Genomic DNA, 55,331 nt, shown 5'->3' with positions numbered 1-55,331 from the left:
CGACCGCCTCCTCTTTCCGGGGCGCCGCTCGGACAGCGGTGTCCGCTGGGCGAGAGCCTAGCGCCGCCCGGCGACGCCGGCCCGTCGCCTCGCCGGTAACGTGGATGGTGTGAGCAGTGACATCCGCGCCCTCGTCGTCAGCGTCCCGACCGAAGAACTCGCCGCAGATCTCGGGGAGCTCCCCGCCGGCGTCGAGCTGGTGGTGTGGCCGATGGATGGCCCCGCTCCGCGCGACCGGCTCGACATCGTCGTGCCGCCGTACATGTCGATGGCGCGCGTGCTCGAGCGCCTCGAGGGCGTCGACGTCGGTCTCGTGCAGGGTCAGTCGATCGGCTTCGACGGCGTCGCCGACATCCTTCCCGCGGGCCTGCGCTTCGCCAACGCGGCATCCGTGCACGAGACCTCCACGGCTGAACTGGCCGTGGGCCTCGCGATCGCGGCGCAGCGGCACATCGACGCTTTCGCGGTCGACACTGCGGCGGGGCGCTGGGCGCCCGTCTTCGCGCAGAGCCTCGCCGACCGCCGCGTGCTGCTGCTCGGCTACGGTGGCGTGGGCAAGGCGGTCGCCGCGCGCCTCGCGCCGTTCGAGGTGGAGCTCACGGCGGTGGCCTCCCGCGCCCGCGACGAGGACGGCGCGCACGGCGTGGACCATGTGCACGGGGTGGACGAGCTGCCCGAACTGCTCCCCCGCGCCGAGATCGTGATCCTGACGCTGCCCGGCGGCGACGCCACCCGGCACATCGTGGACGATGCGTTCCTGGCCTCGCTGCCCGACGGCGCGCTCATCGTCAACGTCGGGCGCGGCTCGCTCATCGACACCGAGGCGCTCGTCGACCACATCCGTCGCGGACGGATCCGCGCCGCGCTCGACGTGACCGACCCCGAGCCGCTTACGGACGGGCACCCGCTGTGGAGCCTTCCCGGCGTGCTCATCGCGCCGCATGTCGGCGGCGCCTCAAGTGCGATGCTCCCCCGCGTCGCGAAGCTGGTGCGCACGCAGATCGAGCGCCTCGTCGCCGGCGAGACGCCGATCAACGTCGTCCTCGGCGACTGAAGCGTGCACCCCGGTCGTTGAGCGAGCGAGGAACGAGCGAGACGAAACGCCCCGCACCCCCGGTCGTTGAGCGAGCGAGGAACGAGCGAGACGAAACGCGCCGCACCCGGCGCAGCGGCACGGCTCGAGGCGCTTCGTCTCGGTCGCTGGCGCTCCCTCCCTCCCTCCTTCAACGACCGGTGGTGCGACGTGTTCGACTCGCTCAACGACCAGTGAGTGGGCGCTCCGCGTGTCGTCACCGGTGGTCGATGTCGGCGCCCGACCAGACATCGCTGCACTCGACCTCGACCACGCCGTGGGTGACGAGATACGGTCGTGCGCCGCGGTCACCGTCCAGCGCGGCGGACAGCGCGGCGAAGTGCGAGAGGGTGATCGCCGCGGGATGCCCAGGCACGCCGCCATAGACGGCCTGACCGAGGAGCGCTTCCCGACGAAGCGTCGCAATCACTCGACGAACGACGGATGCCGGCGCATCGGGAGCGTCGACGGGCATCACGACGACGGCGTCGAACGCCGCAGCACCCGTGGACCTGGAGTTCCGGTCGTTGGGCGAGCGAGGAACGAGCGAGACGAAACGCCCCGCACCCGCCGCAGACCGTCGGCTCGGTGACGAGGTCAGGCGGTGAAGACCGTGTGCACGTCGCCGACGACCTCGCGCCCGCCGAGCGCGGTCAGCTCCACGAGCACCGCCGTGCCGACGACGACGCCGCCGAGCTCGGCGACGAGCTGGTGCGCGGCGACCAGGGTGCCGCCCGTGGCGAGCACGTCGTCGACCAGCAGCACGCGGCTGCCTCCGGCGATGTCGTCGTGCGCCTCGATCGTCGCGGTCCCGTACTCGAGCGCGTAGGTGATGGATGCCGCGGGCAGCGGCAGCTTGCCGGCCTTGCGGATCGGCACCAGGCCCGCTCCGGCCTCCATCGCGGCCGCGCCAGCGAGCAGGAACCCGCGGGCTTCGACGCCGGCGACGACGTCGAACGAGCCCTCGAACGGCGCGATCATCGCGTGGATGACGGTGCGCAGGGCCCGGGCATCCGCCAGCAGGGGCGTGATGTCGCGGAACTGCACACCCGGCTCGGGGTAATCGGGGATCGTTCGGATCAGGGACTCGGCGCGCGTGAGGGCTTCGGACAGCACCCGCCCACCCTACGCCCGGGCCCGATTCCCGCCGCCTCCGCGCCTTCGCCATCACCGCGCCGCATCCGCGCCTTCGCCACCACCGCACCGCATCCGGCGCCCGCGTCGTTCCTCAACTGAGGAGCGGTGCCGGACTGAGGGGCCGACCACGGCGTTTCGGCCCTCACATCGGCCCTGTTCCTCAGTTGAGGAACGCCGGCCGGCTCGACGTCACACTGTAAGCGCTTGCAGTACACTGGTCGGATGACTTCCGCAGAGACCGCTGAGCGCACGGACGCGTTCCTCGCCCCCGTCGGCGGCGAGTGGTGGCGCACCGCCGTCATCTACCAGATCTACCCCCGCTCCTTCGCAGACGCATCGGGCGACGGCATCGGCGACCTGCCGGGCATCACCTCGCACCTCGACGACCTCGCCCACCTCGGCATCGACGCGATCTGGCTGAGCCCGTTCCAGCGGTCGCCGCAGAAGGACGCCGGCTACGACGTCAGCGACTACTGCGACGTCGACCCGCTGTTCGGCACGCTGGCAGACTTCGACGCGATGCTCGCCGGTGCCCATGACCGCGGCATCCGAGTCATCGTCGACCTCGTCCCCAACCACTCCTCCGACCAGCACGAGTGGTTCCAGCAGGCGCTGGCCGCCGCGCCCGGCAGCCCCGAGCGCGGGCGCTACATGTTCCGCGACGGGAAGGGCGCGCACAGCGAACTGCCCCCGAACAACTGGGAGTCCGTCTTCGGTGGCCCCGCCTGGACGCGCATCGTCGAGGCCGATGGCCGCCCCGGCCAGTGGTACCTGCACCTGTTCGACTCGTCGCAGCCCGACTTCGACTGGTCGAACGAGGAGGTGCGCGAGGAGTTCCGCCGCATCCTTCGCTTCTGGCTCGACCGGGGCGTCGACGGCTTCCGCGTCGACGTGGCGCACGGCCTCGTCAAGGCCGAGGGCCTGCCGGACTACATCCCCGACCCGGAGGCCGGGTCGATGGGCGGCGAAGAGGAGAACGTGCCCTACTGGGGCCAGGATGCCGTGCACGAGGTGTACCGCGACTGGCGCAAGATCCTCGAGGACTACCAGGGCGACCGCGCCCTCGCCGCAGAGGCGTGGCTGCCGACCGCCGCGCGCACAGCCGAATGGGTGCGCTCGGACGAGATGCACCAGGCCTTCAACTTCCCCTACCTGCAGACCGAGTGGAACGCCGCGGACCTCCGCGAGGTCATCGACGTGTCACTGCAGGCGTTCCCCGGTGTCGGTGCGCCGAGCACGTGGGTGCTGTCGAACCACGACGTCGTGCGCCACGCCTCGCGACTCGCGCTCACGGCCGAGAACCCGCAGGGTCACGGCATCGGCCCGGAGTCGCCGGGTCAGCCGATCCCCGAGGTGGGTCTGGCCCGCGCCCGCGCCGCCACGACGCTCATGCTGGCCCTCCCGGGCTCGGCCTACCTGTACCAGGGCGAGGAGCTCGGCCTGCCCGAGGTCATCGACATCCCGGGCGACGCTCGTCAGGACCCAACCTGGTTCCGCACGAACGGCGAGCGGTACGGCCGCGACGGCTGCCGCGTGCCGATCCCGTGGAACGCGGATGCCCCGGCCTACGGCTTCAACGAGAGCGGCGCGTCGTGGCTGCCGCAGCCGGCCGACTGGGCGACGCTCGCGCGCGACGTGCAGTCCGGCGTCGAGGGATCCACGCTCGAGCTGTACCGCACCCTCCTCGCGGAGCGCCGTGCGCGATCGCTGGGCGCCGGCTCGCTCGAGTGGGTCCACGGCTACGGAACGGATGCCGTCGCATTCCGCAACGGGAATGTCACGGTCGTCGCGAACACCGGTTCCACGCCGATCGCGCTCCCGGGCGGTATCGTGATCGCGGCGAGCGGTCCGGTCGCAGGCGGGGAGCTCCCGGCCGACACGACCGTCTGGGTGACGAACGACTGAGCCGGCGTGACTCCCGGCTCCGCGGGGCCGGGAGTGCGCACGCAGCGCCGTGAGCGCGAGGAAGAGGTGACGACGTGGTCAGCATCGACGAGGTCGCCCGCCAGGCGGGCGTCTCGACGGCGACCGTCTCGCGCGCGCTGAGCGGACGCGGCCACGTCTCGGCCGGGGCCAAGGCCAAGGTCGAAGCAGCTGCCAAGAGCCTCGGCTACGTGGTGTCGGCCTCGGCCTCGAGCCTGGCCTCGGGACGCACGCGCAACATCGGCGTGCTGGTGCCCTTCCTCGACCGCTGGTTCTTCTCGACGGTGCTGAGCGGCATCGCGTCGGCGCTCATGCGCCGCGGCTACGACATCACGCTATACAGCCTCACCGCCGATCGCGCCGAGCGCCACGACATCTTCGACACGTTCCTCCGACGTCAGCGCGTGGACGGCGTCATCGCGATCTCGCTGGAGCTCGGCGAGGAGGAGACCGAGCGCCTCGTCGCGCTCGACCTGCCGGTCATCGCCATCGGCGGACCCAACCCGCGCCTGACCACCCTGACGGTCGACGACGTCGCGGTCGCGCGCCTGGCCACCGAGCACCTGCTCGCCCTCGGACACCGTGCGATCGCGCACATCGGCGCGAGCCCCGAGTTCGACATCGACTTCCACATCCCCACGCAGCGCCGGCAGGGCTTCGAGCAGGCGCTGGCGGATGCCGGCATCACCGTCAGCCCGTCGCTGTTCGAGCCTGCCGACTTCACCATCGAGGGCGGCTTCCGCGCCGCCAAGCAGCTGCTCGGCAAGCCCGGCGGCCGGCCCACGGCGATCTTCGCGGCCTCGGACGAGATGGCGATCGGCGCGCTTCTGGCCGCGCGGGAACTCGGCTACCGCGTGCCCGAGGACCTGTCGGTGATCGGCATCGACGGCCACGAGCTCGGCGAGTTCTTCCGCCTCACGACGGTCGACCAGTTCCCCCTCGGGCAGGGCGAGCGCGCCGCCGACGCGATCCTCGAGGCGCTCGAGTCGACGGATGCCGAGACGCCGACGCACCGCCCGGGCGAGCTGCCGTTCGAGCTCATCGTGCGCGGCACGACCGCCCGCCTCCCCTCCTGACGCCTCCCCTCCGGACGCCTTACTCCCCGGCCCCGACGTCTCGCCCTCCTGGCTGCACGTCGATTCACGCCCATCTTCTTCGTTCACTTGCGCGCGATGTGCGGCGGTTCCCGCGGTTGCGGCGGGACGTCCACGGACGTCCAGGGACGTCCCGGGCGGTGCCCGCGTCGTGCCCGCGGATAGGCTCGACCCCATGACCCTCGACCTCGAAGCGCTCTACATCGATCTGCACCGGCATCCGGAGCTGTCCTTCCAGGAGACCCGCACGGCGGGGGTGATCACGCAGCACCTCACGGAGCTCGGCGTCGAGTTCGAGGAGGGCATCGGCAAGACCGGCATCGCGTCCGTTATCCGCAACGGCGAGGGCCCCGTGGTGTGGCTGCGCGCCGACATGGACGCCCTCCCGGTGCCCGAGCAGACCGGCCTCGAGTACGCCAGCACCGCGCGCGGCACCGACCCGTCCGGCAACGACGTGCCGGTGATGCACGCCTGCGGCCACGACATGCACGTCACCGCGCTGCTCGGCGCACTGGAGCGCCTGGTCGCCACGAAGGACGAGTGGTCGGGCACGATCGTCGCCGTCTTCCAGCCCGCCGAGGAGTACGGCGCCGGCTCGCAGGCGATGATCGCCGACGGCGTGCTCAACCGGTTCCCGAGGCCCGACATCGTGCTCGGCCAGCACGTCACGCCGCTTCCCTCGGGAACCATCGGCGTGCGCAGCGGCACGCAGATGGCGGCATCCGACGGGCTGACGGTGACACTGCTGGGCCGTGGCGGCCACGGCTCGCGGCCCCAGGCCACCATCGACCCGGTGGTGATGGCGGCAGCCACCGTCATGCGGCTGCAGACGATCGTCTCGCGCGAGGTCGACCCGCGCGACGTCGCGGTCGTCACCGTCGGCTCGATCCACGCGGGGCTGAAGAACAACATCATCCCGGCCGAGGCGAAGCTCGAGCTGAGCCTGCGCTACCCCGACGACGAGGCCCGCGCCCGGGTGCTCGAGAAGGTCGAGCGCATCGTGCGCGCCGAGGCGCAGGCGTCGGGTGCCGAGGAGCCTCCGGTCCTCGTCACCGACCACACCCTCCCGCCGACCATCAACGACGTCCACGCCACCGCACGCCTCGTGCTCGCGTTCGATGCCGCGTTCGGCGAGGGAACGGTCATCGACCCCGGCATGTTCACCGGCAGCGAGGACGTGTCGTGGTTCGCGCGCGAGGCCGGCGTGCCGCTGGTGTTCTGGTTCTGGGGCGGCGCCGACCCGGTCGCGTTCGCCGAGGCGTTCGCCGCCGGGACCGTCGAGCGCGACATCCCCACGAACCACTCGCCGTTCTTCGCACCGGTGCTCCAGCCGACGCTCAGCCGCGGCGTCGAGGCGCTCGTGGTCGCCGCGCGCGAGTTCCTGGACACGCCCGCGGACTGATCCTGCCGGCTGTTCCTCAGACACCGGATGCGGATGCCGCGCCCGGCGGCCCGGCATCCGGCTCCTCGGGCTCGCGGGCGTCGACGACACGCTGACCCGAGACGATGCCGGGCAGCCCGCGACCGTCGGTGGTGAACACCAGCACCACCGAGAGGCCCGCGAACACGGTGGCCACGAACGTCCACGCGCCCGGCAGGGCGATGAGCACGAGCCAGCCGCCGATCCCGCCGAGGAAGCGGAGGAAGCGGGCGAGCCCGACGGGCAGCGGCCCGCCCGCGAAGCGCAGCTGGACGGCATGGTCGCCCACGGTGCCTCCGGTCGCGAGCGTGACGACGAGCCACACCGCGATCGGCGTCGCGCCGCCGACCAGACTCGCGGCCGCCCCATCCTGCACGGCCGCCTCCGCGCCGAGCAGATACAGCGTCAGCTGCACCACCACGACGACCGACAGGCTGAGCAGCCAGGCGGCGAGCCCGTCGCACACCATGCCGAGCAGACGCCGGCCGCACGTGACCGGCTGCGGCTCGCCGGCGTCCGGCAGTCGCGGCGATCCCCGCAGGCGGCGCGGCACGGCCAGCGCGAGCAGTGAGCCGAGGACGGCGCCGAGGGTGTTGGTGAGCAGATCGCCGACGTCGAACACCCGGTAGGCGCACGGATAGAGGCCCCAGACGCCCGTGAGCTGCGTGACCTCGACGAAGGCCGACAGCGCGAAGCCCACGACGACGGCTGTGCCGACGCCGCGATCGCTGAGCACGCGGATGAAGAAGCCCAGCGGCACGAACAGCAGCACGTTCAGCAGCAGCTGCGCGACGGCGGGATCGGTGGCCGCCGCGGCGCCCCTGCGGGCGAGAGCTCCCCGCACCTCCGCCGCGAGCCCCGTCACATCGACGTTGACGCCCGCGCAGCGGATCGCGTCGGGGTCGGGCAGCGGCAGCAGCGTGTAGGTCCAGATCGCCATCACGGCGACCAGTGCCGCGCCCCACAGCAGGAACCGTCCTACGCCGAAGCCGCCGCGCCGGCGGAAGCTGAGCGCGACGAAGGGCACGAACACCAGCACCCCGACGACCACCCCGAGGGTGATCGCGAGCACGGCGAGGATGATCCGGTCCTCCACCCCTCGAGTGTCCCAGAGAGGCCGCTGCATGGATTTCGTGAGGATGCCCGTCCTGATGCGTCCTCACGAACTCCTCACGAGTAACCTGGCCCGCCGTGACGAACGAAAGCCGCGAGCCGTCGGTGGACGAGGCGCCGAAGGCGAAGCGCCTCATCCTGGGCGACCCTCTGGCGTCCACCGACACCGACGAGCACCTGCTCCCCAAGAAGATGGCGCTGCCGATCTTCGCCTCCGACGCGCTGTCGTCCGTCGCGTACGCCCCGCAGGAGCTCCTGCTCATCCTGCTGACCGGAGGCCTCGCGTTCCTCGCGTTCGCCCCCTGGATCGCGGCCGCGGTCGTGGTGCTGCTGCTCGTCGTCGTGATCAGCTACCGGCAGCTCATCAAGGCCTATCCGTCGGGCGGCGGCGACTACGAGGTCGCCCGCAAGAACCTCGGCGAGATCCCCGGCGTGATCGTGGCCTCCGCCCTCGCGGTCGACTACGCCCTCACCGTGGCGGTGTCGGTCGCCTCGGGCGTCGACAACATCATCTCGGCGCTTCCGGGCCTCAACCCGTTCCGCGTCGAGCTGGCAGTGGGCTTCGTCATCCTCATCGTCGTGATGAACCTACGGGGCGTCCGCGAGGCCTCCCGCGCGTTCGCGATCCCGACGTACATCTTCATCGGGTCGGTCGGCGTCATGATCATCGTGGGGTTGTTCCAGGTCGTGATGGGCAACCCGCCCGTGGCCTCGAGCGCCCACTACGCGGTCGAGACCCAGGACCTCACGCAGGCGGCGGTCATCCTGCTCGTGCTGCGGGCGTTCTCGAGCGGCTGCTCCGCCCTGACGGGTGTCGAGGCCGTCTCGAACGGCGTGCCGGCGTTCCGCACGCCGAAGGTGCGCAATGCGCAGACCACCCTCGCGCTCATGGGCGGGATCGCCATCCTGCTCTTCGCGGGCCTCACCGCGATCGCCCTGGTGTCGGGCGTGCACTATGCAGAGAACCCGTGCGACCTCATCGGCTTCGACTGCTCGAACCCGCAGCCGAGCCTCATGGCACAGGTCTCGTCGGCGGTGTTCGGCATGAACTCGGTCCCGTTCTTCGTCATCCAGGCGGCGACCGCGATCGTCCTCCTGCTCGCCGCGAACACGGCGTTCAACGGCTTCCCCCTGCTGGGATCCGTCCTCTCGCGCGATGGCTATGCACCGAAGGCCCTGAACACCCGGGGCGACCGCCTGGTGTACTCCAACGGCATGATCATCCTGGGTCTCGTCGCCATCGGCGTGCTCATCGTCTACCAGGCGAACCTCACCAACCTGATCCAGCTGTACATCATCGGCGTCTTCGTCTCGTTCACGCTCGGTCAGATCGGCATGATCCGGCACTGGCGGCGCGGCCTGAAAGCGATCCGCAGCCTTCCCGCCGACGAGCGCAGCGGCAAGGCGGTCCGCACCGAGCTGTTCGGGCTGCGCAAGGGCCTCTTCATCAACTCGCTCGGCGCCACGATGACGGCATCCGTCCTCATCATCGTGACCATCACGAAGTTCACGCACGGGGCGTGGCTGATCTTCCTCGCGATCCCGATCCTGTCGTTCCTCATGATCGGCGTGCACCGCTACTACCGCGACGTCGACCACGAGATCGCCATGGACGACCGCACTCACTTCGGCTCCACCGGCGATGTCGCCCTGATCCTGGTCAACAAGCTGCAGAAGCCGGTCGTGAAGGCGGTCGACTACGCGCTCGCCGCGAAGCACGACAAGACGTTCGCCGTGCACATCTCGGTGACGAAGGAGGACGCGGAGGCCCTCGAGGCGGAATGGCGGGCGCACCGCATGCCGATCCCGCTGAAGATCGTCGAGTCGCCGTATCGCACCTACGCGAGCCCGATCGCCGAGTTCGTCAAGAAGTACCGCGAGCAGCACGGATCGGCGGTGATCACCGTCTACCTGCCGCAGTACATCGTCGGCCACTGGTGGGAGTCGCTCCTGCACAACCGGCGGGCGCGGCGCATCGCACAGCAGCTCATGCTCGTGCACGGCGTCTCGATCACGCTCGTGCCCTGGCTGCTGGACTCGTCCGAGCTCATCTACGGCCGGCGCTCCCGCGCGCTTCCCGGCGACGACCGCGCGGGACGGCTCGCGGTGCCCGAGGTGCACCGCGCGGCCCGGCGCGCCATCCGCCCGGCCGGGCCGCCCGAGAGGGCGGACGCCGACGAGCCGTCGGTGCCCGCCGCCACACCCTGACCGCGGGAGGCCGCCGCGCGAACCCGGCGCCGAGAGGCGGCATCCCGCGTAGCCTTGAAGGGTGACCACTCCCTCACCTGCACCCTCGCCGGCCGTGCTCCCGGACGCCTCGGCGCTCCGCGAGGACTTCCCGCTGCTCGGCGAGCGCGTCAACGGCGAACGCCTGGTCTACCTCGACTCCGGCGCGACGAGCCAGAAGCCTCAGGCGGTCATCGACGCGGAGGTCGATTTCCTCACGCGCGCGAACTCCGCCGTCCATCGCGGCGCGCACACGCTCGCCGCCGAGGCGACGGAGCTGTTCGAGGACGCCCGCACCACCGTCGCCGGGTTCGTCGGCGCGCGGCCCGAGCAGCTCGTCTGGACGAGCGGCGCCACCGCCGGGCTCAACCTCGTCGCCTACGCGATCGGCAACGCCTCGGTGGGTCGCGGCGCCCCGCAGAGCGCCCGGTTCGCGCTGCGCCCGGGCGACGAGATCGTGGTGACCGAGAGCGAGCACCACGCCAACCTCATCCCGTGGCAGGAACTGGCCGCCCGCACCGGCGCGGTGCTGCGTCACATCCCGGTCCACGACGACGGGACGCTGGACATGGATGCCGCCGCCGACGTCATCGGCGAGCGCACGCGCGTCGTCTCCTTCACGCACGTCTCGAACGTGCTGGGCATTGTGAATCCGGTGGACGAGCTCGTCGCCCTCGCCCGCGCCGTCGATGCGGTGACCGTGCTCGACGCCTGCCAGTCGGCTCCCCACCTGCCGCTCGACCTTCCCGCACTCGATGTCGACGTCGCCGTCTTCTCGGGCCACAAGATGCTCGGCCCGTACGGCATCGGCGGCCTCTACGGGCGCGCCGAGGTGCTCGAAGCGCTGCCGCCGTTCCTCACCGGCGGCTCGATGATCACGACGGTGACGCTCGACGAGGCTGCGTACCTGCCGCCGCCGCAGCGGTTCGAGGCCGGCACGCAGCCGGTGTCGCAGGCGATCGGCCTGGCGGCCGCGGTCCGCTACCTCGACGGCGTCGGGATGCGCGCGGTGCACGCGCACGAGAAGCAGCTGGAAGCCCGCATGGGCGAGGGGCTGCGGTCGATCCCCGGCATCCGCCTGCTCGGCGACGCGCCCGGCGCGGACCGGGTCGGGCTGTGGTCGTTCGACGTCGACGGCGTGCATGCGCACGACGTCGGGCAGTTCCTCGACGCGCGCGGCGTCGCGGTGCGCGTCGGGCACCACTGCGCGCAGCCGCTGCACCGCCGGCTCGGTCTCACCGCCTCCGTCCGCGCATCGACGGCGCTGTACAACACCGTCGACGACGTGGACGTGTTCCTCGACGCCCTGTCGGGCGTGCGCTCGTTCTTCGAGGCCGGCGCATGAGCGGGCTGGAGTCGCTGTACCAGGAGCTGATCCTCGACCACTCCAAGCGCCCGCACGGCAAGGGACTCGCCGACGAAGCCGCCGAGGGCACTGCTCCCGGCAGCCGCGTCGCGACCTCGTATCAGCGCAACCCGATCTGCGGTGACGAGATCACGCTCCGCGTGCGTCTGTCCGGCGACGGCACCACCGTCGACGAGGTGACGTGGGACGGCGCCGGCTGCTCCATCTCGCAGGCGTCGGCATCGATGCTCGCCGCTCTGATCGAGGAGGAGGAGGAGCGGATGCCGCGGGCCGAGGCATCCGCGCTCGTCGAAGGCTTCCGCGAGGCGCTGCGATCGCGCGGCGAGATCCCGCTCGACGAAGAGGTCTTCGGCGACGCCGCCGCGCTCTCGGGCGTCTCGAAGTTCACGGCGAGGGTGAAGTGCGCGATGCTCGCGTGGGTGGCGTTCGAGGACGCCGTCTCGCGCGCCTGACCGGCTGTCCCGGCCTCAGCCGGCGACCGGGTGCGTGCGGTGCACGGTGATGTCGCCGTAGCCGGTGCGCGCGTACAGCTCCAGCGAGGCCTCGCCCTCGACCGGGCCGGTGGCGGCGGCCAGCTCGTTGCGCACCGACGCGTGCCGGCTCGACGCGTCGAGCCAGACGGCGGTGCCCGAGCGGATGCCGAGCGTCACCGCGCCGTACGACGCCTCGACCCGCGCCGTCCCACCGTTGAGGTCGCCGATACGCACCGGTCCGTAGGCCGAGCGGACGGTCAGCGCCGGCCCGGGATCGCCGAGATGGACGACCCCGCTCGACGTCGCGATGTCGGCGACCCCTGACACGGATCCGACGTCGATGCCGGCATCCGATCCCTTCAGTCTCAGCGCGCCGTCGACGATGCCGATGCGCGCGCGGCCCGAGCTGATGCTGACGTCCGCGTCGCCGCGCACGTGCTCGACGCGCAGCTCGCCGTGGCCGAGACCGAGGTCGGCGCGACCGGTGCGTTCGAGAGTGGCGTCGCCGTAGTCGAGGGCGATGCGCGCGGTGCCGACGGCCCCCGCGACGCGGATCGAGCCGTACTTGAGCGCCAGCGACACGTCGGAGCCGGTGGGCACGCGCACGGAGACGTCGACGGAATCGCCCGAGCCGAAGAGCGTGAAGCGCGTCGGCCCGACGATGCGCAGGTCGGAGCCGGAGTGGATCACCCGCACGGCGTCGGCGGCGCTGCGGTCTCCGCCCCGGTGGGGGTTGGCGGGGCCGATCTCGACGGCGAGGTCACGACGCGACTCCGCGATGACGTCGATGCGCCCCATCTGCAGCTCGATGCGCAGGGCCGCCGGACCCGGCGCCGGGAACGTCTTCATCAGCGCACCCCCTTCATCAGCGCACCCAGCCGGTGTACGACGAGCTCGCGTGGACCAGAGCGCCGGGCGCGGGATCGAGTGACGTCATCACGGCGCGCACGAGCCAGGCGTTGAGCGACACGCCCTCGGCCGCGGCGGCGGCCTCGGCGCGCGTCTTGAGCGAGTCCGGCAGGCGCAGCGTCGTGCGCGCCGTGGCGTCATCGGCGTCGTCGGCCGGCCCCGCGGTGGCGCCCGTCGACAGCGCAATGGGTCCGCTGCCGGCCACGGCCGTCTCGACGGCCGTCTCCGCTTCGGGGCGCGAGACGATGAAGTCGACCTCGCGGCCGCGCAGGCGCACATCGACAGATCCGGGCGCGAGCTGGCGGGTGACCTCGCCCGCCGCCTCGGACAGCGCTTCGAGGATGGCCAGGCGGGCCGCCGGCTCCAGTGCCGCCGCGAGTCGCTCCGCGATCTCGGCGGTCTCGGCGCCGCCGGCGGACGCGACGGCGGCGAGCTGACGCTGGAGCTCCTCGACGTGCGGAGTGATCTGCATGACGTCATCGTGACACCACTCTGACGTCACGTCAACGTCGATGCTCGCCGTGTCAGGGGATCGTGAGGGCCCGCACGCAGGACGTTCGGATTCCGTGAGGACGGCGCCCGCGACGCGGGCGAGGGAGTTGCATCGAATCCGGGTCCGCTGCACCGCGGACCGCCGTGCGGCGTCGCCGCCGGATCGCACCCACCCGGGGAGTCCCTGTGCTCGATGTCATCTACCTCGTCGCGACGCTCGCGCTGTTCGCGCTCGTCGGCCTGATCGCGAAGGGAGCGGAGAGACTGTGATCGTCTTCTCGCTCGTGGGCGCCGTCCTGGGCATCGCCGCGATCATCTACCTCGTCGTCGCGCTCGTGAAGCCCGAGAGGTTCTGATGGACTCCGCCACCGTATGGACCGGCGTCCTCCAGATCGCCACGGTCTTCCTCATCCTCGCGCTCCTGTACCGCCCGCTCGGCGACGGGATCGCCCACATCTACACCGCCGACAAGAACTGGCGCGTCGAGCGCGGCGCGTATCGACTGATGGGCGTGGACCCGGGGTCCGAGCAGACGTGGCAGGCCTACGTCCGCGGCGTCCTGGCCTTCTCGGCGGTCGGCGTGCTCTTCGTGTACGCGCTGCAGCGCTTCCAGGGCGTGCTGCCCTACTCCCTCGGCCTGCCCGCCGTGCCCGAGGGTCTCGCCTTCAACACCGCGGTGTCGTTCGTCACCAACACCAACTGGCAGTCGTACTCCCCCGAGCTGACGCTGGGGTACACGGTGCAGCTCGCAGGACTGGCGGTGCAGAACTTCGTCTCGGCCGCCGTCGGCATCTCGGTCGCGATCGCGCTCGTGCGCGGGTTCTCACGCCGCGGATCGGCGACCATCGGCAACTTCTGGGTCGACCTCACGCGCGGCATCACCCGGCTGCTGCTGCCACTCGCCCTGCTCTCGGCTATCGCGCTGATGATCGCGGGAGTGGTCCAGAACTTCAACGGCTTCACCGAGGTGGGAACGATCACCGGCGGCACGCAGCTGATCCCCGGCGGACCAGTCGCGTCGCAGGAGGCGATCAAGGAGCTCGGCACGAACGGCGGCGGCTTCTTCAACGCCAACTCCGCGCACCCGTTCGAGAACCCGACTCCCTGGTCGAGCGTGCTCGAGATCCTGCTGCTCCTGGCGATCCCTGTCGCCCTTCCGCGCGCCTTCGGCCGCATGGTGGGCGACAATCGACAGGGCTACGCCATCCTCGCCGCCATGGGCTCGATCGCGGTCGTGTCGATCGCTGCGGTGACCTGGCTCGAGTCGCTGGGCCTCGGCACCGCACCGCAGCTCGCGGGCTCGGCGATGGAGGGCAAGGAGGTCCGCTTCGGCATCTTCGGCTCGACGCTGTTCGCCGGCGCCACCACACTGACCTCGACGGGTGCCGTCAACTCGATGCACGACTCGTACACGGCTCTCGGCGGCATGATCCCGATGATCAACATGATGCTCGGCGAGATCGCCCCCGGCGGCGTCGGATCAGGCCTCTACGGCATGCTCGTGCTCGCCGTCATCGCCGTGTTCGTCGGGGGCCTGCTCGTCGGACGCACGCCCGAGTACCTGGGCAAGAAGATCGGCCCGACCCAGATCAAGCTCGCGAGCCTGTACATCCTGGTCACGCCGACGCTCGTGCTGACCGGCACCGCGCTGAGCTTCGCGATCCCCGGGATCCGCGACGACGTCGAGTCGACGTCGATCTGGAACCCGGGCGTGCACGGGCTCGGAGAGGTGCTCTACGCGTTCACCTCGGCGGCCAACAACAACGGGTCGGCCTTCGCGGGGCTCACGGCGAACACGCCGTGGCTGAACACCGCGCTCGGCGTCGCGATGCTGCTCGGGCGGTTCATCCCGATCGTGCTGGTGCTGGCGCTGGCCGGCTCGCTCGCCGCCCAGAAGTCCGTGCCCTCCACCATGGGCACACTCCCCACCCATCGTCCGCAGTTCGTCGGCCTGCTGGCCGTCGTCGCGGTCGTCATCACCGCACTCACGTATTTCCCCGTTCTCACGCTGGGTCCCCTGGCGGAAGGGCTCGTCTGACTCATGTCCACCACCATCACTCCCCGAACCTCCACCGGCACCGGCCCGATCCCGGGCACCATCGTCCCCAAGCCCTCCCGCGCTCGAGCCTTCAGCTGGGCGCAGCTGTGGGCCGCCCTGCCGGGCGCGCTGCGCAAGCTGAACCCGGCCGCGCTGTGGCGCAACCCCGTCATGTTCCTGGTGTGGGTGGGTGCGGCGCTGACGACGGTGATCGCGATCGCCGAGCCGTTCCTCGGGGGGCCCGAGTCCTCGGGCGGCACCGCCGTCCCCTTCGGGTTCACCTGGGGCATCGCGGTGTGGCTGTGGCTCACCGTGCTGTTCGCGAACCTCGCCGAGTCCGTGGCCGAGGGGCGCGGGAAGGCGCAGGCGGCGACGCTGCGTAAGACCCGCACCTCCACCATGGCGCGCCGAGTGACCGCCTACGACGAGAAGACGGATGCCGCAGCCGACCATGCCGAGACGGTCGAGGCCGCGTCCTCCGACCTGACGCTCGGCGACATCGTCATCGTCACCGCCGGAGAGCTGATCCCAGGTGACGGCGACATCGTGAACGGCATCGCCACGGTCGACGAATCGGCCATCACGGGCGAGTCCGCACCGGTCGTGCGGGAGTCCGGCGGCGACCGCAGCGCCGTCACCGGCGGCACGCGCGTCCTGTCGGACCGCATCGTCGTGCGCATCACCTCGAAGCCCGGCGAGACCTTCGTCGATCGCATGATCGCGCTCGTCGAGGGCGCGAGCCGCCAGAAGACGCCCAACGAGATCGCCCTGAACATCCTGCTCGCGAGCTTGTCGATCGTGTTCGTGATCGTGGTGCTCACGCTCAACCCGATCGCGTCGTACGCGGCGGCGCCCGTCAGCATCCCGGTGCTCGTCGCGCTGCTCGTGTGCCTCATCCCCACCACGATCGGCGCGCTGCTGTCGGCGATCGGCATCGCCGGCATGGACCGTCTCGTACAGCGCAACGTCCTCGCGATGTCGGGCCGCGCCGTCGAGGCCGCCGGAGACGTCACGACCCTCCTGCTCGACAAGACGGGGACCATCACATACGGCAACCGCCGGGCATCGGACTTCGTCACGATGCCCGGCGCGTCAGACGAGGAACTCGCCCGCGCCGCCGCACTCTCGTCGCTGGCCGACCCGACCCCCGAGGGCGTCTCGGTGGTGGAGCTCGCCGCGGTCCGCAGCATCCATGTCACCGCGCCTGACGGCGCCACCAGCGTGCCCTTCACGGCACAGAGCCGCATGAGCGGCGTCGACCTGGCAGACGGCACGCAGGTGCGCAAAGGCGCCGGCTCGGCGGTGCTCGCGTGGCTGGAGGCATCCGGATCCCCCGTGGTGCCCGCGAGCCGCGCACAGCTGATCAGCGAGACCGACGCCATCGCCGAGTCCGGAGGGACCCCTCTGGTGGTCGCGATGCTCGCGGCCGACGGCACCGGGCGCGTGCTCGGCGTCGTGCACCTCAAAGACATCGTCAAGGACGGCCTGCGCGCACGATTCGCCGAACTGCGCGAGATGGGCATCCGCACGGTCATGATCACCGGTGACAACCCGCTGACGGCACGCGCGATCGCCAAGGAAGCCGGTGTGGACGATTACCTCGCCGAGGCCACGCCCGAAGACAAGCTCGCGCTCATCAGGCGCGAGCAGGAGGGTGGCAACCTCGTCGCGATGACCGGCGACGGCACCAACGACGCTCCCGCGCTCGCGCAGGCCGACGTCGGGGTGGCGATGAACACGGGCACGTCGGCCGCGAAGGAGGCCGGCAACATGGTCGACCTCGACTCCGACCCGACGAAGCTCATCGACATCGTGCGCATCGGCAAGCAGCTGCTCATCACGCGCGGCGCGCTGACGACGTTCTCGCTGGCCAACGACATCGCCAAGTACTTCGCGATCATCCCCGCGATGTTCATGGGGATCTTCCCCGGGCTCGCCGCGCTGAACATCATGCAGCTCAGCTCTCCGGCATCCGCCGTCACGAGCGCCATCATCTTCAACGCGATCGTCATCGTGATCCTCATCCCGCTGGCGCTGCGCGGCGTGAAATACCGCCCGGCGAACGCCTCGCAGATCCTCAGCCGCAACCTGCTCGTCTACGGCCTGGGAGGCGTGATCGCCCCCTTCATCGGCATCAAGCTCATCGACCTCGTCGTGAGCCTCATCCCGGGCTTCTGACCCTTCGAGCCCGACAGGAGACGCACATGTCCACCACCACCCGCACCACCGTTCGCACGACGGGCGTGGCGCTGCGCGCCATGCTCGTGTTCACCCTCGCGCTGGGGGTCGGCTACACACTGCTGGTCACCGGCATCGGGCAGCTGGCGCTGCCCTGGCAGGCCAACGGCTCGATCGTGACCGCCGGCGACGAGCCGGTCGGCTCCGCGCTCATCGGGCAGTCGTTCACGGATGCCGACGGCAACGCGCTGCCGGAGTACTTCCAGTCCCGCCCCTCGGCGGCCGGCGACGGCTACGACGGCGGAGCCTCGAGCGGCTCCAACCTGGGTCCGGAGAACGCGGACCTCGTCGCCGCGATCGAGGAGCGCAAGGCCGCGATCGCCGAGCTCGACGGCGTCGACGTGTCCGAGGTCCCGGCCGATGCCGTCACCGCATCGGCCTCGGGCCTGGACCCGCACACCAGCCCGGCGTACGCCCTGCTGCAGGTGCCGCGCGTCGCCGCCGCGCGCGGAATCGACGAGAACGAGGTGCGCAGCGTGGTCGAGGCGCACATCCAGCAGCGCGACCTCGGCTTCCTCGGCGAGCCCCGCGTGAACGTCGTCGAGCTCAACCTCGCCCTCGATGCGCTGGCGCAGTGACCGCTCCCCTGTCGCAGAAGGCGGGCCGCGGGCACAGATCGTGGCAGGCGAGCGGACATCGGGCAGGACGGCGGACATAAGGTGACCACATGAAGCGCGGCAAGCTGCGGGTGCTGCTCGGGGCGGCGCCCGGCGTCGGCAAGACGTACGAGATGCTCGAAGAGGGCCGCCGTCTCGCGGACGGCGGCCGGGATGTCGTCGTCGCCGTCGTCGAGACGCACGGTCGCGCCGCCACGGCCGCGCTGGTCGACGGCCTCCCCGTCGTCCCTCGCGCCATCGTCTCGCACCGCGGGGTGGAGCTGACCGACATGGATCTCGAGGGCGTGCTGGAGCGGCATCCCGAGATCGCACTGGTCGACGAGCTCGCCCACACCAACGCCCCCGGGCTGCCGCACCACAAGCGGTGGCAGGACGTCGACGCCCTCCTCGACGCGGGCATCGACGTCATCACGACCGTCAACGTGCAGCACATCGAGTCGCTCGGCGGCGTGGTCGAGCAGATCACGGGCGTCGCCCAGCAGGAGACGGTTCCGGATGCCGTCGTCCGGGCCGCCGACCAGGTCGAGGTCGTCGACCTCTCGCCGCAGTCGCTGCGCGACCGCCTGTCGGCGGGGCTCGTCTATCCGGCGGAACGGATCGACGCCGCGCTGTCGAACTACTTCCGGCTGGGCAACCTGACCGCGCTGCGCGAACTCGCGCTGCTGTGGCTCGCCGACGAGGTCGACAGCGCACTGCGGTCGTACCGCGCCGAGCACGGCATCGAAGGCGCATGGCAGGCGCGCGAACGGGTGGTCGTCGCCCTCACCGGCGGTTCGGAGGGCGAGACGCTGCTGCGACGCGGCGCCCGCATCGCAGCGCGGTCGGCGGGCGGCGAGCTGCTCGCGGTGCACGTCTCGAGCCAGGACGGCCTGCGCTCGGGCGATCCGGGCGCCCTCGCCGTGCAGCGGGCGCTGGTCGAATCCCTCGGGGGCACGTACCACCAGGTCATCGGCGACGACGTCCCCCGTGCGCTCGTCGACTTCGCGCGCTCCGTGAATGCGACGCAGCTCGTCATCGGCGTGAGCCGCCGCGGCCGGCTGATGGCGGCACTGACCGGTCCCGGCATCGGGGCGACCGTGATCCGCGAGTCCGGCGACATCGACGTGCACATGGTGACCCACGCCGCCGCAGGCGACCGGTTCCGGCTGCCGCGCATCACCGGCGGTGCGCTGAGCGTTAAGCGCCGCCTGCTCGGCTTCCTGCTCGCACTCGTCGGCGGGCCGCTGCTGACGTGGCTGCTGGTCTCGATCCGCAACGAGGACACGATCACCAGCGACGTGCTCGCCTACCAGCTGCTCGTCGTGCTCGTATCGCTTGTCGGCGGCATCTGGCCGGCCGTGTTCGCCGCCGTGATGTCGGCGTTCACGCTCAACTACTTCTTCGTCGAGCCGTACTACACCGTCACCATCGCGGATACGCGGAATGTCTGGGCCCTGATCCTCTACGTCCTGATCGCCGTGCTCGTGAGCTTCATCGTCGACCGTGCCGCACGTGCCGCGCGCGCCGCACGGCGTGCGGAGGCCGAGGCGGAGCTGCTCGCGAACGTCGCCGGCAGTGTGCTGCGGGGCGAGTCGGCGGTGCCCGCACTCATCAGCCGCACCCGCGAGTCGCTCGGGCTCGCCGGGGTGCGACTCGTCGACGCCGACGGCACCGTCGTCGCCACCGACGGCGAACCCGTGCGCGACGGACGCTACGACGCGGTCACGGTGGCCCGACGCAACGGCGGCCCGCCCGCCATGCTCGAGCTGCACGGCCACACGCTCGACGCCTCCGCACGCCGCCTCATCGATGCCGTGGCCGCGCAGCTCTCGGCAGCCCTCGAGCACAGCGATCTCACCGCGACCGCGCGCGCGGCGGGCGCCCTGGCCGAGACCGACCAGGTGCGCAGCGCCCTCCTGTCGGCGGTGAGCCATGACCTCCGCCGCCCGCTCGCCGCCGCGGTGGCCGCCGTCGGCGGCCTGCGGGCCGCGGAGCCGAACCTCTCGCCCGACGACCGCGCCGAGCTGATCGCCACCGCCGACGAGTCCCTCGCCACCTTGTCCGCGCTGGTCACCGACCTGCTCGACGTCAGCCGCGTGCAGGCGGGAGTGCTCGCGGTCTCGCTCCAGACCGTGGACAGCGCCGGCGTCGTGCTCGCCGCGCTCGACGAACTGGGTGCGGGACCCGACAGGTTCGAGCTCGCCCTCGATCCCGACCTTCCGCCGCTGGCGGCGGATCCCGTGCTGCTGCAGCGCGTGCTCGTGAACGTGCTGTCGAATGCCGCGCGTCACGCGCCCGGGGGCACCCGCGTCCGCGTGGCGACCAGTCGTCTCGGACACACGGCCGAGATCCGCGTCGTGGACCACGGGCACGGCGTGTCCCCCGAGCGCCGCGACGACATGTTCACTCCGTTCCAGCGACTCGGCGACACCGACAACACCGCAGGTCTCGGTCTCGGACTCGCCCTGTCCAAGGGCTTCACCGAGGGCATGGGCGGTACGCTCACCCCCGAGGACACGCCCGGAGGAGGCCTGACGATGGTCATCGCGCTCCCCGTGGCCGACCCGATCCCCGCCGAAGAGAGGCCGCTCTCATGAAGTTCCTGTCGTGAAGGTCCTCATCGCCGACGATGATCTGCAGCTCGTCCGGGCCCTCCGCATCACCCTCGCCGCCCACGGCTACGAGGTCGTGGCGGCGCCCGATGGCGCCGCGGCGGTCGCGCTGGCGGCGAAGGAGCACCCTGAGATCGTGATGGTGGATCTCGGGATGCCGCGGCTCGACGGCGTCCAGGTCATCGAGGCGCTGCGAGGCTGGACCACTGCGCCCATCATCGTGGTGTCCGGGCGCACGGGCTCGGCCGACAAGGTGGAGGCGCTGGATGCCGGCGCGGACGACTACGTCACCAAGCCGTTCCAGATCGATGAGCTGCTCGCGCGTCTGCGCGCGCTGTCGCGGCGTCTGGGCGCGGCATCCGGAGTCCCCGTCGTGACCTTCGGCGACGTCGTCGTCGACCTCTCGACGAAGACCGTCACCCGCAGCGGCGAGCGCGTGCACCTGACGCCGACGGAATGGCGCATCCTCGAGTTCCTCGCCCGCAACCCCGGTTCGCTCGTGACGCGGCAGGCGCTGCTCAAGGACATCTGGGGCACCGAGCAGGTCGCCGACACCGGCTATCTGCGGCTGTACATCTCGCAGCTGCGCAAGAAGCTCGAGGCCGACCCCGCCCGTCCCGCGCACCTGCTGACGGAGTCCGGGATGGGCTACCGGCTGCTCACCGACACTCCCGACGCCGCCTGACCGCGCGCCGGGCAGGGGCGCGGGGCCGCAGGACGCGGGGCCGCGCGGCGGGTCAGCCGAGTCCCTGGCGCTCCTCGTCGGCGCCGGGAGCGGCATCCCCCGCCACGGGCTTGGAAGACAGGCCCACCGAGCCGGCGTGCGGGTCCTTCGACAGCGCGGCCGCCACGGCGACCGACTCGTCGGCGTCGGGGTACTGCGGTCGCAGCTGCACGGCGGACTGGCGCTTCTGCTCGCGCTTGGCCCTGCGGGCCGCGTAGGTGAGGTTCAGCGCCTCGACGAGGATCGCGAAAGCCATCGGCGCGTAGATGAAGGCCTTGTCGATGTGCACGCCGAAGCCCTCGGCCACCAGGAACACGCCGATGAGGAGGAGGAACGACAGCGCCAGCATCTTCACCGTGGGGTGCTTGTTGACGAACGAGAAGATGAAGCGGGCGGCGAACAGCATGATGCCGAACGAGAGCACGACGACGGTGATGATCACGACGAGGTTCTCGGTCATGCCGACGGCGGTGATCACCGAGTCGAGCGAGAAGACGATGTCGAGCGCGAGGATCTGCGCGAGCACCGCCCCGAAGGTGACAGCCTTGCGCCCGGAGCCGCCGTGCTCCTCTTCGGCGCCCTCGAGCTTGTGGTGGATCTCGGTCACGGCCTTGTAGACCAGGAAGAGGCCACCCGCGATGAGGATGAGGTCCTTCCACGAGAACCCGAGCCCCCACAGCACGAAGATCTCATCCTTGAGCGTGATGATCCATCCGGCGAAGAGCACCAGGATCACGCGGATCACCATCGCCAGCGTCAGACCGAGGTTGCGGGCCTTCGCCTGCTGCTCCTTCGGCAGCTTCGACGCGAGGATCGAGATGAAGATGACGTTGTCGACGCCGAGCACCACCTCGAGGACGAACAATGTGACGAACACCGCGATCAGATCGGGCGTGAAAGCGAAGGAGAAGTCCACGCGGCTATCGTATGCGGCCGTCTCCACCGGCGGCTGAGACGGTGCTCCTGGGGATGGCCCCCGAACATGCTGGGGATCGTCACCCTATTCCCCCGCGGCCATATGCACCTGCGTAGTGTGGGCCCTAGCGATCGGCATCCGCCTGTCTCTCCGCGTCGACCAGGGTCGGCATCCGACCAGAGCAGGTGCCATCATCGCCACCATCACCGCTGTCGCACCCGAGGCTGCCCGTCTGGGCCCGGTCCGCCAGACCTATGCCGGGACCGAGACCTTCCCGCCTGTCGCGCGGGCCTACACCGAGGTCTCCCAGGTCGTGCGCGAGACCGGTCTGCTGCAGAGGGCGCGCTGGTTCTACGCGATCGTCGGCGGGGCACTGGTGCTCGCGCTCGGCGGGGCGATCACCGGCTTCATCCTGCTCGGCGACACCTGGTACCAGCTGCTGATCGCCGCCGCGCTCGGCATCATCTTCACCCAGGTGGCATTCCTCGCCCACGAGGCCGCGCACCGGCAGATCCTGGTGTCAGGACCGTCGAACGACCGTCTCGGCCGCTTCCTGGCCGCGGGGATCGTGGGCATCAGCCTCTCCTGGTGGAACAACAAGCACAATCGCCACCACGCCAACCCCAACCGCGTCGGCAAGGACCCCGACATCGAGGTCGACACCATCCGGTTCCTCGAAGAGGATGCCGCGAAGGTGAGCCGCCTCGGCGGGCTGATCACGCGCAAGCAGGGATGGCTCTTCTTCCCGCTGTTGACGCTCGAGGGACTGAACCTTCACGCGCTGGGCCTCAAGCACCTCTTCTCGCGCGGCGAGGTCAAGGGCCGCTGGATCGAGCTCTCGCTGATCGCACTGCGCTTCTCGCTGTACCTCACCCCGCTCTTCCTCTTCCTGCCGATCGGCATGGCCTTCGCCTTCCTCGGCGTGCAGCTGGCCGTCTTCGGCGTCTACATGGGCGCCTCGTTCGCACCGAACCACAAGGGGATGCCGATCATCGCGGCCGACGCGAAGCTCGACTTCTTCTCGAAGCAGGTGCGCACGTCGCGCAACATCCGCGGCGGCTGGTGGGCGACCGCCCTCATGGGCGGCCTCAACTACCAGGTCGAGCACCACCTCTTCCCGAGCATGGCACGGCCGTACCTCGCGAAGACCCGCGAGATCGTCATGGAGCAGTGCCGCACGCGAGGCGTGCCCTACACCGAGACCAGCCTGATCCAGTCGTACAGCATCGTCATCGCATACCTGAACCGCGTCGGCCTCTCGGCCCGCGACCCGTTCGACTGCCCGATGGTGAACCGCTTCCGCACCGTCTGAGCAGACATGCAGCAAAGCGGGGGACGGATGCTGCGGCATCCGTCCCCCGCTTCTTTGCGGGCCGGAGTGGCGATCAGTCGAGGACGTCGCGAAGGCGGGCGGCGAAGCCCGCCGGATCACCGGGGTACCCCGGCTGATCGGTGAAGCCTGCGTGGTGGCTGGGGAATTCGGTCACCTCCACGTCGAGCGCCGCTGCGACCGCGCGGGCGCCCCGCGCGGGGAGTGTGTCACCCGACTCGACGCCCGCCGCGATGACGAGTCGGTCGCCCAGGTCTCGCAGCACGCCGACGTCGATGCGGTACGCGAGGGTCGCAGGCATGTTCCGCAGCAGCGGATTCGTGCGGGCGCCGTCATCCTCGGCCGACATCCCGAACATCGCGGGGTCGGGCGCCGGTCCGTCGAGATAGCCGTCAGGCACCGGACCGTCGAGCATCACGAAGGGGATGAACTTCGCCATCGCGGCGCCATCGCCCTGCTCGGCGTAGGTGCGCTTCATGTCGGCGACCACGGCGAGCACCAGGTCGCGGTCGGGGAGATGCTCGGCGAGTGGCGGCTCGTGCGCGACGGCGATGCGCACGTCGTCCGGGTGGGCCGCGGCGAGCGCGAGCAGGTTCACCGCACCACCACTGGTGCCGAAGGCGTCGACGCGGCCGACGCCCAGCGCCGCGATGACGCGATGCAGGTCGGACGCGTGCTGCTCGACCGTGATGTCGGCGGTGCCGACGGGGTTGCGCCCGGCGCCGCGCGGGTCGTACGTCACCACGGGTCTGTCCGTGATGCGCGCGGCGAGGATTGCGAGTCCGCTCGCGTCCATCGGTGCGGCGAAGAGGAACAGCGCCGGCCGATCGACGGTCGCCTCGGTCAGGTCGCCGTGGATGTCGTAGGTGATCGCGTCATCTCCGGCGCCCACGACGTGGGTGGACACGGTGCGCGCGACGGTGTTCTCTGTCATCTTCGTCTCCCAGGCTCCGCTCACACCCCGGCGAGCACGCCCTCCAGGCGGGCGTAGCTGGCCTCCATGCCGTCGGTCATGCCGGTGGCGAGCACGATGTCGCGCGTCTCCTTGTCGGGGTACTCGATCAGCAGCGTGATGAGGGTCGCGCCGTCCTCCTCGTACAGGTTGAGGTCGTTGAGCGTCGACGGGTAGTCCGTGCCGGTCATGTGCTCGGTGGTGACCGCGCGGCGCGGCGCGTCCGACAGCAGGGTCTCGCCGTCGAATCCGAAGGCCTCGCCCTCGCCGCCCTCGACGGGCTCCCACTGGTAGCGGTAGCGACCGCCGACCTTCGGGTCGACCTCGCACACCGACATCCGCCAGCCGTCGGGTCCGAGCATCCACTTCTCGAGCAGCTCGGGCTCCTGGTAGGCGCGCCACACGAGATCGATCGGGCCTTCGATGAGCCGCGTGATCCGCACGTGGGTGTCGTCGAGGATCTCGGTCTGCGTGCCCTTGCCGGCGGCGTACGCCCGCAGTCCTTCGAGCACGCGGTCGAGCTGGTTGACCGCCATCGTGGCGCCCTCGATCATGCCCATGCCGACGACCTGCTCCAGCGCCTCGGCGGAGGTGAAGTAGGTGACGTTGCGCAGCTCGGACCCCTGCTCGGTGCTGTCGAAGCTGAACACCATGCGCGAGACCGGGAGATCGGTGTTCGGCGTGCCGTTCTCGTCGGCGAAGGCGTCGAGCACCTCGAACGAGCGCGGCTCGGCGACGGAGAGGAACTCCCACGAGCCGTAGGCCTTCTCGCCGCGCGGACTGGTCATGTGGTAGATCGCGCGCCCGCCCGGCGCGAAGTCGAACGAGGTGAAGGTGGCGGGCCACCCGGGAGGTCCCCAGAAGCGCTCGAGCTGGCGCGGGTCGGTGAAGGCGTCCCAGACCCGCTCGACGGGCGCGGCGAACTGCGCCGTCAGCGTCATGGTGAGCGCTTCGGGGTCGGTTGTGACATCGGTGACGGGCATCTCATACTCCTTGCGTGTCGGTCTTATCAGTGCTGTCGGGGTCATCGGTGGGTGCTTCCGGGGCTGTGCCCGGTCCGGCGAACAGGGCGTCGAGCCGGTCGATGCGCGATCGCCAGAGCTCTTCGTAGCGGGCGAGGAGCGCCCGTGCCCGGGCGATCATCGTGGGATCCGCTCGGACGAGACGCTCGCGGCCCTCGGCGCGCTTGATGATGAGGCCTGCGGCCTCGAGCACGGCCACGTGCTTCTGCACCGCCGCGAACGACATGTCGTAGTCGCGCGCCAGCGCCGAGACCGAGAGTTCGCCCTCGATCGTGCGGCGCAGGATGTCGCGCCGCGTGGACGCGGCGAGTGCGTGGAACACGCGGTCGATGTCATCATCGCTGAGCTCAATTCCTACAACCATTTGGTTGTAGGATACGACGGACGAGCGTCGCCGTCAACCCCTCCGCATCCCGCAGCACGCCCTCGCGATCGGGTTACTCGGACCCGAGGTCCATATCGGACATGTGTTGTGACCTTCAGCAGTCAGGAGATCCTCGACACCTGAGCAGTCAGCTCGACGGCCGCGACATTGGCGGCTCCGCCTCGTCGGCGAGGAACTGCGATTCACCGGTCTGGATTTCTGCGGCGCGACGTTGATAGTCCGCGATCGTGGCTAGTTGTTCGGTGGTGTAATCAGCGTTGAGCTCGCCGAGCCGTGTCATGAGACCGTCAAGAAGCGCGCCGATGCGCTCGACGCCGGAAGGAGTGCCGATTACGGACACTTTGCGGCCGTCGCTAGGGTGCGGGTGCCGTTCGACGAAGCCTTTCATCTCGAGTCGGTCAAGGGCGTCACTGAGGGAGTTCTTGCGCATCCCGGCGTGATCGGCCAGCTCGCTCACCGTGGCGTGGCGGTGGCGGTGAACGAGCTCGAGGACCTTTTCCTCCGAGGGTCCGAGGCCCGCCCTGTTGGCCAGATTGGTGTGGAACAAGATCACTGCAGTGCTCAGTTCGCGCCCCGAGTCTGCCAACGCAGCCAGCACTTCCTTGCGGTCAGTGGAATCCTCATGCTTGCTCACGCTCACAAGCTCTATGTTATCGTGATATAGTTCGTACGTCCGAACGATATACTTTCGCACGTCGCTCCCGGCACCCTGGGACGGCAGAAGGGGACTGTCATGAGTGACGAGGCCGGGGAGACCGACATCTTCGCCGACCACGAGGTCGTCAAGCGGCTTGGTCGTTGGACCATTGCCCGCGACTTCGCGATCCGCGCACCTCACTCCACCGTCGTGATGGACCTGCGGTCACCCGAAATCCCGGACGGGGTCGTCACCGCGAGGGTCGATCTGCACCGGGCCACCCTGGAACTCCTCGTGGCGGACGACACTCAGATCGACCAGACGCGGATCATATGGATGGGCAGGGGAAGAGTCACGGACGCAGCGGGCCAGCGTCGCGGCCGCAGGATCGTCTTGGCCGGCTCCAGCGCAGACAGTGAGGTGCGTGTCAAGCGCGGCGGGGTCGCGATCCTCGCTGCGATGGTCACCCGCGAGTTCATCGAGGACGCGAAGACGGCGCACCGCGCTGGCGGCAGTACCACCGTGGACGATCCGACCCGGGACCCGAACGCCACCTGGCGGCAGCCCGAATGACCTTGACCGAGGAAATCATGAAGACACTCATCATCGGCGGCGGTATCGCCGGTTCCACTCTCGCGTACGCGCTTCGACGCTACGGGCACGACGCGATCGTCGCGGAAGCGCGCGGAAAACACCACGACACCGGCGGCGCGTTCTTGTACCTGGCGCCAAACGGCGTAAACGCCCTGCACGCGATCGGGCTCGGGGACGTGCCCTCGGCGGCCGGCGGGTTCGTCGCCTCCGGGATGGACTTCCACAACGCCGGAGGGCGCCGAATCGCCGACCTCGACGGCAGCAACGACCTGGAACGCTTCGGCGCGCGCGGCGTGGTTGTTCGGCGGGCGCGGCTGCACGCCGAACTCGCCGAACGGGCGCAAGCCGTCGGTGCGACATTTCTGTTCGATGCTCACCTGGTCGAATTGCGCACTCACCCTCGGGGCGTGGAAGCGGTATTCGCGGACGGTCAGACGCTCACCGCGGACGCGGTGATCGGGGCCGATGGCATCTGGTCGACGGTGCGAAGGCTGACCTGGCCAGACGCGCCCCGGCCGGCATACAACGGGATCGTAGACTGCGGCAGCTGGACCGAGGTCGACCTGCCGGACACCGCCCGTCAGCAGATGTACTTCGGGCACCGCGCGTTCTTCGGCTACACCGTCAAGGATAGGGTCGCCTACTGGTTCACCAATGTGCCCCGTCGCGATGAGCCGGCCAGGGGCCAGCTCGAAGACCTCGACCAGGACGACTGGATGGCGAGTATCCGCCGCCTTCACGAGCAGGACCCCGCCCCGATCCGCGCAATCTTGGACGCTGCCCGGCATTCTTTGGGCGCGTGGCCGCTGTACGACATGCCAGCGCTCGACTCTTGGCACACCGATCGGATCTGCCTGGTCGGCGACGCGGCGCACGCTGTCAGCCCGTCGACCGGGCAGGGAGCGAGTCTTGCCATCGAGGACGCGGCGGTGCTCGCTCACTGGATGCAGCAGAAGACTGACCCGCGCGCCGTCTTCGAGTGTTTCACCGCGGACCGCAAGGTGCGGGCGGAGAAGATCGTCCGATTCGGCCGGCAGATCGGAGCACGAAAAGTGTCCTCCACCGCCGGAAACCTCTTCCGCGACCTCACCCTGGGGATGTTCTTGCGGATGGGCGGCAAGGCCACCGCCGAGCAGTACGGGTACCAGTACGGCTACCGCGTGCCAGATCAGCCGCCGCGCGCGTCGATCTCCGACCCGAGTGCACCCGATGTCTGAGCCGTACACCTCATCCGGTCACCCCGGCCCGCTCCGTGCATCCGGTGAACGATCCCGCCGATCAGTGCCCAGCCGATCGTCGTCATCACACCAACGCCAGGAAGGTGTCACGACTGATTCGGTGTGGTGACGCACTACGTGCCCGAACTTCGTGACACGTGCTGTCAGCTCCCGGCGAGACCGACACCCCTCCGTTCGCCTGTCTCAATCGGTGGGTCCAGGGCACACAACGTGACAGTGAGCAGCGAGGAGTGCCGTCGCTCCGAATAGACTGGACGGGTCCGGCATCCCCCGAAATTCTGGAGCTGAGCCGCGTGACCACCCCCTCTTCGACCGCTGTCGCCGATACCGTCGAGAACGCCACCGCCACGCCGGAGAAGGAGCAGCCGTACGCGGCGCTCGGTCTCAAGCCCGATGAGTACGACCGCATCCGCGAGATCCTCGGCCGCCGCCCGACGTCGGGCGAGCTGGCGATGTACTCCGTCATGTGGTCGGAGCACTGCTCCTACAAGTCCTCGAAGATCTACCTCCGCAAGTTCGGCGAGAAGGTCTCCGACGAGATGAAGACCCGCCTCATGGTGGGCATGGGCCAGAACGCCGGGGTCGTCGACATCGGCGAGGGCTGGGCGGTGACCTTCAAGGTCGAGTCGCACAACCACCCGAGCTACATCGAGCCGTTCCAGGGCGCCGCGACCGGCGTCGGCGGCATCGTCCGCGACATCATCTCGATGGGGGCGCGTCCGGTCGCCGTGATGGACCAGCTGCGCTTCGGCGCCATCGACAACCCCGACACCGCGCGCGTGGTGCACGGGGTCGTGAGCGGCATCTCGTTCTACGGCAACTGCCTGGGCCTGCCGAACATCGGCGGCGAGACCGTGTTCGATGCGGTCTACCAGGGCAACCCGCTCGTCAACGCGCTGGCGGTCGGCGTGCTGCGCCACGAGGACCTCAAGCTCGCCAACGCCACCGGCGCCGGCAACAAGGTCGTCCTCTTCGGCGCCCGCACCGGCGGCGACGGCATCGGCGGGGCATCCATCCTCGCCTCCGACACGTTCGCCGACGGCGGCCCGACCAAGCGCCCCGCGGTGCAGGTCGGCGACCCGTTCGCCGAGAAGGTGCTCATCGAGTGCTGCCTCGAGCTCTACCGCGACGAGCTGGTCGAGGCCATCCAGGACCTCGGCGCGGCCGGCATCTCGTGCGCCACGTCGGAGCTCGCCGCGAACGGCGGCTCGGGCATGCGCGTCGACCTCGAGAACGTGCTGCTGCGCGACCCCTCGCTCACGCCGGAGGAGATCCTCATGAGCGAGAGCCAGGAGCGCATGATGGCGATCGTCGCGCCCGAGAAGCTCGACGCCTTCCTCGAGGTCGTCGGCAAGTGGGACGTTGAAACTTCGGTGCTCGGCGAGGTGACCGGCGACGGACGCCTGCGGATCTTCTGGCACGGCGAGGAGATCGTGAACGTCGACCCGTCTACGGTCGCCGTCGACGGCCCCGTGTACGAGCGCCCGGTGGCGTACCCGACGTGGATCGATGCGCTGCGCGACGACTCGGCATCCGCTCTCCCCCGCCCCACCGACGCCGAGACGCTCCGCGAGCAGTTCACGCGCCTCGTGGCGAGCCCCAACCTCGCCGACACGTCGTGGGTGACGAACCAGTACGACTATTACGTCATGGGCAACACGGCGCTGTCGTTCCCCGACGACGCCGGCATGATCCGCGTCGACGAGCACTCGGGCCTCGGCTTCGCGATCGCCACCGACTGCAACGGCCGCTACTGCCAGCTCGACCCGTACCAGGGCGCGAAGCTCGCCCTCGCCGAGGCGTATCGCAACGTCGCCGTCAGCGGCGCCGTGCCGACGGCGGTGACCGATTGCCTCAACTTCGGCTCGCCCGAGAACCCCGAGGTCATGTGGCAGTTCTCGCAGACCGTGGACGGTCTGTCGGACGGATGCCTCGAGCTCGGCGTCCCCGTCACCGGCGGCAACGTCTCGTTCTACAACCAGACCGGCGACCAGCCGATCTTCCCGACGCCCGTGGTGGGCGTGCTCGGGATCATCGACGATGTCGCGCGCCGCATCCCGTCGGGGTGGCAGGACGCGGGCGAGAACATCTACCTCCTCGGCGTCACCTCGACCGAGCTCTCGGGCTCGCAGTGGGCCGGCACGATCCACGACCACCTCGGCGGTCGCCCGCCGGCGGTGGACATCGGCCAGGAGAAGAAGCTCGCCGAGCTGCTGCACGCGGCCGGTCAGCAGTCGCTCGTGTCGTCGGCGCACGACCTGTCGTCGGGCGGCCTCGCGCAGACCCTCGCGGAGGCCGTCATGCGCTTCGGCGTCGGCGCACGGGTGTGGCTGAACGAGATCCAGGAGCGGGACGGAGTGGATGCCGCGACCGCCCTGTTCTCGGAGTCGACGGGCCGCGTCATCGTGACGGTGCCGCGTGAGGACGACGTGAAGTTCCGCGGCCTGTGCGAAGGCCGGGGCTACCCGGTGCTGCGCATCGGCGTGACCGACTCTGCCGCGGACGGCGACGAGCCGGCGCTCGAGGTGCAGGGCCTGTTCACCGTGCCGCTGGCCGAGCTGCGCGGGCTGTCGACCTCGACGCTCCCCGACGCCTTCGGCCCGATCGTCACCGAGCACACGGCCTGACCTGTACGAACCTTCGTTCGGGGCGCATGACGTCCGTTCGGGGCGCGCGAGGTGCGCCCCGAGCGGACGCGGTACGCCCCAAACCCGCCCACTAGACTGAGCGCATGGCGCCGGAAGACGACGAGTACAGCGGTTTCAACGACACCCGGCAGCGGCGCGTCAAGATCATCGCGTGGGTGACGATCGTCGCCCTCATCCTCGTCGGCGGCGGCGCCACGGTCTTCGCGCTCCTCTTCGGCTGATCCGTAGCGGGTCGCCCTGCCGGAGTTCGCAGGACATCGCGGATGCCGCAGCCTCCGCCCGCGACCCCGCGAGGTTCGCGCGATTCGGCGACGCCGGTGAAGGTGTCAGGAGATTCCCGGCGACAACCGCGCTATATCGCGATTACCATGGCACCGTGGAGCCGATCCTCCTGATCATGGCGAGCTGGTGGTGGATCGCTCCGGCCGCCGCCGGCGCCGGAGCGGCGACCTATGCCGGCCTGACGACGCGCAGCCGCCGAGCCCGAAGGCTCGAGCTCGATGCCGCGCGCCAGGAGGAATCCCTCGCCTACCGCGAGCTCGTCGCCGCGAAAGCGCGCGTGCGCACCGCGAGCGCTGACATGCTGACCGCGAAGTCCCGCGCCGGCGCCCCCGCGTTCCAGGCGGGCGATGCGCGCCGCGAGCTGCTGGCCGCCAAGCAGGCCGAGAAGACGGCCTCGCTCGCCCTTCGGGCCAGCCGGTCCCGCGTGAAGGCGGGGTACTCCCAGTACCGCGCGGCGACGTCGCGCGATCCCCTCCCCATCGACGTGCTGTACGCCGCGCACGACGCGATCAACACCCGCTGGCTCGCCTACGAGACCGATGTGGACAAGGCGCTGGCGTATCCGCAGATGACCGACGTGCGGCATCCCGCGACCCTCGCGTTCCTGCGCGCGCAGCGCGAGGCTCTCGCCAAGCGCCCGACGCTGCGCGAGCGCGCGACGCCCCAGCAGTACCTCGAATACCGCGTGGCGGTGCGCCATCTCGAGTCCACGTTCGACGAGGCCGAGCGCCAGGCCGGAGTCGCCGGAGCGGCGCGCCCCTCGTCGCCCGCAGCGTCGGCCGCCGCCGGGCTCACCGCCGCGGCCGCGGTCATCGCCGAGATCGCCGACCGGCTGCCGACGCTGATCGCACGCATGCCGCCTCCGCGCGCCGGCGATCCGCGCGCTGACAGGGTGCCCTGAGCCCGACACAGCGGCGCACCAGGCGGTTAGCATGACAGAGTGCAGCCGATCCTCGATTTTCTCGGCGACTTCTGGTGGCTGGTCTTTCCCCTGATCGGCGTTGTCGGCATGGTCGGCAACGCCTGGGAGCGTGGTGCCCGCCGGCGCCACCAGCGCCGCATCGAAGTCATGCACGCGAAGGCCGAACTAAAGGCCGCACAGGCGGCGGCGCGCGGCAAGGCCGTGGCCGCGGCATCCCTCCCACCGATCAGCGGCCAGACGGCGGTGCCCGAGCCCACGGCGGCTCCGCGCGAGACCCAGGTCACGCAGCTCGAGCGGCTGTTCGCGACCCATGACGGCGTCACCGCGCGCTGGCTCGAGTACGAGCTCGATGTGGCGAAGATCATCGCCTTCCCGGCGATGAGCGATGGCCGTCAGCCCCTCACCGCAGCGTTCCTCCGTGCCAAGCGCATCGCCGACGGCCTGCGCCCGCCATCGCCGAAGGCGCGCCTGTCGAAGGAGCAGCTGGCCGAGTACCGCAACGCGGTGGCCGACTTCGAGGTGGCCTTCGACGTCGCCGAGCGCGATGCCCGGCGCCTGCGCGACTCGAGCTTCACCGAGGTCGAGCGCAAGCGGCTCGACACCGCGAAGAAGCTCCTCACCGTCGCGATCGACGAAGCAGCTACGCCGGCGGAGCGCCAGCTCGCGTACCGGCGCGTGCGCGAGGAGCTCGACGGACTCCTCTCGATCTCGGACGAGGCGATCGAGGTACTCGAGAACAAGGTGATGCTCGAACTCGGACCGACCACGTCCACGTCCACGTCCACGACGGACACCCCCTCTGCGGGCACACCGACGGCGGCTCCGGCGTCCGCCCCCGCAGCGCCGCCGGCATCCGCCCCCGCCCCTGCGCCGGAGCCCATCGCCGAGCCGCTCCCCGCGCCGAAGCGCCCGAGCACGACCCCGCCGGCAGCCGCCACGTGGCCCGTGCCGTCACGCGGCAGCGGCGACGCACCCGGTCGGGTGACGCACCCCAAACCCCACCGCTGACCGTTCGAACGCGCTGCGACCTGCGCGCGGTCAGGCGCTGACCTCGGGGTGCGCGTCGATCCAGGCGTCGATGCGAGCGAACCAGTCGAACAGCCACGCGGCGCGGGCATCGAGGTCGTCGGGTACGTCCGCACGGGGCACGCGCCAGGCGCGCATGATGATGCCCTTGTCCATGGGCAGCTCGCGCCAGATGTCGCGGAAGGTCACGAGGCGGTCGAGGCCGGTGTGGGCGATGAAGACGACGTCGGCGTCGGGGGCGGCATCCAGCGCAGCGTGCATGCCGCCCGGCTGCGGCGCCATGACGTGCCGCAGTGCCTCGGCCCGCTCGGCCATCGCCTCCCGCCCGGCGTCGCGCAGACGCTGGATCCGCGAGCGGCGACGAGCGGGGCTGACGTTGCCGCCCTCCGGGAAGATGACGAACGCGTCGTCGGGTCCGAGGCCGGTGGCGAGCTCCGCGAGCGCCTCCTCGACCCGCAGACCTCCCCCTGCGTGCCCGTGCCCGAAGCCGGACGGCACAATGAACCGCGACGGCACGCGGTGCAGCAGGATGTCGATCGCCGGATCCCACTGCAGCGTGTACTTCAGGACGATGCGCGGCTGGCGGGCGACCTCGTTCAGCAGCGTGTGGATCAGGATGAACGAGTCGCCCGGTCCCCCGTGGCGACTGGCGACGACCAGCGGCGTGCCGGGAGTGAAGAGCCGGTCGAAGGCGGCCCGGCCCGGCGCCGCCTCCCCTTCATCGGAGCCCGTCGTGGTGATCGTGAGCCGCAGCACGCCCCCGAGGATCCAGAACAGCACCCGCAGTCCCCAGCCACCGAGGCGGTAGTGGGCGGCCACGAAGCCCGGGCGCCGGAGCGCATATCCGAAGCCCGATGCGATCCACAGCCCGAACATCGCGACGACGAGCATCGCGTCCCAGAGCAAGTAGACGGTCACGAGCCAGAGCACGCGCGGGAGCCGGAACCGCCCGGGCACCAGCGACGTGAGAGCCAGCGCGAGGATCAGCCAGATCGGCGTGAGCACCAGCATCACGACGGCCACGACGATCACCAGGGGCGCCAGAAGGATGCGGCGCACCCAGGTCGGCGGCACGCCCATCAGTCCGCACCCTCGCCGCGGGCGGCGTCCTCGTCCAGCGAAGCTTCGCCGTGCGCACCCTCGCCGCGGACGGCGCCCTCACCGCGGGCGGCGTCCTCGCCCCGCGCACCCTCGCCGCGGGCAGCTTCCCCGCTGGCCGGCGACCGGTCGCCGAGGCCGCGCTCGGCGAGGAACGTCAGGCTCGCGTCGTATGCGGCGTCGATGCGGCGGTGGACGGTGTCCATGCGGCGGTACGACATCAGTGCGTCGCCGCCGTCGATCCCGCCGCCGCTGGGCAGCACGTGGAGGGCGACGCCCTCGGGCAGCGTCGCGATGTCGCGCGCGAACCGGTGGCGGCGGGCGATCTCGAAGGCCACGCGCGCGGTGTCCACCGCCGACTGCGGCGCGACGAGCGGCGTCTCGATGCGGCCGACCTGCAGCACGAAGACGGTGCGGGCTCCGGCATCCACCGCCTGAGCGATCGGGATCGAGTTCACGATGCCGCCGTCGATGAAGTGCTCGTCGCCGATGCGCGTCGGGGGCAGGAGGCCCGGCACCGACGCCGACGCGAGGATCGCCTCGATCAGCGGGCCCGACTCGAACACGTGCTCGGCGGCGCGCTCGATGCTCGCGGCGACCACGCGCAGGGGCACCGGGAGGTCCTCGAAGCGGGTGTCGGCGCCCAGCGACCGCTCGAGCAGGTGTCGCAGCGGCGCCGGTGAGTTCAGGTGCGTCTTCGTCTTCACGAGCCGGGTGAACTGCGCGAAGAGCGAGTCGCCGTAGACGGCGTTCGCCTCGGGGGAGGTCCACGCGTCGAGCAGGCGCTCGATCACGGCGGGCGTCGGGTCGCTCGCGACGAGCGCGCCGTTGATGGCGCCGATCGAGGTGCCGACGACGAGGTCGGGACGGATGCCGGACTCGAGGAGCGCCCGCAGCATGCCGATCTCGACGGCGCCGCGGACGCCCCCACCGCCGAGAACGAACGCCACCGTCATGCCCACACCCTATTTCGGGTGCGGGGCCGCGGCAGGGATTCCCGGGGTCAGCGGGTGAGGCCGTCGACCCAGTCCCGGTTGTCGGCGATCCACTCCGCCACGACGGGGCCGTAGTCGTCGCCGTCGTACGCGCCGAACATGGCGTCCTCGAGGGAGTACAGCAGCTCGTTGTCCATCCGGAAGTCCTCGAGCCAGCGCGAGACCTCGGGCTGCTCCTCGGCGAACGCGGTCGAGGTGACCGTGTGGATGCCCTCGGCGTCGCCGAGCAGGCCGTCGGGGTCTTCGAGGTCCTTGATCGGGAACGCGTTGTACGCCCAGTGCGGGCGCCAGAGGGTGACGGCGACATCGCGTCCGGCATCCGTCGCGGCCTGCAGCTCGGTGAGCATCGCCGGGGTGGACGCCGTCACGAAGTCCATGCCCTCCAGGCCGTACCCGGGGATGACGTCGTCCTGGGTCACGGTGACGAGGCCGGATCCGGCCTCGATGCCGACCAGCCGGTTGCCGAACATGTCGGCGTTGGCGGCGAGCTCGGTCAGCGAGTCGATCGGGGCGTCCTCGTTCACCGCGATGGTGAGCTTCGCCTCGTCGTTCCAGGCACCCAGGTCGACGAGGTCGTCGCCGTAGGTGTCCATGTAGTCGGCGTGCGTGAGCGGCAGCCAGGTGTCGAGCGTCAGGTCGTAGTCGCCCTGCGCGATTCCCGTGTAGGCCGCCGCGGGGTCGGCGTAGGCGAGGTCGACGGTGTACCCCTCTTCCTCGAGCACGGCCTTCCACAGCTCGGACGCGGCGATGCCCTCGTCCCAGCCGTTGAAGACGGCGATGGTGAGGTGGCCCTTCCCGGCACTCCCCGCGCCGGTCTGCGCGAGGGCGCCGGTCACGAGCAGCCCGGCGGTCCCCGCCAGGGCGATGCCTGCGGCGATGATGCGTCGCGTGATCATGTCAGTCCTCTCGGGTCGGGTCAGACGTGGGCGGGCTCGGGCCGCGCGGATGGCGCGTCGTCGGGGACGGATGCCGGGCCTGCTGTCGCGGGACCCTCGGCATCGACGGACCCCCGGCGTGCGGCATCCGTCTCCGCGTCCGGTGTTCCACTCACGACGCCACCGGCGCGACGAGCCGTCCGCGGGCGCGGCGTGGAGAAGCCGGACGTGACGCGGTCGAGGATCATCGCGAGGATCACGACGGACAGGCCGGCTTCGACGCCGAGCCCGATGTCGATGCGGCTGAGGCTCTGCACCACCTGGCCGCCCAGCCCGCCCGCGCCCACCATGCCGGCGATGACGACCATCGACAGGCTCAGCATGATCACCTGGTTGACGCCCGCCATGATGCTCGGCAGGGCCAGCGGGAGCTGGATCTGGCGCAGGATGCGCCCGGGCGAGGCGCCGAACGCGTGACCCGCCTCGACGATCTCGGGGTCGACGCCGCGGATGCCGAGCTCGGTCAGGCGCACGCCGGGAGCGAGGGCGAACACGATGGTCGCGACCATGCCGGGAACGGGCCCGACGCCGAAGATCAGCATCGCCGGGATCAGGTAGACGAACGCGGGCATCGTCTGCAGGAAGTCGAGGACGGGGCGCAGCGCCGCCGATACGCGGTCGTTGCGCGCCGCCCAGATGCCGAGGGGAACCGCGACGGCGATCGCTACGGCGGCGGCGAGGATCACCAGGGCGAGCGAGTCCATCGCGTTCGACCACTGCCCGACCGCGACGATGACGAGCAGTCCGACAGCGCTGCCGATGGCGAGCAGCATGCCCTTCGACCAGTATGCGAATGCGGCGATCACGAGGATCACGACCCAGAACGGCGGGGTCGACAGCGACGCGTCGAGCCAGCCGTAGAGGCCGTTGAAGACGACGGCGACGACGTCGAAGAAGCCGCCGAGCACGTCGATCAGCCAGCGGACGCCGGCCTCGACGGCATCACCCAGCGGGAGGCGGAAGACATCGTTCATCGTGCGGCTCCCTCGGTCGTGGCGCGGGCATCGGTCACAGGGCGGCCTCCGGGTTCGGCGACCATCGTCGGTGCGGCCGTTCGGGACGCCCGCGCCGCTGTCGCGGGCTGCTCGACCGCCGCGAGCGTCTGCGTGATCTCGCTCGCCGGCACCGTGGCCGGCAGGTCGATGACCGGGTTCTCGCGGGTGACCGGCGGCACGTTGCCGAGGGCGGCGAGCAGGGTCACGCGGGGGATGGCGCCCACGAGGCGGCCGGCGTCGTCGACGACGGCGACCGGCACCGGACGCTCCACTGCCCGCTCGACGACATCCGTCAGCGGGTCGTCGACGTGCACCGCCGCGTGGGCGGTGTGCACGATCGCGCGAAGGTCCGTACGACCGTCCTTGACGGCCCGGATCACCGCGCGATCGGTCACCGTGCCGAGGAACCGGCGGTTCTCGATGACAGACACGGATCCGACCTGCAGGTCGCGCATCACCCGCAGCGCTCCGCGGACGCCGGCGCTCACCGGCGTGGTCGCGGCGGGCGGCGCCATGACCGAGCCGGCGGTGAGCACGCGGGCCCGGTCGACATCCTGCACGAACTGCGCGACGTAGTCGTTCGCCGGGTCGGTGAGGATCGCCTCGGGCGTCCCGTTCTGGACGATGCGGCCGTCGCGCATCACGGCGATGCGGTCGCCGAGGAACATCGCCTCGTTGAGATCGTGCGTGATGAACACGATGGTGCGGCCGAGCTCGCGCTGCAGCTCGATGAGCTGCTCCTGCATCTCGCGCCGGATGAGCGGGTCGAGGGCCGAGAACGCCTCGTCCATGAGCAGGATGTCGGTGCCCGAGGTGAGCGCCCGGGCCAGGCCCACGCGCTGACGCATGCCCCCCGAGAGTTCGTCGGGCATCGCGTCGGCGCGATCGCCGAGCCCGACCTTGCCGAGGATCTCGCGCGCCCGCTCGCGCCGCTCGTCGCGCCTGACGCCCTGGATCTCGAGCGCGTAAGCGGCGTTGTCGAGCACGGTCAGGTGGGGCAGCAGCGCGAAGTGCTGGAACACCATCGAGACGGAACGCTGGCGGATGCCGCGCAGGGCCTTCGCCGAGCCCTTCGTGACGCTCTGCCCCTGCACGAGCACCTCGCCCGCCGTGGGCGGGAGCAGTCCGTTGAGCATGCGCAGCACGGTGGACTTGCCGGAGCCGGAGAGCCCCATGATGACGAAGATCTCTCCCGGCTGGACGGTGAAGCTCGCGTCGATCACGGCGGCCGAGCCGGCGTCCGCGACGTCGGCGCGCGTCGCGCCGGTGCGGAGGCGCCGGACGGCGTCCTTGGGGTTTCGTCCGAAGACCTTGAAGAGGCCCTTCGCCTCGATGGCAGGAGGAAGCGTCACTGTGTGCACCTCGGCAGCTTCCGTGCAGAAGCTGCAGCGGTTGCGCCCGGGTGGCGGCCGTACACGCAGCGGATGTCGGATCCGCGCTTCGGCCGCCGACCATACGCTCACCGGTCTGGCGCCCCGTGAGGGCGTCACCCGTGACCGCGGACTGGTCGGGAACAGCCCCATGAGGGGCCTGATCCACCGTTTCACGACGGCCGCGAGCGGGCAAATTGGACAGCCATCGGCGCTTTAGGTAGGTCGCGCACGCGTGATAACACGGCTCGCGCGGTGGCCGGGCCGTGAAGCTGACGGACGGGTGGCGCCTCGGGGCACTTGACATACCGGCCGCTTCAATGGTTAGTTACTCAAGTAAGTAACCAACTCACCGGGAGCGACGTGATCGAAGAAGGCCGGGCGCTGTTCGTCCAGATCGCCGAAAGCGTGGAGGACTCGATCATCGACGAGTCACTCGCCGAGGAGGCGCAGGCCCCGTCGACGAACGAGCTCGCCGCGTTCTATCGAATCAACCCCGCCACCGCCGCGAAGGGAATCGCCATGCTGACCGACAAGGGCGTGCTGTACAAGCGCCGCGGCATCGGCATGTTCGTCGCGCCGGGCGCGCGCGACCTGCTGCTCGCCGAGCGCCGGAGCGCATTCGCCGACCGCTTCGTCGATCCGCTGCTGGCCGAGGCCCGCAAGCTCGGGCTCGGTCCAGACGACCTCGCACTGCTCATCCGCGACCGCGCCTCGGGACGCGGCACGACCACGATAGAAGGGAACCCACGATGACGACCGGGACGCACGTCATCGAGGTGAAGAATCTCACCAAGCGCTACCGCGACACCGTCGCGGTGGACGACGTGAGCTTCACCATCGAGAGGAACACGATCTACGGCCTGCTCGGCCGCAACGGAGCCGGCAAGACGACCGTCATGTCGATCCTGACGGCGCAGAACTTCGCCACCAGCGGCGAGGTGCGCATCTTCGGCGAGCAGCCGTACGAGAACGCGCGCATCCTCAGCCGCATGTGCTTCGTGCGCGAGAGCCAGAAGTACCCCGACGACGCGCTTGCGAAGCACGCCTTCGCCACCGCGCGCCTGTTCTTCCCGAACTGGGACGAAGAGCTCGCGCAGCGATTGATCGAGGACTTCCAGGTGCCGTCCAAGACGCGGATCAAGAAGATGTCCCGCGGGCAGATCTCCGCTGTCGGTGTGATCATCGGCCTCGCCGCCCGCGCGGAGATCACGTTCTTCGACGAGCCGTATCTGGGCCTCGACGCCGTCGCCCGCCAGATCTTCTACGACCGGCTGCTGGAGGACTACACCGAGCACCCCCGCACGGTGATCCTCTCGAGCCACCTGATCGACGAGGTGTCCAACCTCATCGAGCGCGTGCTCGTGATCGACCGCGGCCGCATCCTGATGGACGAGGAGACGGATGCCGTGCGGGAGCGTGCCGCCAACATCGTCGGCGACACGGCAGCCGTCGACGCCTTCGTCGCCGGGCGCGAGGTCATCCACCGCGAATCGCTCGGTCACGTGGCCTCGGTCACCGTGCTCGGACCGCTCACCGAGGATGACCACGCGCAGCTCGCCGCCGCGGGCCTCGACATCGCGCCGGTCTCGCTGCAGCAGCTGATCGTGCGCACCACCCAGCGAGCGGCCGCGGAAGCCGCCGCCGTCGACGAAGGAGCTCTGCGATGAACCGCACCGTCAGTGTCGTGCGCATGCAGCTGATCAACAAGCAGACATTCGTCTGGGTCCCGCTGATCGTGCTCGGCGCGTCGTTCGCCATGTCGATCGCCATCTACGCGATCCTCTACAGCTCGGGGGTTCCCGGGCCGTTCTACGGCGGCGGCTCGCAGGCGCCACTGTGGGTGCTGCTGTTCGTGGGGATCTCGTCGCTGACGCTGACGTTCCCGTTCTCGCAGGCGATGAGCGTGACCCGCAGGGAGTTCTTCCTCGGCACGATGCTCGCCGCGGCGATGTGCGCCGTGCTGCTGGCCGCGGTCTTCGCCGTCGGCGGCATGATCGAGGACGCAACCGGCGGCTGGGGCGTCAACGGGTACTTCTTCGCCCTGGACTGGGTCGTGGCGGACGGCCCGCTCGTGGCGGCGTTCTTCTACTTCGTCCTGGCGCTGCTCATCTTCATGCTCGGGTTCTGGTCGGCGACCGTCTACAAGCGGTCCGGAGCCATGGTGCTGACGATCATCTGGTCGGGCGTCGGCCTGCTCCTGGTCGTCGCGGTCTGGGCGATCACCCGCTTCGAAATGTGGACCGACGTGATCTCGACGATCGCCGAGCAGGGACCGGGTGGGTTCGCCACCTGGGGCCTGCTCGTGACCGTGCTGCTCGGCGGGATCTCGTACCTGACGCTGCGGCGCACCGTCCCCTGACCGGCGGGGACGGCGAAGAACGGATGCCTCGACCCGCGCTCGCGCGCTGGTCGGGGCATCCGTCGCTCCGCCGCCGTCAGCGGTTCAGCGGCTGTCGGCGGCCTCGGTGTGGTGGCGGATGACCTCGGCGACGATGAAGTTGAACCACTTCTCGGCGAAGGCGGGATCGAGGTCCGCCTGCTCGGCCAGGCTCCGAAGCCGTGCGACCTGCTGCTCCTCGCGGGCCGGGTCGGACGCGGGCATGCCGTGGTCGGCCTTCAGATGACCGACCTGCTTCGTCGCCTTGAAGCGCTCGGCGAGCAGATACACCAGGGCGGCGTCGATGTTGTCGATGCTGCTGCGCAGCCGCGCCAGCGTCGTCGTGGGATCTTCGGTCATGGCGGTCCTCCTCGCCCCTCGACGATACCCGAGCAGTGCGGCCCGGCACGCCGCCCGGCGGGCATCGCACGATCAGGGTGAAATGGCGAACTCTGCGTGTGCGTGGCCACCGCCCGGCCCTAGAGTGTGACGCATGACCGACCCCTCGTCCTCGCTCGGTGCGACCGCTGCCGAAGCTGCCGAACCCCTGGCCGCGGCCCCGGCAGCCGGCACCGACGCTGCCGCGGTCGTCGTGAGCGACCATCCAGCCACGTTCACCGTCGCCGACAACCAGCAAGGTCGGCCCTTCTGGGCGAGGCTCGACAACCCTTTCGCCGCAGGGCTGCTGCTGACACTCGGCGGATTGGTCGCGCTCCTCCTCGGCATCGCCCTCACCAACATCTCGACCATCCTCGTCTACATCGGACTGGCGATGTTCGCCGCCCTGGGCCTGGATCCGGTGGTCAAGTGGCTGGGCAGGCACGGGGTCAAGCGTGGATGGGCGATCGCCATCATCTTCCTGACCGGCGCCATCCTCGGCGTCGGTCTCATGATGCTCGTCGTGCCGACCCTGATCGCCCAGATCGGCCAGTTCGTCACCGGCATCCCCGACACCCTCGACAACTTCCAGAAATCCGACTTCTTCCAGTGGCTCGAGGGGATCTTCGGCACCGGGCTGAACTCGCTGGTGACCGACGCCGAGAAGTGGATCACCAACCCGGCGAATATCGCGGCGATCTCCGGCGGTGTGCTGAAGGTCGGCGCCGGCATCGCGACGGCTATCTCCGGTGGCCTGATCATCGTCGTCCTCACCCTGTACTTCGTCGCTTCGCTTCCTGGCATCAAGAACTCGCTGATGCAGTTCGCGCCGGCACGCCGGCGCCCGGGCGTGCGGGCCATGACCGACCAGATCACCGACTCCGTCGGGGGATACCTCATGGGAATGGTCATCCTGGCGTTCTTCAACTCCGTGGTCGCAACCCTCCTGCACGTGGTGCTGGGGCTGCCGTATCCGCTGCTGATGGGCGTGCTCGCCTTCTCGATCACGATCATCCCCCTGATCGGACCCGTGCTGTACTGGATCGTCGCGACCGTCATCGCCCTGTTCACGAGCCCGCTCGCGGCGCTGATCTTCGCCATCTGCTACTTGATCTACATCCAGATCGAGGCCTACGTGCTCACCCCGAAGGTCATGAACAAGGCCATCGAGATCCCCGGCTCGCTCGTCGTGATCGGCGCGCTCATCGGTGGCACTCTGCTCGGCTTCATCGGGGCGCTCGTCGCGATCCCGGTGACGGCGTCGATCCTGCTGATCATCAAACAGGTCTTCTTCAAGAAGCAGGACGCGAAGGTCTGACGCGTCAGTAGTCGACGCGCCGGCCGAAGCGGCGTTCGCCGCGCGGGCGAGGAGAGCACGTGGCGGCGCGGCGCAGCCGCACGATCTCGTGCGGCTGGAGGCCGACGGTCTCGCCGAAGTCCTCGACGGAGGTGAAGCCGCCCTGCGCTTCGCGTTCCTTCACCGCGCGCCGGGCCCGCGATCGCGTCATGCCCGGCAGGTCTTCCAGCTCGGCGGCGGTCGCCGTGTTGACGTCGACCAGCTCGGCCGGCGGGGCGGCCTCCTCACGCGGGGCGATCATGTCGTCGCTCGAGGCGCCCACCGCCGACGCCAGTTCGACCGTGTCGTCGGATGCCGCCTGCGACGCGGCGTCGGCTTCGGCGGCGGCCTTCGCCTCCGCGGCCTTCGCCGCGGCAGCCTTCGCCGCGGCAGCCTTCGCCGCGGCAGCACGTGCGGCAGCCGCCCGGGAGCGTCGTGACGACCGCGTCGAGGGCTTCTTCGCGGTGCTCCCGCTTCGGCTCGTGCGCGACGTCGTCCCCGACGAGCGGCTCGCCGCCCCGCCGAACGACGCGGCGCCCGCCTGCTCCGCGCGGTCGAGACGCCGCTGCCACATGGTGCGCAGCCATCCCGGGTTCACCATGAGCGCGACGAGCATGCCCGAGAGGTACACGATCGCGCGGACGAGCGGCTGCCACTGACCCCAGATCTCGAGGCTGACGAGGATCGCTGCGGCGCCCCACACCACCCCGAGGATGATGAGGCGCCGGCTGCGCGAAGCCACCCCGATGATCGAGAAGCCGAGCCACGTCGCGATCGGCCCGGGGACGACCGTCAGCAGCATCCACGAGCTCATGCCGAGCATCCAGCCGATGCTGGGCGCATCGTCGGCGGCCTTCGCGCGGGTGGTGCTGCTCATGCGTAGTCCTTCACATCGAGCACCATCGTGACAGTGTCTTCGTCGTCGCGCGTCTCGGAGACGAGCTCGAAGCCGGCGGATGCCGCGCGCTCGCGGATGCGCGCCGCGACCGTCTGCTGCACGCGCAGGGCGTAGGCGGCGTCCAGTCTCTCGACGAGCAGCGCGGCATCCGCCTCGGCGAGCTCCAGACCATCGGCGCGGTGGAAGTGCGCCGCCCACACCCCCTCGGCCGACCGCGTCATCGCGAGTTCGACGCCGTCGATCACGGCGGTGAGGCCGTCGCGGTCCTGCACGACGTCGGTCGCGCCGATGTCGCGGAGGGCATCTGCGAGCAGGTCGGGATCCTTCATGCGCGTGCGCACCGACACCGGCCGCGGGCCGTCCTCGCCGGCGGCATCCGTCTCGGCGCGGTCGCCGCCGCGGACTCCGCCGGTCTGGGCGAGCGCGCCGATGCCTCCCGCGGCGGTGATCGCGGTGACGGCGGCGAGCGCCGCGGGGATCAGGATCAGCGACACGCTCATCGCGCGGCCTCCGCTCTCGTTCGTTCGTGTGCGCCCGCCGCGATCTGAGCGGGACTGTCGGCCCGCGGACCCAGGTCGTCCAGCAGGGCGGCGAGCGCGGCATCCGTCGCCCATCCGTTCACCGCGACCGTGCCGTCACGAGCGATCCGCACCTCGAGCCGGTCGGCGCCGCCCTCGGCGGCGATGCGGTGAACCTCGTCGGCGTACCGGTCGGTGAGCGCGCGGATGCCCTGGTTGCGCGAGCCCACCCACGGGCGTTCGCGGTCGGGCAGATCGCGCAGGTACGGTCCGTCGCAGAGCAGGTCGGTCGCCTCCAGCAGGGCCGCGACGTCGTCGCGGCCCGCCGACGCCCATGCGGTGAGGCGGTCGAGCGGGTACCCGGTGAACGTCATGACGCCCAGGCCCCCTTCACGGAAGACCCGGGCGACGGACGCCGCGGCCCCGGCCTGGTCGAACGGCTCGCCGCCGAGCAGCGTCACGCCCTCCGCACCGGCGGCCGCCGCGCCCACGACCCAGTCCTCGGCGATCGCGCGCGCATCGGTGACCACACCGCCGCGGTCGGCCCACAGCTGGGGGTTGAAGCACGCGGGGCAGTGCACGGCGCACCCCTGCAGCCACACGGCCGCGCGCACTCCCGGGCCCTCGGCCGCGGTGGCGGGCAGGAACCGCGACCACCGCAACGTCTCGGCCGCCCGCCGGACGGGCGCGACGGCGCCGAGAAGCGAGGCCTCGCCGCCTCGACCCGGTGATTCCGCGCGGACCTGGGTCATGGGGCGCCGTCCGTCTGCTCTGCTTCGAGCCGGGTTGCGCCGTGCACCGCCGTGCTCGTGTACTCCTCGGTGAAGCGCGACGACACGGTCTCGGCATCCAGCAGCGCCTCGAGCGCCTCGATGTGGTCGAGGCACTCCGGTCCGTGCATGCCGATGGTCTCCGCATCGACGGTGCCATCGGCGCGGAGCCTCACCACGAGCTGCTTCGCCATGCTCTCGTCATCCTTCCGTCGTCGTCGTCGATCAGTAGTCGACCGTGCGGCCGCCGCGGCGCGACGACAGCGCACCCTCGGTGACGGCGCCGGTCAGCTCGGCGGAGTCCAGGTCCTCGGTGCCGGTGGCGCGCACCGCGCGCTCCGTCGCCCATGTGCGGATGCGCTGCACCTCCTCGGCCTGCGTCACGGCGAGAGGGATCATCGTATCGACCACCTGCCGCACCCCCGCGGCGGTCACCTCTCCGCGCGCGCTGAACCCTTCGTACAGCGCCGAGACCACGGACTGCTCGATCTCGGCGCCGGAGTGGTTCTCACTCGCGGCGACGAGCGCCGCGACGGCGGCGGCGTCCGCTGCCACGGCTTCCAGACCGTTGGCGTCGGTCGCGCGGGCACGCAGCTGCAGGCGCCAGATGACCTCGCGCTCGTGGGAGGTGGGCAGGTCCACGAAGAAGATCTCGTCGAAGCGGCCCTTGCGCAGGAACTCGGGCGGGAGGGCGTCGATGTTGTTGGCCGTCGCGACGACGAAGACCGGATGCCGCTTCTCCTGCATCCACGTGAGGAAGGTGCCGAACACGCGCGCCGTCGTGCCCGAGTCGCCCTGGCCGGTCGTGTTCGAGAAGCCCTTCTCGATCTCGTCGACCCACAGCACGCACGGGGCGACGGCTTCGGCGGTCGCGATCGCGGTGCGCAGGTTCTGCTCGCTCGACCCGACGAGCCCCGAGAAGATGCGACCGATGTCGAGCCGCAGCAGGGGGAGCCCCCACGAGGCCGCCGTCGCCTTGGCGGTGAGCGACTTGCCGCAGCCGGGCACGCCGGTGATGAGCACGCCCTTCGGGGCCGGAAGGCCGTACGCGCGGGCGTCGCCGAGCCACGAGCCGTCTCGTCGCGACAGCCAGCGCTTGAGGTTGTTGAGCCCGCCGACGTCGTCCAGGTCGATGTCGGCCTGCACGAACTCCAGCACCCCGGACTTGCGCACGACCTGGCGCTTCTCGTCGAGCACGATCGGCACGTCGAGCGCCGACAGGCTCCCGTCGTTCACCATCGCGCGGGCGAAGGCGTTCTCGGCCTCGGCCATCGACAGGCCCAGCGCCGCGTGCACGAGCTGCTCGCGCGCGGCGTCATCGGCATCCACCCGGATCCGGCCCTCGCCCGACGCGTTGTTGTCGATCATCGTCTCGAGGAGCTCCCGGATCTCGGCCGCGGTCGGCAGCGGGAAGTCGAGAAGGTGCGTGACCTCGTCGAGCTCGGGCGGGATGACGCGGACAGGGGCCGTGATCACGAGCGTCCGTGACACGTCGCCGTGACGGAACTCGAGCGCCGTCTCGCGCACCGTGCGCACGAGCGCGGGGTCGCCCGCCCGGTGCTCGCCGCCGAAGTAAGCGTGCAGGTCGCAGAAGACGAACACGCTGGGCGCATCGACCCCCGCGATGTGCTGCAGCGCACGCGCCGGATTCACGGTGTTCGCGACCGACGAGCCGTCGGGGCCGACGAGCCCGAGCGCCGCCGTCCAGGTCCACAGGGCGCGCGGGTGACGCTGCGTCTCGGCGGCATCCGAGATCGCGCCGATCGCCCGCACCTCCTCGCCGGTCTCGATGTACAGCAGCGGAAGGCGCGCCTTGAACGCCTCGGTGAGAGTGTCGGCGAACGTCACGTCTGCTCCTTGTCGATGGGATGCCGCGTCATGGGGTCGGCGTGGATGTCGGGGTGGTCGAGGGCGCGGTGTCGCCCGCCGGCGTGTCGAGCGTGATCGTCCAGGACCCGTCGCCGGTGTCGGCGTCGACCTGGAACACGACGCGATCCGTGGGCTCCCAGGACGCGCGGACGTCGACCTCGTCGAACTCGTTCACGAGCAGGTCCCATCCGCCGACGGTGACGACGGCGACCATGAACAGGCCGCTCCCGGTGTGCTGGAAGCGCCCGCTCAAGGCGGCTCCCTCGTACATCAGCACCGCGTTGCCCTGACCGCCGGCGGACACGCCCATCGGCAGCACCTCCGGCGTCGTCACCTCGGCGGTCCATTCCGTGAGCGACGGTGCGAACCAGAGGAGTCCGTCCTCGTCACCCGGCAGCACCAGGATGTCGGAGTCGGGGTAGAGCGAGCCGAGGTAGCCCGGGTACTGCCACTCCTCGGAGTCGGGATCGAACTCGACGCCCTGCTGCTGGTAGACCCGGACCCAGTCGGCTTCGCCCTCGCCTTCGGGGTTGTCGACCATGAAGAGGGCGGAGTCCGCGTCGATCCGCAGAAAGCCGCCCGCCGCCGTGCCGTGGAGCACGCCGTCGACGATCTCGTACTCCTCAGGCTCGTCGGCGAGCCACGGCGCGTACGCCTCCTCACCGGGGGCGCCGACGTACACCTCGCCTGTCTGCTCGTCGACGGCGACCTGCGGCAGCACGAGGAAGGCGATCACCGCGACGGCGACGGTGCCGACGATCCAGGTCACGAGCGAGAACCGCCGGATGCGCTCCACGCCCGCCATCAGGGGCTCACCGCCGTCGCACTCGGGGCCGGTGCCGGTGTGGGCGCGCCGGTGGCGGCGGGCGCCGGATCGTCGGGGAAGGCGATGGTCCACCCGGCGTCGTCCCACGCGTCGATCACGAACAGCACCGGGTCGCCGTCGGCCCAGGCGATGGAGCGGTCGGTGGGCTCGTTCGCGCTGAAGGCCTCGGTCACGCCCGCCGATGTGACGGTCTCGATGCTCACGCGACCCTCGCCACGCGTGCTGATGCGCGCCGTGGTGGCGGTCGAGCCGAGGGCGAACACGGCCGAGCCGACTCCGCTCACCGTGCCCGAGCGCTCCTCGACCGGCGGTGTGGTGATCCTCATGCGCCAGCGCTCGTCGCGGAACCCGTCGATCCAGAGTTCGACGTCGGCCTGCGGCACGATGACCCACTTGCCCTCGGTGGCGATGTACGACTCGAACTCGGCGGGGCCGCCGTACTCGCTCTCGGCGAGGATCTCGCCGGCGGGGCCGGTGACCGAGATTCTGCCGACGTACGTGTCGTCGAGCTCGGTGATCAGCAGCGGCTGTGCCGGGTCGAGCCCGTCGAGCGCCACCATCGCGCCGTCGACGCCGCTGTACACCCCGTCGCCCTCGTCGTCGGCGAGCACGGGGTCGGGGTTCAGCCACGGCTCGTACCCGTAGTCGTCGGGCACCGAGACCTCGTCTCCGGCTCCGGGGAGCAGCGTGACGCCGATGAGGAGGATCGCCACGACCCCGAAGATCCACACGAATCCGTTGAACCCGAGCAGACGGCTGCGAGCCGCACTGCTCAGCGTCGTGTTCGAACTCATTCCCGCCTTCCGACCCCGACCAGGCTATACAAACCGCAGGGGGTCGACCGACCGTCAGCGCATCGGCAGGAGGCAGGTCGGCGAGGGCGCGTCGGCGCGGTGCCGCACGCGCCCCGGCACACCGGTGCGCAGGTCGAGCGTGAGCGAGGCGACCTCGTCCGACAGCTGACCGGCGACGAGCAGGATGTCGCGCACCACGAGGTGGTGCCGCGGCCAGTCGACGCCGGCGTCGACGAGGGCGACCGGAGCCACCTCGTCGCCGGCGCCGCGAACGCGGAGCGTCGCGAGGGTGTTGCTGCCGCGCACACCGGCGTACACGAACTCGCCGTCGCGCGAGAGAGCCACCTCGGCGGCGCTGTCGCCGGGAAGCGTGCCCGCCCCGAGCGGCGCGCCGCCGACGAGCCGCCAGGTGCGGTCCACCGAGGGTGCGAGCACGAACAGCTCGCACGAGAGCTCGGTCACGACGTAGAGGTGGCCGCTCGGATGCCAGACCATGTGCCGCGGGCCGCTGCCCTTCGGCAGCGTCATCTGCTGCACCGGCCGCAGGCCGCTGCCGCCGTCGCGCCAGAACCGGACGACGTCGTAGCCGAGGTCGGTGGTCGCGAGGAGCCCGCCGGGGAGGAACACGGCCTGGTGCGCGCGCGAGGGACACGCGGCGTCCCCCTCCGCGCCGGTCTCGGCCTGCTCCACGACGTCGTGATCGGGCACGAGGTGCGCGTACTCGTCGCCGGCGGCTTCCCGCAGGGCGCGGGTGGCGGCGACGAGGTCGATGTCGCCGGCCGAGGCCGGGGCGGAGGCGGCGTCTGGGCCGTACGGGTCGACGGCCGCCGGCGCCGTGACCGGCGAGGAGGGCCGGCCGGCGGCATCCAGGTCCATCCGGATCACCCGGCCATCGCCCCAGCAGCTCGCGATCAGGAAGCGGCCGTCGGGGGACACCGCGACGTGGCAGACCGCCTCGCCGGCGGGGACGGCGCCGCCGAGCGGGACGAACGTCGCCTCACCCGTGCGGCGGAACGCCTGTACCTGCCGGCGGTTCTCGAGCGCCGCGTAGACGACATCGCCCGGCGTCACCGTCAGCGACCCGGGGTGCGGCGCGAGCCACGACGGCGAGTCGGCGGCGGCGACATCGCCGGCGAACGCGAGCGCGCCACCCGCGGAGTTCTCGTCGGGGGCGCCGGCGAGCAGCATCCCGAGCCCGCTCGCACGGCCGTCCATGTCGGCGGTGTATCCGCCCAGGAGGAATCTCATGTCGGACGGCGGCCGCTCAGTCGACGAGGTCGTGGCGCACGATCACGGCTTCGCGGGACGCGCCGACGCCGATCACCGAGATGCGCGTGCCGCTCATCGCCTCGAGGGCGAGGACGTACTCCTGCGCCTCGAGGGGGAGGTCCTCGAAGGTGCGCGCGCCCGAGATGTCCTGCTTCCAGCCGGGGAAGTACTCGAGGATCGGCACGGCGTGGTGGAAGTCGGACTGGTTCACCGGCACCTCGTCGAAGCGCTGCCCGTCGACGTCGTACGCGACGCACACCGGGATCTGGTCGAGTCCGGTGAGGATGTCGAGCTTCGTCAGCACGAGGTCGGTGATGCCGTTGATGCGAGTCGCGTAGCGCGTGATGGGCGCGTCGTACCAGCCGACGCGGCGCGGGCGGCCGGTTGTGGTGCCGAACTCGAAGCCGCGCGAGCGGAGGAAGTCGCCGTTCTCGTCGAACAGCTCGGTCGGGAACGGGCCCGAGCCGACGCGGGTGGTGTAGGCCTTCACGATGCCGACGATGCGGTCGAGGCGATTCGGGCCGACGCCCGAGCCGGTCGCCGCGCCGCCCGCCGTCGCCGACGACGAGGTCACGAACGGGTAGGTGCCGTGGTCGACGTCGAGCATCGTTGCCTGGCCGCCCTCGAACACCACGACGTCGCCTGCGTCGAGGGCTTCGTTGAGCAGCAGCCCGGTGTCGGCGACCATCGGGCGCAGGCGCTCGGTGTACGACAGCAGGTCGTCGACGATCTCGTCGGCCGTGATCGCGCGGCGGTTGAAGATCTTCACCAGCAGGTGGTTCTTCAGGTCGAGAGCGCCCTCGACCTTCTGGCGCAGGATGTTCTCGTCGAAGAGGTCCTGCACGCGGATGCCGACGCGGTTGATCTTGTCGGCGTAGGCGGGGCCGATGCCGCGCCCGGTCGTGCCGATCTGCCGCTTGCCGAGGAAGCGCTCGGTGACCTTGTCGAGGGTGCGGTGGTACTGCGTGATGATGTGGGCGTTGGCGCTCACTCGCAGGCGCGACGTGTCGACGCCTCGCGCGTGCAGCGCCTCGAGCTCGGCGAACAGCACCTCGAGGTCGACCACGACGCCGTTGCCGATCACGGCGTTCACGCCGGGAGAGAGGATGCCGGACGGCAGGAGGTGCAGCGCATACTTCTCGTCGCCGATCACGACCGTGTGTCCGGCGTTGTTGCCGCCGTTGAACTTGACCACCCAGTCGGTGCGCTCACCCAGGAGATCGGTGGCCTTGCCCTTGCCCTCGTCTCCCCACTGGACTCCGACGATCACGATGCCTGGCATGGCTACTCCCCCGTTATCGGACGGTTACACCCCATCCTATCGGGGTGTCTCCGACATGCCTTTCGAGGCGGTTGAGGATGCTCCCGGTCGCGGACGTCCTCGGACGACGCCCGGCGGGGGTGGGCGGTATGGTTCCAGCACCGGCTCCGACGACGGCGCGGGGAGGAGTACGGGGTGGACGAAGGCAGCGCGGAGACCCTCGCCGTAGGCGTCGTGCGAGTGGACAGGTCGGGCACGATCGCCGCGGCCAACCAGTGGTTCTCGGAGTGGGCAGGGGTCGCAGCCGACGAGATCGTCGGCCGATCGATCGGCGAGTTCCTCGTCCATTCCCACGAGGATCTGCTCCCGGCCGACGCCACGCAGGGACCCTGGATGATGCTGCACGCCCGAGAGCACGACCGGGCGGTCCTGATGACCCGTCAGCGTCGTGGCACCGGTGACGTGCTCATGCTGGCCGAGGCGACCGAGCGGTTCCGCGCGATGATCGATCTGCGCCGGCGGTATGCGCTGGCCGACCGCACCAGGACGCGACTGGAGATCGTGATGGACTCGTCCGTCGCCTTCTCCACCGCGTCGACGGAGCGCTCGCTCGCCGAGATCCTCGCCGACACGACGGCCCGCGCTTATCGCGCCGAGGAGTCGACCGTGCTCCTGCGCAAACTCGACCGGACGAGCCGGATCGCTGCCGGACCCGACGTGCTGGGCGGCCGCATCGACGTCGATGCGCTCATCGGGATGGTGGCCGCACCACGGCGGGTCGTGAAGGTGGTCGGCGACGCGGAAGGCGAGCGCCTCGTCCCCGGGCTCGGTGCGGCGATGCGGGACGCTGACGTCCGCGCGTTCATTGCCGCGCCGCTGCACCACGAGGAGGCAGACTTCGGCGCGTTCATCAGCTGGTTCCACCACGAGCGCACGTTCGACGACGAAGCCGCTCCGCTGGCCGAGGCCCTCGCCGGTCAAGCCGGCCAAGCGCTCGCCACCCTTCGCCTCCAGGCGCGGCTTGCGCACGCCGCCACGCACGACGAGGTGACGGGACTGCCGAACCGGCGAGTGCTGGAGAGCCAGATGGACGAGGTCCTGGGCGGCCGCGGTTGCGCGGTGCTGTTCATCGACCTGGACGGCTTCAAGCATGTGAACGACCGGTTCGGCCATCAGGCCGGAGACAGGATGCTGCGCGACGTGGGCCGGCGACTGCTCACGGCGGTGCGCGGCTCCGATCTCGTCGCCCGGTACGGGGGCGACGAGTTCGTGGTGGTGTGCGAGGTCGGCGAGCCTTCCGACGCGGTGGAGATCGCGGAGCGGATCCTCGACCTGTTCCGCGCCGAGCCGACGGGATCCGCCACCCCTCTGAGCGCGAGCATCGGGATCGCGGTCGCCTCCTCCGGCAGCGGAGTCATGGCCGACCAGCTGCTCCGCCACGCCGACCTCGCGATGTACCGCGCGAAGAGCGCCGGCGGCAACCGGATCGAGCTCGAGCAGGCCTGAGTCCGGTACGTCCACCGCTCTGAGACCTTCCGCGACGATGGCTACCGTTCGGACAGCCCGAGCTGGGCACGCAGTTCGAGGTCGTTCTCGGAACCGGTGAACTCGGCGATGCGCCGGTTGGTCACACGGTACATCGAGAACTCGGCCACATTGACATGGCGCCGCGTCGGCGCGATACCGCGGAACGTGCCCAGATGGGTGCCGCTGCCGCGCAGATGAGCGGCGACGCGGTCGTCCTCCACGACGAGCTGGATGCGGCGCCACCGCCAGTCGGGGAAGCCCTGGAACAGGTCGGCCATGTCGGTGACCCACGCCTCGGCCCCACCGGGCAGATGGGCGCGCCGGACCGACGGATCGACGAACGAGCGGATGGCATCGAGGTCATGCCGGTTGCAGGCGTCGAGGTACTCGGCGTACCACTCCCGCATCTCCCACGGCTCCACTCCCTCATTATCCGGGGAGCGGGGACGTCACCGTATCGAGTCGCGTGCCGACGGCAGTGCGTGGCGCCACGCCCTGCGGACCCAGTCGAAGATCGGCGCGATCGCTCGCCAGCGTCGTCCGAACAGCGCCTTGCCGAACGAGTAGTCCTGCTCCGTCATGTCAGATCCCTGCCGATGGCCGCGTGCGGCAGCACAGGGTCGGAACGTCGACGAGCCGAGGGAGCGGGCTCGCGCGGAGGCCTATGTGCCGAGGTGAACGCCGGGGGTCTGGGGCGCCAGGCCAAGGGTAGGCGCAAAACGGCCGGTTGTCGCCTGTTTCTACAAATTGGCGAGGCGCGATCCGGGGCGGGGCGGTCGGCGTCGGGCCAAGGACCCGACGCCGACGGCCGTCGCTTCATCTCAGCGTCGAGGCAGGACCTCGAGCGTGGTCTCGAGGACGTCGTCGCCGGTGATGGCTCCGACGGGGCCCAGACCGTACCGGTCGTACTTCGCATGGAGGGCGCTGTCGAGGCTCGGACGCACCTCGGGGTCGGCAAGGCGGAAGGTGACGTCGACCTCGACGCCGCCGGCGCTGATCCGACCCTGGCCGGAGCGCAGCGCCCGGCGGAACCATCCGTTCTCCGGCCCACGGGCGGAGCGGATGTAGAGCGCGTCGCCGACGGTGGCGTGCCAGATCGTGGTGAAGGGCCGCAGTGTCCCGTCCGGCCGCTGCGACGTCACGCGCAGCTCGGTCGCGCCGCCGATCCGGCGGAGCTCGTCCGCGGTCCAGGCGGTCACGACGCGCTCTCGCGGCTGCTGCGCGGGTACTCACCCTACCTGCCCGATCGTTCGTCGGGCTCCAGCAGCAGCTCCTGACCGCGGGCGAGAGCGAGAGTCGCGGTCTCGCGTGAGACGAGAGGCGAGGCCCGGCGCTCGCCCACCGGGCCTCCCCTGGAACGGCTAGGAGTTGATCTGCTCGACGACGTCGTCGGCCGACTTCTCGATCGCCTCGCGCAGCTTCTCGTAGTCGTCGGAATCGATCGCCTTGCTGATCCGCTTGTCAGCCCTGGTCAGCGCCTTCTCGACGTTGTCGGCCCACTTGTCGTCGACGACCGCGACGACCGCGGAGGTCCCGGGCGCGAGGTACTCGTCGACGTCGACGCCGAACTGCTTCTCCTCACGGTTCTTCTTGATCTTTCCGAGGATCGCGCCGATGCCGGCCCCGATCGCGGTGGCCGCCAAGAGCGGCGGCGCGAACAGGCCGACGACCACGCCGGCGCCGGCGCCCCAGGCCGCACCGTGGCCCACGGACTTGTCGCCGTGCTCCTTGACCTGGACCTTGCCATCCTTGTCACGGACGAGCACCACGGCGCCGATGATCTCGTACCCGCCGGTGTCCTGGCCGCTTCGGAGGGCTTCGTAGTCGTCTGCCGCGGAGTCCGTGTCGTCGTACGAGCCGACCACCAGTGCGAGGTTCTGCGTACCCATCGATCTCTCCTTCGGTTGATCTCCGAAAGCGACCGGCCGGTCGCTTTCGGACTCTGGGTCATCAGGGTGCTGCGATCCTATTGCGCAGCGACACGGCCCGCGAGGCTCTGAACGGTGAATTCTCGCCAGTCCCGCGTCACCACACGAGCTGGTCGCGACGGCGGGTGAGGTACGCCCGCTCGGCCGGGTTGCCGGCGAGTTCGATGGCTCGGTCGTACGCCCTCCGAGATGCGTCACTTCGCCCGACCCTCCGCAGCAGGTCGGCGCGCGCCGCGTGGTAGGCGTGGTACCCGTCGAGGGCCTCGCTGAGTCGGTCGATCTCGGCAAGCGCAACATCGGGGCCGTCCAGTTCGGCGACCGCGATCGCGCGGTTGAGTCGCACGATCGGGGAGCCATCGAGCCGGATCAGGCGGTCGTAGAGAGCGACGATCTGGGACCAGTCGGTATCGCGTGCGGAAGGGGCATCCGTGTGCACCGCGTTGATCGCCGCCAGCAGCTGGTATCGCCCTGGTGGGGCGGCACCGGCGGCGACCGCGCCGATCCGCTCGCGGACCAGGGAGTGCCCCTCGATGACCTGGGCTCGGTTCCACGCGCCGCGGTCTTGCTCGTCCAAGGTGACCAGCTCACCGGAGTGAGACACGCGCGCGATGCGTCGCGCGTCAGCGAGGAGCATCAGGGCGAGGAGGCCGGTCACCTCACCCTCATCGGGAAGGAGCGTGCGCAGGAGGCGGCCCAGGCGGATCGCCTCGTCGGTCAGGTCGGCGCGCAGCGGGTCATCCCCGGCGGTGGCGAGATAGCCCTCGTTGAAGATGAGGTAGATCACCGCGAGCACCCCGGC

The 55,331-nt window shown here is 70.5% G+C and carries 57 protein-coding genes (2 of these 57 only partly in view); 26 read left to right on the top strand and 31 right to left on the bottom strand.

The annotated features are described in order from the left end of the window. Nucleotide 1, bottom strand: a 1-nt sliver of a protein-coding gene (locus MRBLWS13_RS13235; RefSeq protein WP_349425816.1) for a DUF1761 domain-containing protein. It extends 431 nt beyond the left edge of the window; only 1 of the gene's 432 nt is visible here; its start codon straddles the left edge of the window (only 1 of its three bases is visible, at nucleotide 1); its stop codon lies off the left edge, out of view. Nucleotides 2-109: 108 nt separating this feature from the next. On the opposite strand from MRBLWS13_RS13235, the gene MRBLWS13_RS13230 reads away from it, so the two are divergent. Further along, nucleotides 110-1,054, top strand: a complete 945-nt coding sequence (locus tag MRBLWS13_RS13230; protein ID WP_349425815.1) for a 2-hydroxyacid dehydrogenase — start codon at nucleotides 110-112, stop codon at nucleotides 1,052-1,054. 235 nt (nucleotides 1,055-1,289) lie between these two features. Here the strand turns inward: MRBLWS13_RS13230 and MRBLWS13_RS13225 are convergent, their stop codons facing one another. Together MRBLWS13_RS13225 and MRBLWS13_RS13220 are read right to left on the bottom strand one after the other, a co-directional pair. Beyond that, nucleotides 1,290-1,547, bottom strand: a complete 258-nt coding sequence (locus MRBLWS13_RS13225) for a hypothetical protein (protein WP_349429058.1) — start codon at nucleotides 1,545-1,547, stop codon at nucleotides 1,290-1,292. A 122-nt stretch (nucleotides 1,548-1,669) separates the two neighbouring features. Next, a complete protein-coding gene (locus MRBLWS13_RS13220; RefSeq protein WP_349425814.1) occupies nucleotides 1,670-2,188 on the bottom strand; it encodes an adenine phosphoribosyltransferase in 519 nt (172 codons plus the stop codon). Nucleotides 2,189-2,431: 243 nt separating this feature from the next. Here MRBLWS13_RS13220 and MRBLWS13_RS13215 point away from each other — a divergent pair, with 243 nt between their 5' ends. The 3 genes from MRBLWS13_RS13215 (at nucleotide 2,432) to MRBLWS13_RS13205 (ending at nucleotide 6,628) form a co-directional block, all read left to right on the top strand. Further along, nucleotides 2,432-4,114: an alpha-amylase family glycosyl hydrolase gene (locus MRBLWS13_RS13215; protein WP_349425813.1), complete on the top strand. Its 1,683-nt coding sequence runs from the start codon at nucleotides 2,432-2,434 to the stop codon at nucleotides 4,112-4,114. 74 nt (nucleotides 4,115-4,188) lie between these two features. Further along, entirely contained in the window at nucleotides 4,189-5,208 is a 1,020-nt protein-coding gene (locus MRBLWS13_RS13210) for a LacI family DNA-binding transcriptional regulator (RefSeq protein WP_349425812.1), read from the top strand. Nucleotides 5,209-5,401: 193 nt separating this feature from the next. Next, nucleotides 5,402-6,628: an amidohydrolase gene (locus MRBLWS13_RS13205; protein ID WP_349425811.1), complete on the top strand. Its 1,227-nt coding sequence runs from the start codon at nucleotides 5,402-5,404 to the stop codon at nucleotides 6,626-6,628. 16 nt (nucleotides 6,629-6,644) lie between these two features. Here the strand turns inward: MRBLWS13_RS13205 and MRBLWS13_RS13200 are convergent, their stop codons facing one another. After that, a complete protein-coding gene (locus tag MRBLWS13_RS13200) occupies nucleotides 6,645-7,742 on the bottom strand; it encodes a VanZ family protein (protein ID WP_349425810.1) in 1,098 nt (365 codons plus the stop codon). Nucleotides 7,743-7,951: 209 nt separating this feature from the next. Here MRBLWS13_RS13200 and MRBLWS13_RS13195 point away from each other — a divergent pair, with 209 nt between their 5' ends. The 3 genes from MRBLWS13_RS13195 (at nucleotide 7,952) to sufU (ending at nucleotide 11,803) form a co-directional block, all read left to right on the top strand. Then, entirely contained in the window at nucleotides 7,952-9,967 is a 2,016-nt protein-coding gene (locus tag MRBLWS13_RS13195; RefSeq protein ID WP_349429057.1) for an APC family permease, read from the top strand. Nucleotides 9,968-10,028: 61 nt separating this feature from the next. Continuing rightward, nucleotides 10,029-11,330, top strand: coding sequence for a cysteine desulfurase (locus MRBLWS13_RS13190; protein ID WP_349425809.1), 1,302 nt, complete (start codon nucleotides 10,029-10,031; stop codon nucleotides 11,328-11,330). Next, nucleotides 11,327-11,803, top strand: coding sequence for a Fe-S cluster assembly sulfur transfer protein SufU (sufU, locus tag MRBLWS13_RS13185; RefSeq protein WP_349425808.1), 477 nt, complete (start codon nucleotides 11,327-11,329; stop codon nucleotides 11,801-11,803). Before MRBLWS13_RS13190 ends, sufU begins: the two co-directional genes overlap by 4 nt. 15 nt (nucleotides 11,804-11,818) lie before the next feature. Here sufU and MRBLWS13_RS13180 read toward each other — a convergent pair whose 3' ends face one another. Both MRBLWS13_RS13180 and MRBLWS13_RS13175 read right to left on the bottom strand, forming a co-directional pair. Continuing rightward, nucleotides 11,819-12,673 carry a DUF4097 family beta strand repeat-containing protein gene (locus MRBLWS13_RS13180; protein WP_349425807.1) on the bottom strand — a complete coding sequence of 285 codons (855 nt, stop codon included), beginning with the start codon at nucleotides 12,671-12,673 and terminating at the stop codon, nucleotides 11,819-11,821. Between the two features lie 16 nt (nucleotides 12,674-12,689). Beyond that, nucleotides 12,690-13,205, bottom strand: a complete 516-nt coding sequence (locus tag MRBLWS13_RS13175; RefSeq protein ID WP_349425806.1) for a toxin-antitoxin system HicB family antitoxin — start codon at nucleotides 13,203-13,205, stop codon at nucleotides 12,690-12,692. A 164-nt stretch (nucleotides 13,206-13,369) separates the two neighbouring features. Between MRBLWS13_RS13175 and MRBLWS13_RS13170 the strand changes: the two genes are divergently transcribed. From MRBLWS13_RS13170 to MRBLWS13_RS13140, 7 genes are all read left to right on the top strand, one after another. Beyond that, nucleotides 13,370-13,495: a hypothetical protein gene (locus MRBLWS13_RS13170; RefSeq protein WP_349425805.1), complete on the top strand. Its 126-nt coding sequence runs from the start codon at nucleotides 13,370-13,372 to the stop codon at nucleotides 13,493-13,495. Then, a complete protein-coding gene (locus tag MRBLWS13_RS13165; protein WP_349425804.1) occupies nucleotides 13,492-13,581 on the top strand; it encodes a potassium-transporting ATPase subunit F in 90 nt (29 codons plus the stop codon). The genes MRBLWS13_RS13170 and MRBLWS13_RS13165 overlap by 4 nt, the downstream gene beginning before the upstream one ends. Further along, entirely contained in the window at nucleotides 13,581-15,263 is a 1,683-nt protein-coding gene (gene kdpA / locus MRBLWS13_RS13160) for a potassium-transporting ATPase subunit KdpA (protein ID WP_349425803.1), read from the top strand. Before MRBLWS13_RS13165 ends, kdpA begins: the two co-directional genes overlap by 1 nt. A 3-nt stretch (nucleotides 15,264-15,266) precedes the next feature. Continuing rightward, entirely contained in the window at nucleotides 15,267-17,441 is a 2,175-nt protein-coding gene (kdpB, locus tag MRBLWS13_RS13155; RefSeq protein WP_349425802.1) for a potassium-transporting ATPase subunit KdpB, read from the top strand. A gap of 26 nt (nucleotides 17,442-17,467) precedes the next feature. After that, nucleotides 17,468-18,079: a potassium-transporting ATPase subunit KdpC gene (gene kdpC / locus MRBLWS13_RS13150; RefSeq protein WP_349425801.1), complete on the top strand. Its 612-nt coding sequence runs from the start codon at nucleotides 17,468-17,470 to the stop codon at nucleotides 18,077-18,079. An 89-nt stretch (nucleotides 18,080-18,168) separates the two neighbouring features. Continuing rightward, complete coding sequence (locus MRBLWS13_RS13145) at nucleotides 18,169-20,694, top strand: DUF4118 domain-containing protein (RefSeq protein WP_349425800.1); 2,526 nt, start codon at nucleotides 18,169-18,171, stop codon at nucleotides 20,692-20,694. 10 nt (nucleotides 20,695-20,704) lie between these two features. After that, nucleotides 20,705-21,394 carry a response regulator gene (locus MRBLWS13_RS13140; protein WP_349425799.1) on the top strand — a complete coding sequence of 230 codons (690 nt, stop codon included), beginning with the start codon at nucleotides 20,705-20,707 and terminating at the stop codon, nucleotides 21,392-21,394. Nucleotides 21,395-21,446: 52 nt separating this feature from the next. Here MRBLWS13_RS13140 and MRBLWS13_RS13135 read toward each other — a convergent pair whose 3' ends face one another. Beyond that, complete coding sequence (locus tag MRBLWS13_RS13135; RefSeq protein WP_349425798.1) at nucleotides 21,447-22,349, bottom strand: TerC family protein; 903 nt, start codon at nucleotides 22,347-22,349, stop codon at nucleotides 21,447-21,449. A gap of 115 nt (nucleotides 22,350-22,464) precedes the next feature. Here MRBLWS13_RS13135 and MRBLWS13_RS13130 point away from each other — a divergent pair, with 115 nt between their 5' ends. Then, nucleotides 22,465-23,661 (top strand): acyl-CoA desaturase, encoded by a 1,197-nt coding sequence (locus tag MRBLWS13_RS13130; protein WP_349425797.1) that lies wholly within the window; start codon nucleotides 22,465-22,467, stop codon nucleotides 23,659-23,661. Between the two features lie 73 nt (nucleotides 23,662-23,734). On the opposite strand, the gene MRBLWS13_RS13125 is transcribed toward MRBLWS13_RS13130, so the two are convergent. The 4 genes from MRBLWS13_RS13125 to MRBLWS13_RS13110 all read right to left on the bottom strand — a co-directional run bounded on the left by MRBLWS13_RS13125 (nucleotide 23,735) and on the right by MRBLWS13_RS13110 (nucleotide 26,672). Beyond that, nucleotides 23,735-24,613 (bottom strand): alpha/beta hydrolase, encoded by an 879-nt coding sequence (locus tag MRBLWS13_RS13125; RefSeq protein WP_349425796.1) that lies wholly within the window; start codon nucleotides 24,611-24,613, stop codon nucleotides 23,735-23,737. A gap of 20 nt (nucleotides 24,614-24,633) precedes the next feature. Beyond that, nucleotides 24,634-25,614 carry an SRPBCC family protein gene (locus MRBLWS13_RS13120; protein WP_349425795.1) on the bottom strand — a complete coding sequence of 327 codons (981 nt, stop codon included), beginning with the start codon at nucleotides 25,612-25,614 and terminating at the stop codon, nucleotides 24,634-24,636. A 1-nt stretch (nucleotide 25,615) separates the two neighbouring features. Continuing rightward, nucleotides 25,616-26,017, bottom strand: coding sequence for a metalloregulator ArsR/SmtB family transcription factor (locus tag MRBLWS13_RS13115; RefSeq protein WP_349425794.1), 402 nt, complete (start codon nucleotides 26,015-26,017; stop codon nucleotides 25,616-25,618). A gap of 148 nt (nucleotides 26,018-26,165) precedes the next feature. Beyond that, a complete protein-coding gene (locus tag MRBLWS13_RS13110; RefSeq protein WP_349425793.1) occupies nucleotides 26,166-26,672 on the bottom strand; it encodes a MarR family transcriptional regulator in 507 nt (168 codons plus the stop codon). A gap of 99 nt (nucleotides 26,673-26,771) precedes the next feature. On the opposite strand from MRBLWS13_RS13110, the gene MRBLWS13_RS13105 reads away from it, so the two are divergent. The 6 genes from MRBLWS13_RS13105 (at nucleotide 26,772) to MRBLWS13_RS13080 (ending at nucleotide 33,367) form a co-directional block, all read left to right on the top strand. Next, nucleotides 26,772-27,248 carry a hypothetical protein gene (locus tag MRBLWS13_RS13105; protein WP_349425792.1) on the top strand — a complete coding sequence of 159 codons (477 nt, stop codon included), beginning with the start codon at nucleotides 26,772-26,774 and terminating at the stop codon, nucleotides 27,246-27,248. A 17-nt stretch (nucleotides 27,249-27,265) separates the two neighbouring features. Then, nucleotides 27,266-28,486, top strand: a complete 1,221-nt coding sequence (locus MRBLWS13_RS13100) for an NAD(P)/FAD-dependent oxidoreductase (RefSeq protein ID WP_349425791.1) — start codon at nucleotides 27,266-27,268, stop codon at nucleotides 28,484-28,486. Between the two features lie 314 nt (nucleotides 28,487-28,800). After that, nucleotides 28,801-31,134, top strand: coding sequence for a phosphoribosylformylglycinamidine synthase subunit PurL (purL, locus tag MRBLWS13_RS13095; RefSeq protein WP_349425790.1), 2,334 nt, complete (start codon nucleotides 28,801-28,803; stop codon nucleotides 31,132-31,134). 104 nt (nucleotides 31,135-31,238) lie between these two features. Next, on the top strand, nucleotides 31,239-31,376 hold the full coding sequence (locus MRBLWS13_RS13090) for a hypothetical protein (RefSeq protein ID WP_204260058.1): 138 nt from the start codon (nucleotides 31,239-31,241) through the stop codon (nucleotides 31,374-31,376). Nucleotides 31,377-31,531: 155 nt separating this feature from the next. Beyond that, the gene (locus MRBLWS13_RS13085) at nucleotides 31,532-32,338 is read left to right on the top strand and encodes a hypothetical protein (RefSeq protein WP_349425789.1); all 807 of its coding nucleotides are present in this window, start codon (nucleotides 31,532-31,534) and stop codon (nucleotides 32,336-32,338) included. Nucleotides 32,339-32,377: 39 nt separating this feature from the next. Next, entirely contained in the window at nucleotides 32,378-33,367 is a 990-nt protein-coding gene (locus tag MRBLWS13_RS13080; protein WP_349425788.1) for a hypothetical protein, read from the top strand. Between the two features lie 30 nt (nucleotides 33,368-33,397). Here the strand turns inward: MRBLWS13_RS13080 and MRBLWS13_RS13075 are convergent, their stop codons facing one another. From MRBLWS13_RS13075 to MRBLWS13_RS13055, 5 genes are read right to left on the bottom strand one after another with little or no spacing between them, the layout of a single operon-like run. Further along, the gene (locus MRBLWS13_RS13075) at nucleotides 33,398-34,465 is read right to left on the bottom strand and encodes a 1-acyl-sn-glycerol-3-phosphate acyltransferase (RefSeq protein ID WP_349425787.1); all 1,068 of its coding nucleotides are present in this window, start codon (nucleotides 34,463-34,465) and stop codon (nucleotides 33,398-33,400) included. Then, the gene (locus MRBLWS13_RS13070) at nucleotides 34,465-35,439 is read right to left on the bottom strand and encodes a patatin-like phospholipase family protein (protein ID WP_349425786.1); all 975 of its coding nucleotides are present in this window, start codon (nucleotides 35,437-35,439) and stop codon (nucleotides 34,465-34,467) included. Before MRBLWS13_RS13070 ends, MRBLWS13_RS13075 begins: the two co-directional genes overlap by 1 nt. A 47-nt stretch (nucleotides 35,440-35,486) precedes the next feature. After that, nucleotides 35,487-36,374, bottom strand: coding sequence for a glycine betaine ABC transporter substrate-binding protein (locus tag MRBLWS13_RS13065; protein WP_349425785.1), 888 nt, complete (start codon nucleotides 36,372-36,374; stop codon nucleotides 35,487-35,489). A 20-nt stretch (nucleotides 36,375-36,394) separates the two neighbouring features. After that, entirely contained in the window at nucleotides 36,395-37,387 is a 993-nt protein-coding gene (locus MRBLWS13_RS13060; RefSeq protein WP_349425784.1) for an ABC transporter permease subunit, read from the bottom strand. Next, nucleotides 37,384-38,760: a glycine betaine/L-proline ABC transporter ATP-binding protein gene (locus MRBLWS13_RS13055; RefSeq protein ID WP_349425783.1), complete on the bottom strand. Its 1,377-nt coding sequence runs from the start codon at nucleotides 38,758-38,760 to the stop codon at nucleotides 37,384-37,386. The genes MRBLWS13_RS13060 and MRBLWS13_RS13055 overlap by 4 nt, the downstream gene beginning before the upstream one ends. 381 nt (nucleotides 38,761-39,141) lie before the next feature. On the opposite strand from MRBLWS13_RS13055, the gene MRBLWS13_RS13050 reads away from it, so the two are divergent. From MRBLWS13_RS13050 to MRBLWS13_RS13040, 3 genes are read left to right on the top strand one after another with little or no spacing between them, the layout of a single operon-like run. Then, nucleotides 39,142-39,534, top strand: coding sequence for a GntR family transcriptional regulator (locus MRBLWS13_RS13050; RefSeq protein ID WP_349429056.1), 393 nt, complete (start codon nucleotides 39,142-39,144; stop codon nucleotides 39,532-39,534). After that, entirely contained in the window at nucleotides 39,531-40,448 is a 918-nt protein-coding gene (locus MRBLWS13_RS13045; RefSeq protein WP_349425782.1) for an ABC transporter ATP-binding protein, read from the top strand. The genes MRBLWS13_RS13050 and MRBLWS13_RS13045 overlap by 4 nt, the downstream gene beginning before the upstream one ends. Continuing rightward, nucleotides 40,445-41,140 (top strand): hypothetical protein, encoded by a 696-nt coding sequence (locus MRBLWS13_RS13040; RefSeq protein ID WP_349425781.1) that lies wholly within the window; start codon nucleotides 40,445-40,447, stop codon nucleotides 41,138-41,140. Before MRBLWS13_RS13045 ends, MRBLWS13_RS13040 begins: the two co-directional genes overlap by 4 nt. An 84-nt stretch (nucleotides 41,141-41,224) precedes the next feature. Here the strand turns inward: MRBLWS13_RS13040 and MRBLWS13_RS13035 are convergent, their stop codons facing one another. Beyond that, nucleotides 41,225-41,518 carry a chorismate mutase gene (locus tag MRBLWS13_RS13035; RefSeq protein ID WP_349425780.1) on the bottom strand — a complete coding sequence of 98 codons (294 nt, stop codon included), beginning with the start codon at nucleotides 41,516-41,518 and terminating at the stop codon, nucleotides 41,225-41,227. Nucleotides 41,519-41,651: 133 nt separating this feature from the next. Here MRBLWS13_RS13035 and MRBLWS13_RS13030 point away from each other — a divergent pair, with 133 nt between their 5' ends. Further along, entirely contained in the window at nucleotides 41,652-42,854 is a 1,203-nt protein-coding gene (locus tag MRBLWS13_RS13030; protein WP_349425779.1) for an AI-2E family transporter, read from the top strand. 4 nt (nucleotides 42,855-42,858) lie between these two features. On the opposite strand, the gene MRBLWS13_RS13025 is transcribed toward MRBLWS13_RS13030, so the two are convergent. Genes MRBLWS13_RS13025 through MRBLWS13_RS12985 form a run of 9 tightly spaced genes read right to left on the bottom strand, consistent with a single transcriptional unit; the run spans nucleotide 42,859 to nucleotide 51,098 of the window. Continuing rightward, a complete protein-coding gene (locus MRBLWS13_RS13025; RefSeq protein WP_349425778.1) occupies nucleotides 42,859-43,749 on the bottom strand; it encodes a helix-hairpin-helix domain-containing protein in 891 nt (296 codons plus the stop codon). Further along, on the bottom strand, nucleotides 43,746-44,270 hold the full coding sequence (locus MRBLWS13_RS13020) for a hypothetical protein (protein WP_349425777.1): 525 nt from the start codon (nucleotides 44,268-44,270) through the stop codon (nucleotides 43,746-43,748). Before MRBLWS13_RS13020 ends, MRBLWS13_RS13025 begins: the two co-directional genes overlap by 4 nt. Continuing rightward, nucleotides 44,267-45,040: a 4Fe-4S single cluster domain-containing protein gene (locus tag MRBLWS13_RS13015; RefSeq protein ID WP_349425776.1), complete on the bottom strand. Its 774-nt coding sequence runs from the start codon at nucleotides 45,038-45,040 to the stop codon at nucleotides 44,267-44,269. The genes MRBLWS13_RS13020 and MRBLWS13_RS13015 overlap by 4 nt, the downstream gene beginning before the upstream one ends. Beyond that, entirely contained in the window at nucleotides 45,037-45,252 is a 216-nt protein-coding gene (locus tag MRBLWS13_RS13010; RefSeq protein ID WP_349425775.1) for a DUF2997 domain-containing protein, read from the bottom strand. The genes MRBLWS13_RS13015 and MRBLWS13_RS13010 overlap by 4 nt, the downstream gene beginning before the upstream one ends. A 31-nt stretch (nucleotides 45,253-45,283) precedes the next feature. Then, a complete protein-coding gene (locus MRBLWS13_RS13005) occupies nucleotides 45,284-46,906 on the bottom strand; it encodes an AAA family ATPase (RefSeq protein WP_349425774.1) in 1,623 nt (540 codons plus the stop codon). A gap of 28 nt (nucleotides 46,907-46,934) precedes the next feature. Further along, nucleotides 46,935-47,732, bottom strand: coding sequence for a hypothetical protein (locus MRBLWS13_RS13000; RefSeq protein WP_349425773.1), 798 nt, complete (start codon nucleotides 47,730-47,732; stop codon nucleotides 46,935-46,937). Further along, entirely contained in the window at nucleotides 47,732-48,547 is an 816-nt protein-coding gene (locus MRBLWS13_RS12995) for a hypothetical protein (protein ID WP_349425772.1), read from the bottom strand. The genes MRBLWS13_RS13000 and MRBLWS13_RS12995 overlap by 1 nt, the downstream gene beginning before the upstream one ends. 54 nt (nucleotides 48,548-48,601) lie before the next feature. Next, on the bottom strand, nucleotides 48,602-49,795 hold the full coding sequence (locus MRBLWS13_RS12990) for a beta-propeller fold lactonase family protein (protein WP_349425771.1): 1,194 nt from the start codon (nucleotides 49,793-49,795) through the stop codon (nucleotides 48,602-48,604). 16 nt (nucleotides 49,796-49,811) lie between these two features. Beyond that, nucleotides 49,812-51,098: an adenylosuccinate synthase gene (locus MRBLWS13_RS12985; protein WP_349425770.1), complete on the bottom strand. Its 1,287-nt coding sequence runs from the start codon at nucleotides 51,096-51,098 to the stop codon at nucleotides 49,812-49,814. 174 nt (nucleotides 51,099-51,272) lie between these two features. Between MRBLWS13_RS12985 and MRBLWS13_RS12980 the strand changes: the two genes are divergently transcribed. Continuing rightward, the gene (locus MRBLWS13_RS12980) at nucleotides 51,273-52,583 is read left to right on the top strand and encodes a diguanylate cyclase (protein WP_349425769.1); all 1,311 of its coding nucleotides are present in this window, start codon (nucleotides 51,273-51,275) and stop codon (nucleotides 52,581-52,583) included. A gap of 41 nt (nucleotides 52,584-52,624) precedes the next feature. Here MRBLWS13_RS12980 and MRBLWS13_RS12975 read toward each other — a convergent pair whose 3' ends face one another. From MRBLWS13_RS12975 to MRBLWS13_RS12955, 5 genes are all read right to left on the bottom strand, one after another. Then, nucleotides 52,625-53,026, bottom strand: coding sequence for an ester cyclase (locus MRBLWS13_RS12975; RefSeq protein ID WP_349425768.1), 402 nt, complete (start codon nucleotides 53,024-53,026; stop codon nucleotides 52,625-52,627). A gap of 27 nt (nucleotides 53,027-53,053) precedes the next feature. Next, nucleotides 53,054-53,185 (bottom strand): hypothetical protein, encoded by a 132-nt coding sequence (locus MRBLWS13_RS12970; protein ID WP_349425767.1) that lies wholly within the window; start codon nucleotides 53,183-53,185, stop codon nucleotides 53,054-53,056. A 240-nt stretch (nucleotides 53,186-53,425) separates the two neighbouring features. Next, the gene (locus MRBLWS13_RS12965; protein WP_349425766.1) at nucleotides 53,426-53,803 is read right to left on the bottom strand and encodes a DUF2255 family protein; all 378 of its coding nucleotides are present in this window, start codon (nucleotides 53,801-53,803) and stop codon (nucleotides 53,426-53,428) included. Between the two features lie 162 nt (nucleotides 53,804-53,965). Continuing rightward, nucleotides 53,966-54,493 (bottom strand): DUF1269 domain-containing protein, encoded by a 528-nt coding sequence (locus MRBLWS13_RS12960; protein ID WP_349425765.1) that lies wholly within the window; start codon nucleotides 54,491-54,493, stop codon nucleotides 53,966-53,968. A 136-nt stretch (nucleotides 54,494-54,629) separates the two neighbouring features. Continuing rightward, a protein-coding gene (locus MRBLWS13_RS12955; RefSeq protein WP_349425764.1) for a sigma-70 family RNA polymerase sigma factor crosses the window boundary here: on the bottom strand, nucleotides 54,630-55,331 show its 3' portion. 543 nt of this gene lie beyond the right edge of the window; only the last 702 of its 1,245 coding nucleotides appear in the window; its start codon lies off the right edge, out of view; the stop codon is at nucleotides 54,630-54,632.

Origin of the sequence: Microbacterium sp. LWS13-1.2 (genome assembly GCF_040144835.1) — a bacterium.
Lineage (GTDB): Bacteria > Actinomycetota > Actinomycetes > Actinomycetales > Microbacteriaceae > Microbacterium.
Note: the sequence above shows the minus strand (reverse complement) of the source record. Positions and strands in the feature narration are given on the sequence as shown.

Excerpts from the sequence above, each read along its gene's own strand:
- MRBLWS13_RS13000 (WP_349425773.1), bottom strand. The coding sequence starts at position 47,732 with ATGGCGGGCGTGGAGCGCATCCGGCGGTTCTCGCTCGTGACCTGGATC.
- MRBLWS13_RS12960 (WP_349425765.1), bottom strand. The coding sequence starts at position 54,493 with ATGGGTACGCAGAACCTCGCACTGGTGGTCGGCTCGTACGACGACACG.
- MRBLWS13_RS13180 (WP_349425807.1), bottom strand. The coding sequence starts at position 12,673 with ATGAAGACGTTCCCGGCGCCGGGTCCGGCGGCCCTGCGCATCGAGCTG.
- MRBLWS13_RS13010 (WP_349425775.1), bottom strand. The coding sequence starts at position 45,252 with ATGGCGAAGCAGCTCGTGGTGAGGCTCCGCGCCGATGGCACCGTCGAT.
- MRBLWS13_RS13030 (WP_349425779.1), top strand. The coding sequence starts at position 41,652 with ATGACCGACCCCTCGTCCTCGCTCGGTGCGACCGCTGCCGAAGCTGCC.
- MRBLWS13_RS13065 (WP_349425785.1), bottom strand. The coding sequence starts at position 36,374 with ATGATCACGCGACGCATCATCGCCGCAGGCATCGCCCTGGCGGGGACC.
- MRBLWS13_RS13100 (WP_349425791.1), top strand. The coding sequence starts at position 27,266 with ATGAAGACACTCATCATCGGCGGCGGTATCGCCGGTTCCACTCTCGCG.
- sufU (WP_349425808.1), top strand. The coding sequence starts at position 11,327 with ATGAGCGGGCTGGAGTCGCTGTACCAGGAGCTGATCCTCGACCACTCC.
- MRBLWS13_RS13060 (WP_349425784.1), bottom strand. The coding sequence starts at position 37,387 with ATGAACGATGTCTTCCGCCTCCCGCTGGGTGATGCCGTCGAGGCCGGC.
- MRBLWS13_RS12990 (WP_349425771.1), bottom strand. The coding sequence starts at position 49,795 with ATGAGATTCCTCCTGGGCGGATACACCGCCGACATGGACGGCCGTGCG.
- MRBLWS13_RS13175 (WP_349425806.1), bottom strand. The coding sequence starts at position 13,205 with ATGCAGATCACTCCGCACGTCGAGGAGCTCCAGCGTCAGCTCGCCGCC.
- MRBLWS13_RS13035 (WP_349425780.1), bottom strand. The coding sequence starts at position 41,518 with ATGACCGAAGATCCCACGACGACGCTGGCGCGGCTGCGCAGCAGCATC.
- MRBLWS13_RS13125 (WP_349425796.1), bottom strand. The coding sequence starts at position 24,613 with ATGACAGAGAACACCGTCGCGCGCACCGTGTCCACCCACGTCGTGGGC.
- kdpC (WP_349425801.1), top strand. The coding sequence starts at position 17,468 with ATGTCCACCACCACCCGCACCACCGTTCGCACGACGGGCGTGGCGCTG.
- MRBLWS13_RS13145 (WP_349425800.1), top strand. The coding sequence starts at position 18,169 with ATGAAGCGCGGCAAGCTGCGGGTGCTGCTCGGGGCGGCGCCCGGCGTC.
- MRBLWS13_RS12970 (WP_349425767.1), bottom strand. The coding sequence starts at position 53,185 with ATGACGGAGCAGGACTACTCGTTCGGCAAGGCGCTGTTCGGACGACGC.
- MRBLWS13_RS13120 (WP_349425795.1), bottom strand. The coding sequence starts at position 25,614 with ATGCCCGTCACCGATGTCACAACCGACCCCGAAGCGCTCACCATGACG.
- MRBLWS13_RS13015 (WP_349425776.1), bottom strand. The coding sequence starts at position 45,040 with ATGACCCAGGTCCGCGCGGAATCACCGGGTCGAGGCGGCGAGGCCTCG.
- MRBLWS13_RS13115 (WP_349425794.1), bottom strand. The coding sequence starts at position 26,017 with ATGGTTGTAGGAATTGAGCTCAGCGATGATGACATCGACCGCGTGTTC.
- MRBLWS13_RS12995 (WP_349425772.1), bottom strand. The coding sequence starts at position 48,547 with ATGAGTTCGAACACGACGCTGAGCAGTGCGGCTCGCAGCCGTCTGCTC.
- MRBLWS13_RS13075 (WP_349425787.1), bottom strand. The coding sequence starts at position 34,465 with ATGGGCGTGCCGCCGACCTGGGTGCGCCGCATCCTTCTGGCGCCCCTG.
- MRBLWS13_RS13045 (WP_349425782.1), top strand. The coding sequence starts at position 39,531 with ATGACGACCGGGACGCACGTCATCGAGGTGAAGAATCTCACCAAGCGC.
- MRBLWS13_RS13025 (WP_349425778.1), bottom strand. The coding sequence starts at position 43,749 with ATGAGCAGCACCACCCGCGCGAAGGCCGCCGACGATGCGCCCAGCATC.
- MRBLWS13_RS13215 (WP_349425813.1), top strand. The coding sequence starts at position 2,432 with ATGACTTCCGCAGAGACCGCTGAGCGCACGGACGCGTTCCTCGCCCCC.
- MRBLWS13_RS13070 (WP_349425786.1), bottom strand. The coding sequence starts at position 35,439 with ATGACGGTGGCGTTCGTTCTCGGCGGTGGGGGCGTCCGCGGCGCCGTC.
- kdpB (WP_349425802.1), top strand. The coding sequence starts at position 15,267 with ATGTCCACCACCATCACTCCCCGAACCTCCACCGGCACCGGCCCGATC.
- MRBLWS13_RS13090 (WP_204260058.1), top strand. The coding sequence starts at position 31,239 with ATGGCGCCGGAAGACGACGAGTACAGCGGTTTCAACGACACCCGGCAG.
- MRBLWS13_RS13195 (WP_349429057.1), top strand. The coding sequence starts at position 7,952 with ATGGCGCTGCCGATCTTCGCCTCCGACGCGCTGTCGTCCGTCGCGTAC.
- MRBLWS13_RS13225 (WP_349429058.1), bottom strand. The coding sequence starts at position 1,547 with ATGCCCGTCGACGCTCCCGATGCGCCGGCATCCGTCGTTCGTCGAGTG.
- MRBLWS13_RS13020 (WP_349425777.1), bottom strand. The coding sequence starts at position 44,270 with ATGAGCGTGTCGCTGATCCTGATCCCCGCGGCGCTCGCCGCCGTCACC.
- kdpA (WP_349425803.1), top strand. The coding sequence starts at position 13,581 with ATGGACTCCGCCACCGTATGGACCGGCGTCCTCCAGATCGCCACGGTC.
- MRBLWS13_RS13040 (WP_349425781.1), top strand. The coding sequence starts at position 40,445 with ATGAACCGCACCGTCAGTGTCGTGCGCATGCAGCTGATCAACAAGCAG.
- MRBLWS13_RS13105 (WP_349425792.1), top strand. The coding sequence starts at position 26,772 with ATGAGTGACGAGGCCGGGGAGACCGACATCTTCGCCGACCACGAGGTC.
- MRBLWS13_RS13205 (WP_349425811.1), top strand. The coding sequence starts at position 5,402 with ATGACCCTCGACCTCGAAGCGCTCTACATCGATCTGCACCGGCATCCG.
- MRBLWS13_RS12985 (WP_349425770.1), bottom strand. The coding sequence starts at position 51,098 with ATGCCAGGCATCGTGATCGTCGGAGTCCAGTGGGGAGACGAGGGCAAG.